The sequence below is a fragment of the Ensifer sp. EB106-03-01-XG145 genome (assembly GCF_058792075.1).
The window spans coordinates 89058-144118 of sequence record NZ_JBYTEC010000012.1; the positions used below are offsets into that span (position 1 = coordinate 89058).

At 62.8% G+C, this 55061-nt stretch carries 57 protein-coding genes and 1 other RNA gene (1 of these 58 only partly in view); 31 read left to right on the forward strand and 27 right to left on the reverse strand.

The window, feature by feature from the left end; all coding sequences use genetic code 11:
• Positions 1-96: 96 nt before the first annotated feature.
• The 4 genes from AC3WWH_RS24680 to ssrA all read right to left on the reverse strand — a co-directional run bounded on the left by AC3WWH_RS24680 (position 97) and on the right by ssrA (position 1869).
• On the reverse strand, positions 97-333 hold the full coding sequence (locus AC3WWH_RS24680) for a ribbon-helix-helix domain-containing protein (RefSeq protein WP_057253558.1): 237 nt from the start codon (positions 331-333) through the stop codon (positions 97-99).
• 193 nt (positions 334-526) lie between these two features.
• The gene (locus AC3WWH_RS24685) at positions 527-739 is read right to left on the reverse strand and encodes a DUF4169 family protein (protein WP_058321273.1); all 213 of its coding nucleotides are present in this window, start codon (positions 737-739) and stop codon (positions 527-529) included.
• Positions 740-864: 125 nt separating this feature from the next.
• Positions 865-1377 carry an SspB family protein gene (locus tag AC3WWH_RS24690; RefSeq protein WP_057253562.1) on the reverse strand — a complete coding sequence of 171 codons (513 nt, stop codon included), beginning with the start codon at positions 1375-1377 and terminating at the stop codon, positions 865-867.
• Positions 1378-1509: 132 nt separating this feature from the next.
• Positions 1510-1869: a transfer-messenger RNA gene (gene ssrA / locus AC3WWH_RS24695) on the reverse strand.
• A 146-nt stretch (positions 1870-2015) separates the two neighbouring features.
• Here ssrA and AC3WWH_RS24700 point away from each other — a divergent pair.
• The 11 genes from AC3WWH_RS24700 to AC3WWH_RS24750 all read left to right on the forward strand — a co-directional run bounded on the left by AC3WWH_RS24700 (position 2016) and on the right by AC3WWH_RS24750 (position 11452).
• Entirely contained in the window at positions 2016-2324 is a 309-nt protein-coding gene (locus AC3WWH_RS24700) for a DUF2853 family protein (RefSeq protein ID WP_057253564.1), read from the forward strand.
• 203 nt (positions 2325-2527) lie between these two features.
• On the forward strand, positions 2528-3322 hold the full coding sequence (locus AC3WWH_RS24705) for a thymidylate synthase (RefSeq protein ID WP_057253566.1): 795 nt from the start codon (positions 2528-2530) through the stop codon (positions 3320-3322).
• A 161-nt stretch (positions 3323-3483) separates the two neighbouring features.
• Positions 3484-4089 carry a glutathione S-transferase gene (locus AC3WWH_RS24710; RefSeq protein ID WP_058321315.1) on the forward strand — a complete coding sequence of 202 codons (606 nt, stop codon included), beginning with the start codon at positions 3484-3486 and terminating at the stop codon, positions 4087-4089.
• Positions 4082-4618 carry a dihydrofolate reductase gene (locus tag AC3WWH_RS24715; RefSeq protein WP_057253568.1) on the forward strand — a complete coding sequence of 179 codons (537 nt, stop codon included), beginning with the start codon at positions 4082-4084 and terminating at the stop codon, positions 4616-4618. Before AC3WWH_RS24710 ends, AC3WWH_RS24715 begins: the two co-directional genes overlap by 8 nt.
• 155 nt (positions 4619-4773) lie before the next feature.
• Entirely contained in the window at positions 4774-5883 is a 1110-nt protein-coding gene (hflK, locus tag AC3WWH_RS24720) for an FtsH protease activity modulator HflK (protein WP_058321274.1), read from the forward strand.
• Complete coding sequence (hflC, locus tag AC3WWH_RS24725; RefSeq protein ID WP_057253572.1) at positions 5880-6803, forward strand: protease modulator HflC; 924 nt, start codon at positions 5880-5882, stop codon at positions 6801-6803. The genes hflK and hflC overlap by 4 nt, the downstream gene beginning before the upstream one ends.
• Positions 6804-6810: 7 nt before the next feature.
• Positions 6811-6996, forward strand: a complete 186-nt coding sequence (locus AC3WWH_RS24730) for a DUF2065 domain-containing protein (protein WP_057253574.1) — start codon at positions 6811-6813, stop codon at positions 6994-6996.
• 6 nt (positions 6997-7002) lie between these two features.
• Positions 7003-7389 (forward strand): ACT domain-containing protein, encoded by a 387-nt coding sequence (locus AC3WWH_RS24735; RefSeq protein ID WP_057253576.1) that lies wholly within the window; start codon positions 7003-7005, stop codon positions 7387-7389.
• A 350-nt stretch (positions 7390-7739) separates the two neighbouring features.
• Positions 7740-9221 carry a DegQ family serine endoprotease gene (locus AC3WWH_RS24740; protein ID WP_057253578.1) on the forward strand — a complete coding sequence of 494 codons (1482 nt, stop codon included), beginning with the start codon at positions 7740-7742 and terminating at the stop codon, positions 9219-9221.
• A 340-nt stretch (positions 9222-9561) separates the two neighbouring features.
• The gene (locus AC3WWH_RS24745) at positions 9562-10341 is read left to right on the forward strand and encodes an RDD family protein (protein WP_058321275.1); all 780 of its coding nucleotides are present in this window, start codon (positions 9562-9564) and stop codon (positions 10339-10341) included.
• Between the two features lie 214 nt (positions 10342-10555).
• Positions 10556-11452, forward strand: a complete 897-nt coding sequence (locus AC3WWH_RS24750) for a LysR substrate-binding domain-containing protein (protein WP_113398935.1) — start codon at positions 10556-10558, stop codon at positions 11450-11452.
• Positions 11453-11737: 285 nt separating this feature from the next.
• On the opposite strand, the gene AC3WWH_RS24755 is transcribed toward AC3WWH_RS24750, so the two are convergent.
• Positions 11738-12313 (reverse strand): GNAT family N-acetyltransferase, encoded by a 576-nt coding sequence (locus AC3WWH_RS24755; RefSeq protein WP_058321276.1) that lies wholly within the window; start codon positions 12311-12313, stop codon positions 11738-11740.
• Positions 12310-13197, reverse strand: coding sequence for a phosphoserine phosphatase SerB (serB, locus tag AC3WWH_RS24760; protein WP_057253586.1), 888 nt, complete (start codon positions 13195-13197; stop codon positions 12310-12312). The genes AC3WWH_RS24755 and serB overlap by 4 nt, the downstream gene beginning before the upstream one ends.
• On the opposite strand from serB, the gene miaA reads away from it, so the two are divergent.
• A complete protein-coding gene (gene miaA, locus AC3WWH_RS24765) occupies positions 13196-14134 on the forward strand; it encodes a tRNA (adenosine(37)-N6)-dimethylallyltransferase MiaA (protein ID WP_058321277.1) in 939 nt (312 codons plus the stop codon). The genes serB and miaA overlap by 2 nt on opposite strands.
• Positions 14135-14447: 313 nt before the next feature.
• Here miaA and AC3WWH_RS24770 read toward each other — a convergent pair whose 3' ends face one another.
• Together AC3WWH_RS24770 and AC3WWH_RS24775 are read right to left on the reverse strand one after the other, a co-directional pair.
• Complete coding sequence (locus AC3WWH_RS24770) at positions 14448-14849, reverse strand: VOC family protein (RefSeq protein ID WP_058321278.1); 402 nt, start codon at positions 14847-14849, stop codon at positions 14448-14450.
• Positions 14850-15085: 236 nt separating this feature from the next.
• Positions 15086-17161 (reverse strand): ATP-binding protein, encoded by a 2076-nt coding sequence (locus AC3WWH_RS24775; RefSeq protein ID WP_113398934.1) that lies wholly within the window; start codon positions 17159-17161, stop codon positions 15086-15088.
• Between the two features lie 281 nt (positions 17162-17442).
• Between AC3WWH_RS24775 and cax the strand changes: the two genes are divergently transcribed.
• On the forward strand, positions 17443-18540 hold the full coding sequence (cax, locus tag AC3WWH_RS24780) for a calcium/proton exchanger (RefSeq protein WP_057253595.1): 1098 nt from the start codon (positions 17443-17445) through the stop codon (positions 18538-18540).
• A 410-nt stretch (positions 18541-18950) separates the two neighbouring features.
• Positions 18951-19319: a hypothetical protein gene (locus tag AC3WWH_RS24785; RefSeq protein ID WP_057253597.1), complete on the forward strand. Its 369-nt coding sequence runs from the start codon at positions 18951-18953 to the stop codon at positions 19317-19319.
• 48 nt (positions 19320-19367) lie between these two features.
• On the opposite strand, the gene AC3WWH_RS24790 is transcribed toward AC3WWH_RS24785, so the two are convergent.
• Together AC3WWH_RS24790 and AC3WWH_RS24795 are read right to left on the reverse strand one after the other, a co-directional pair.
• Entirely contained in the window at positions 19368-21101 is a 1734-nt protein-coding gene (locus AC3WWH_RS24790; RefSeq protein WP_058321279.1) for an adenylate/guanylate cyclase domain-containing protein, read from the reverse strand.
• 170 nt (positions 21102-21271) lie between these two features.
• Complete coding sequence (locus AC3WWH_RS24795) at positions 21272-22150, reverse strand: LysR family transcriptional regulator (protein ID WP_057253601.1); 879 nt, start codon at positions 22148-22150, stop codon at positions 21272-21274.
• Between the two features lie 106 nt (positions 22151-22256).
• Between AC3WWH_RS24795 and AC3WWH_RS24800 the strand changes: the two genes are divergently transcribed.
• Complete coding sequence (locus tag AC3WWH_RS24800) at positions 22257-23324, forward strand: alkene reductase (protein WP_058321280.1); 1068 nt, start codon at positions 22257-22259, stop codon at positions 23322-23324.
• Positions 23325-23441: 117 nt separating this feature from the next.
• Here the strand turns inward: AC3WWH_RS24800 and AC3WWH_RS24805 are convergent, their stop codons facing one another.
• Together AC3WWH_RS24805 and AC3WWH_RS24810 are read right to left on the reverse strand one after the other, a co-directional pair.
• Positions 23442-23654, reverse strand: coding sequence for a hypothetical protein (locus AC3WWH_RS24805; RefSeq protein ID WP_058321281.1), 213 nt, complete (start codon positions 23652-23654; stop codon positions 23442-23444).
• Positions 23651-24460, reverse strand: coding sequence for a DUF2092 domain-containing protein (locus AC3WWH_RS24810; protein WP_058321282.1), 810 nt, complete (start codon positions 24458-24460; stop codon positions 23651-23653). The genes AC3WWH_RS24805 and AC3WWH_RS24810 overlap by 4 nt, the downstream gene beginning before the upstream one ends.
• A gap of 583 nt (positions 24461-25043) precedes the next feature.
• Here AC3WWH_RS24810 and AC3WWH_RS24815 point away from each other — a divergent pair.
• The 3 genes from AC3WWH_RS24815 (at position 25044) to AC3WWH_RS24825 (ending at position 28829) form a co-directional block, all read left to right on the forward strand.
• Complete coding sequence (locus AC3WWH_RS24815) at positions 25044-26822, forward strand: acetolactate synthase 3 large subunit (protein WP_058321283.1); 1779 nt, start codon at positions 25044-25046, stop codon at positions 26820-26822.
• 23 nt (positions 26823-26845) lie between these two features.
• A complete protein-coding gene (gene ilvN / locus AC3WWH_RS24820) occupies positions 26846-27418 on the forward strand; it encodes an acetolactate synthase small subunit (RefSeq protein WP_034792687.1) in 573 nt (190 codons plus the stop codon).
• A gap of 394 nt (positions 27419-27812) precedes the next feature.
• Entirely contained in the window at positions 27813-28829 is a 1017-nt protein-coding gene (locus AC3WWH_RS24825) for an NADP-dependent oxidoreductase (RefSeq protein WP_057254393.1), read from the forward strand.
• A gap of 275 nt (positions 28830-29104) precedes the next feature.
• Here the strand turns inward: AC3WWH_RS24825 and AC3WWH_RS24830 are convergent, their stop codons facing one another.
• Entirely contained in the window at positions 29105-29449 is a 345-nt protein-coding gene (locus AC3WWH_RS24830) for a metalloregulator ArsR/SmtB family transcription factor (RefSeq protein WP_057253609.1), read from the reverse strand.
• A gap of 179 nt (positions 29450-29628) precedes the next feature.
• Here AC3WWH_RS24830 and AC3WWH_RS24835 point away from each other — a divergent pair, with 179 nt between their 5' ends.
• Complete coding sequence (locus AC3WWH_RS24835; protein WP_057253611.1) at positions 29629-30591, forward strand: acyl-CoA desaturase; 963 nt, start codon at positions 29629-29631, stop codon at positions 30589-30591.
• A gap of 20 nt (positions 30592-30611) precedes the next feature.
• Here the strand turns inward: AC3WWH_RS24835 and AC3WWH_RS24840 are convergent, their stop codons facing one another.
• A complete protein-coding gene (locus tag AC3WWH_RS24840; protein WP_058321284.1) occupies positions 30612-31457 on the reverse strand; it encodes an aldo/keto reductase in 846 nt (281 codons plus the stop codon).
• A 239-nt stretch (positions 31458-31696) separates the two neighbouring features.
• On the opposite strand from AC3WWH_RS24840, the gene AC3WWH_RS24845 reads away from it, so the two are divergent.
• Positions 31697-32290, forward strand: coding sequence for a LysE family translocator (locus AC3WWH_RS24845; protein ID WP_058321285.1), 594 nt, complete (start codon positions 31697-31699; stop codon positions 32288-32290).
• On the opposite strand, the gene AC3WWH_RS24850 is transcribed toward AC3WWH_RS24845, so the two are convergent.
• The 3 genes from AC3WWH_RS24850 to AC3WWH_RS24860 all read right to left on the reverse strand — a co-directional run bounded on the left by AC3WWH_RS24850 (position 32282) and on the right by AC3WWH_RS24860 (position 36015).
• Positions 32282-32758 (reverse strand): DUF2269 family protein, encoded by a 477-nt coding sequence (locus tag AC3WWH_RS24850; protein ID WP_058321317.1) that lies wholly within the window; start codon positions 32756-32758, stop codon positions 32282-32284. The two genes, AC3WWH_RS24845 and AC3WWH_RS24850, sit on opposite strands and share 9 nt — an antisense overlap.
• 2 nt (positions 32759-32760) lie before the next feature.
• Positions 32761-34056 (reverse strand): SDR family oxidoreductase, encoded by a 1296-nt coding sequence (locus AC3WWH_RS24855; RefSeq protein ID WP_058321318.1) that lies wholly within the window; start codon positions 34054-34056, stop codon positions 32761-32763.
• Between the two features lie 324 nt (positions 34057-34380).
• The gene (locus tag AC3WWH_RS24860) at positions 34381-36015 is read right to left on the reverse strand and encodes a DUF1254 domain-containing protein (protein ID WP_197417269.1); all 1635 of its coding nucleotides are present in this window, start codon (positions 36013-36015) and stop codon (positions 34381-34383) included.
• A 459-nt stretch (positions 36016-36474) separates the two neighbouring features.
• Here AC3WWH_RS24860 and nthA point away from each other — a divergent pair, with 459 nt between their 5' ends.
• The 5 genes from nthA (at position 36475) to AC3WWH_RS24885 (ending at position 40143) form a co-directional block, all read left to right on the forward strand.
• Complete coding sequence (gene nthA, locus AC3WWH_RS24865; RefSeq protein WP_058321287.1) at positions 36475-37113, forward strand: nitrile hydratase subunit alpha; 639 nt, start codon at positions 36475-36477, stop codon at positions 37111-37113.
• Positions 37110-37769 (forward strand): nitrile hydratase subunit beta, encoded by a 660-nt coding sequence (gene nthB, locus AC3WWH_RS24870; protein WP_058321288.1) that lies wholly within the window; start codon positions 37110-37112, stop codon positions 37767-37769. The genes nthA and nthB overlap by 4 nt, the downstream gene beginning before the upstream one ends.
• Complete coding sequence (locus AC3WWH_RS24875) at positions 37756-38130, forward strand: nitrile hydratase accessory protein (protein ID WP_245299070.1); 375 nt, start codon at positions 37756-37758, stop codon at positions 38128-38130. The genes nthB and AC3WWH_RS24875 overlap by 14 nt, the downstream gene beginning before the upstream one ends.
• A 233-nt stretch (positions 38131-38363) precedes the next feature.
• The gene (locus AC3WWH_RS24880) at positions 38364-39266 is read left to right on the forward strand and encodes a glycosyltransferase family 2 protein (protein ID WP_373419831.1); all 903 of its coding nucleotides are present in this window, start codon (positions 38364-38366) and stop codon (positions 39264-39266) included.
• Between the two features lie 31 nt (positions 39267-39297).
• The gene (locus AC3WWH_RS24885) at positions 39298-40143 is read left to right on the forward strand and encodes a glycosyltransferase family 2 protein (RefSeq protein ID WP_058321290.1); all 846 of its coding nucleotides are present in this window, start codon (positions 39298-39300) and stop codon (positions 40141-40143) included.
• A gap of 37 nt (positions 40144-40180) precedes the next feature.
• Here AC3WWH_RS24885 and AC3WWH_RS24890 read toward each other — a convergent pair whose 3' ends face one another.
• The 4 genes from AC3WWH_RS24890 to AC3WWH_RS24905 all read right to left on the reverse strand — a co-directional run bounded on the left by AC3WWH_RS24890 (position 40181) and on the right by AC3WWH_RS24905 (position 43162).
• On the reverse strand, positions 40181-41014 hold the full coding sequence (locus tag AC3WWH_RS24890; RefSeq protein ID WP_058321291.1) for an anti-sigma factor family protein: 834 nt from the start codon (positions 41012-41014) through the stop codon (positions 40181-40183).
• Positions 41011-41565, reverse strand: a complete 555-nt coding sequence (locus tag AC3WWH_RS24895) for an RNA polymerase sigma factor (protein ID WP_057253630.1) — start codon at positions 41563-41565, stop codon at positions 41011-41013. The genes AC3WWH_RS24890 and AC3WWH_RS24895 overlap by 4 nt, the downstream gene beginning before the upstream one ends.
• Positions 41549-41923, reverse strand: a complete 375-nt coding sequence (locus tag AC3WWH_RS24900) for a COG4315 family predicted lipoprotein (protein ID WP_058321292.1) — start codon at positions 41921-41923, stop codon at positions 41549-41551. Before AC3WWH_RS24900 ends, AC3WWH_RS24895 begins: the two co-directional genes overlap by 17 nt.
• Positions 41924-42178: 255 nt before the next feature.
• Positions 42179-43162 (reverse strand): quinone oxidoreductase family protein, encoded by a 984-nt coding sequence (locus AC3WWH_RS24905; RefSeq protein WP_058321293.1) that lies wholly within the window; start codon positions 43160-43162, stop codon positions 42179-42181.
• A 94-nt stretch (positions 43163-43256) separates the two neighbouring features.
• Here AC3WWH_RS24905 and AC3WWH_RS24910 point away from each other — a divergent pair, with 94 nt between their 5' ends.
• Positions 43257-44141, forward strand: a complete 885-nt coding sequence (locus tag AC3WWH_RS24910) for a LysR family transcriptional regulator (RefSeq protein WP_113398932.1) — start codon at positions 43257-43259, stop codon at positions 44139-44141.
• A 12-nt stretch (positions 44142-44153) separates the two neighbouring features.
• Here the strand turns inward: AC3WWH_RS24910 and AC3WWH_RS24915 are convergent, their stop codons facing one another.
• Positions 44154-45248 carry an AbrB family transcriptional regulator gene (locus tag AC3WWH_RS24915; RefSeq protein ID WP_057253635.1) on the reverse strand — a complete coding sequence of 365 codons (1095 nt, stop codon included), beginning with the start codon at positions 45246-45248 and terminating at the stop codon, positions 44154-44156.
• A 431-nt stretch (positions 45249-45679) separates the two neighbouring features.
• Here AC3WWH_RS24915 and AC3WWH_RS24920 point away from each other — a divergent pair, with 431 nt between their 5' ends.
• Together AC3WWH_RS24920 and AC3WWH_RS24925 are read left to right on the forward strand one after the other, a co-directional pair.
• Positions 45680-46807, forward strand: a complete 1128-nt coding sequence (locus tag AC3WWH_RS24920; protein WP_057253637.1) for an ATP-dependent DNA helicase — start codon at positions 45680-45682, stop codon at positions 46805-46807.
• Positions 46808-46832: 25 nt separating this feature from the next.
• Entirely contained in the window at positions 46833-47357 is a 525-nt protein-coding gene (locus tag AC3WWH_RS24925) for a hypothetical protein (RefSeq protein ID WP_156433021.1), read from the forward strand.
• Positions 47358-47524: 167 nt separating this feature from the next.
• On the opposite strand, the gene AC3WWH_RS24930 is transcribed toward AC3WWH_RS24925, so the two are convergent.
• The 3 genes from AC3WWH_RS24930 to AC3WWH_RS24940 all read right to left on the reverse strand — a co-directional run bounded on the left by AC3WWH_RS24930 (position 47525) and on the right by AC3WWH_RS24940 (position 50769).
• A complete protein-coding gene (locus AC3WWH_RS24930; RefSeq protein ID WP_058321295.1) occupies positions 47525-48199 on the reverse strand; it encodes a spermine/spermidine synthase domain-containing protein in 675 nt (224 codons plus the stop codon).
• A 197-nt stretch (positions 48200-48396) separates the two neighbouring features.
• On the reverse strand, positions 48397-49074 hold the full coding sequence (locus tag AC3WWH_RS24935) for a MerR family transcriptional regulator (RefSeq protein WP_057253643.1): 678 nt from the start codon (positions 49072-49074) through the stop codon (positions 48397-48399).
• Between the two features lie 582 nt (positions 49075-49656).
• Positions 49657-50769: a hypothetical protein gene (locus tag AC3WWH_RS24940; protein ID WP_058321296.1), complete on the reverse strand. Its 1113-nt coding sequence runs from the start codon at positions 50767-50769 to the stop codon at positions 49657-49659.
• Between the two features lie 449 nt (positions 50770-51218).
• On the opposite strand from AC3WWH_RS24940, the gene AC3WWH_RS24945 reads away from it, so the two are divergent.
• The 3 genes from AC3WWH_RS24945 to AC3WWH_RS24955 all read left to right on the forward strand — a co-directional run bounded on the left by AC3WWH_RS24945 (position 51219) and on the right by AC3WWH_RS24955 (position 53999).
• Positions 51219-51971 (forward strand): pyridoxine 5'-phosphate synthase, encoded by a 753-nt coding sequence (locus AC3WWH_RS24945; protein ID WP_058321297.1) that lies wholly within the window; start codon positions 51219-51221, stop codon positions 51969-51971.
• 62 nt (positions 51972-52033) lie between these two features.
• Positions 52034-52657 carry a histidine phosphatase family protein gene (locus AC3WWH_RS24950; RefSeq protein ID WP_058321298.1) on the forward strand — a complete coding sequence of 208 codons (624 nt, stop codon included), beginning with the start codon at positions 52034-52036 and terminating at the stop codon, positions 52655-52657.
• A gap of 127 nt (positions 52658-52784) precedes the next feature.
• Positions 52785-53999, forward strand: a complete 1215-nt coding sequence (locus AC3WWH_RS24955) for a multidrug effflux MFS transporter (RefSeq protein WP_058321299.1) — start codon at positions 52785-52787, stop codon at positions 53997-53999.
• 150 nt (positions 54000-54149) lie between these two features.
• Here the strand turns inward: AC3WWH_RS24955 and AC3WWH_RS24960 are convergent, their stop codons facing one another.
• Together AC3WWH_RS24960 and AC3WWH_RS24965 are read right to left on the reverse strand one after the other, a co-directional pair.
• Positions 54150-54533, reverse strand: coding sequence for a VOC family protein (locus AC3WWH_RS24960; RefSeq protein ID WP_058321300.1), 384 nt, complete (start codon positions 54531-54533; stop codon positions 54150-54152).
• Between the two features lie 200 nt (positions 54534-54733).
• Positions 54734-55061, reverse strand: partial view of an SDR family oxidoreductase gene (locus AC3WWH_RS24965; RefSeq protein WP_058321301.1) — the end only. 557 nt of this gene lie beyond the right edge of the window; only the last 328 of its 885 coding nucleotides appear in the window; the start codon falls outside the window, past its right edge — the gene reads right to left on this strand; it ends in the stop codon at positions 54734-54736.

The following is a 55061-nucleotide window of genomic DNA, read 5'->3' on the forward strand; positions in this document are numbered from 1 at the left end:
AAACCACCCCCCCCCCCCCCCCCCCACCCCCCCCCCCCCCCCCCCCCCCCCCGCCGCTGTAGGTGATTTCTTGTTGTTGGCGCAATGGGTTGCGCGTCAGTTCGCGTCAGGCGACGGCAGCGCAAGTTTCGATTTCAGCCATTCCAGCACGTAGACCCGTAGCGCCGAGGAAAGGTTGCTATCGGGCGTGCGCTGGTCGTCGATTTCGGCGATGAGTTGCGCGAGCGGCATCGCCCTTGTCTCGGCGATCGCCTTCAGTTCCTGCCAGAACGCGTCTTCGAGCGAGAAGCTGGTGCGGTGGCCGTGCAGGGTCGCGGAGTGCTTACGGATCATTGTCCGGTCTCTGGATCAAAATGACTTTGGGGCGGATCGCCCCGTAAACGGGATCGATTGTAATAAGTTGGAGCGTGCTGCGGCGGAAAGTTGCCGCACGCGGGCTGCGGGATCGATTCAACTGCTTGGCAATTCGATTCGGAAAGCGGTCGCAAGTCCTTGCTCCGGAATCCTTTTCTTCGGGAAGGGCGGCTCAGTCCTTGCTGTCGCCGCCTTCGTCCTTGGCCGGCCGCTCGAGGCGGCCCTGGTCAAGGCGGGTCTCCGCCTTGTCGTTCAGCGCCTTTGTCAGGGATTTTTCAGCCTTGGTGCGGCCAAAGGAGATGCGGTTCTGTTCGGCCTGTTTTTCCTTTTCCGTGCGCTGCTGGCGCTTGCGGAACTGGCGCAGATTGACGACGTCGCCGGTCATGATCCGATGCTCCTTCAGCGCTCACGCGTCTTCAATGCGCAAAGGTCGCTGTAGCACTTCGCGTGGCTGCATGATCCCGGTCCCCCGATCGGCTGCGACCAGGGGGAGCTTGCAGCCGGTGGTGATCAGTTCTTCTTGCGGAAGGAATCGAGCGAAACGACGGAGCCGCCGCCGTTCTTCGGTTCGGTCGGCTTGTCTTCCTTGGCCGTGGCTTCGCCGTTTTCTTCCGGGACCGGATAGGCGGTGATTTCGGCCGATTCCACTTCTTCCTCCTCGCCGGCGGCGACATCGAACTCCAGCTCGAAATTGACCGAGGGGTCGTAGAAGCCGCGGATGGCGTTGAACGGGATTACCAGGCGTTCCGGCGTGTCGGAGAAGGAAAGGCCGATCTCGAAGCCGACGTCAGTGACCTTCAGCTCCCAGAACTGGTGCTGGACGACGATGGTCATCTGCTCGGGATACTTCGCCTTGAGGTGCTGCGAGATGCGCACGCCCGGCGCGCCGGTCAGGAAGGTGATGAAGAAGTGGTGTTCGCCGGGCAGATGGCCTGTCGTGGCGACTTCGGTCAGGACCTTGCGGATGACGCTGCGGAGCGCGTCCTGTGCCAGAATGTCGTAGCGGATGTGGTCCTGGCCCATGAGTGTCCCGTCTTTCCTCGAACTCAATCTTACTGCTTGCTGCCGGCTAGCCGCCGTCACGCTTCATTGCCCATCCACAAGGGACGAGTCAATTATTTGAGCATCTATAGACCATTTCGAGGCGGGGGAGAAGGTGAAGGCTTCTGTTGCCAGGTGCCTTCGGACCCCGCCTTACGGTGCTACCCGGAAGGACTTGATTTGAAGTGTCGCACCGCGATTAAGCAGCGAGACGTGCTTCAGCATAGTTGTCGTTTGCAACTATAAGTTTAGCCCGATAACGGTGGTACAATGCCGAGCAAAAAGTCGATCTTTACGCCCTTGTCGATCCTATTTCGCCCCCATCAAAAGCCGATCCTCAGGAGATCGGTTTTTGGTGGAGGCGCCGGGTACCGCCCCCGGGTCCAATGGGTTTATTTCATCGCCCGTTTATTGCCATAGCCGCCCGAAGACGGCACCGTTCATATAGGTCTTTCCTGTCTCCAAGAAAAGGGGGATGTGTCGGATATATGACTTTGTCCCGGACTGTGCCGGCCCCGAACCGCCTTGACTTGACCGGCATCCATGAAAAACTCCCGCTGCTGCATGCGGCAGGCATTGTCCGGCCGCAGTTTCGAGAAACAAAGCAACCTGGAGGCCTCATGACGGACTACCTCGCAGATGTGCAGAAATACGACAGCGGCGCCGACGAGGCGATCGTGAACAAGATCGTGCGTCACCTTGGGATTGCGCTTCGCAACAAGGATTCTTCGCTCGTGTCGGCGACCGATCCGAAGGAGCTCGAGCGGGTCAAGGAGAAATGGTGCGAGAAGAAGCTCGGCATCAGCGGCGGCGATGCGGATACGGCGATCGCCGCCACGGTCAAGGAGATGTCCGCCGATCGCTCCAAGTCGCGCGTTACCTTCTATTACCTGGTGGCGAAAAACCTCGGGAAGCTGCAAGCGCTGTAGATCACGATGGTTTTGGGTCGATCGACCCAAAACCATAAACGTGATCGCCTCTCATAGTTAGAGCGGGATGAGGAAAAGCGCGTGCACTTTTCCTCATCCCGCTCTAAGGCAGCCGAATTATCCGGGATAATCGCCCGGAGGTCATTGGTTCGCCGCCGGCTTCGTCCTAAATTCAGGGCAATACGAATCGGCGGCGCCAGACCATGCAGCAATATCTCGACCTTCTCGACCATGTGATGACCAACGGAACCGACCGGGGCGACCGGACGGGTACGGGCACGCGCTCGGTCTTCGGCCACCAGATGCGCTTCGACCTCGCCGAAGGTTTCCCGGTGCTGACGACAAAGAAGCTGCATCTGCGCTCGATCATCCATGAACTGCTCTGGTTCCTGAAGGGCGATACCAACGTTCGCTACCTCAAGGAAAACGGCGTCACCATCTGGGACGAATGGGCCGACGAAAACGGCGATCTCGGCCCGGTCTACGGTTATCAGTGGCGCTCCTGGCCGGCGCCGGATGGGCGTCACATCGACCAGATCGAAGGCCTCGTCGAGAGCCTCAAGACCAACCCGAACTCGCGCCGCCACATCGTTTCGGCCTGGAACCCGGCACTGGTAGACGAGATGGCGCTGCCGCCATGCCACTGCCTGTTCCAGTTCTACGTGGCTGACGGCAAGCTCTCCTGTCAGCTCTACCAGCGTTCCGCCGACATCTTCCTCGGCGTGCCGTTCAACATCGCGTCCTACGCGCTTTTGACGATGATGGTGGCGCAGGTGACCGGCCTGAAGCTCGGCGATTTCGTGCACACGCTCGGCGATGCGCATATCTACCACAACCATTTCGAACAGGCCCGGCTGCAGCTGACCCGCACGCCGAAGGCGTTGCCGCGGATGGAAATCAATCCTGACGTGAAGGACCTGTTTTCTTTCTGCTTCGAAGACTTTACGCTCGTCGGCTACGAAGCTGATTCAACGATCAAGGCGCCGATCGCGGTCTAAGGCACCTGGGCGGGGCGGACCCGCCTGCGCGCCAGCGACGACCCGGCGTGTGCGGGTGGGCCTCGCTGCCATGCATGACAATACGGGCGTGGCCATGGAGCCGATTGGCGAGGGCTGCAGCGGAGAGTGGCCGGGGAGGGCTGGCCCTCAAGGGAGGTATGATGCTCACACTGATCCATGCGCCCCTGTCGCGGTCGTCGCGCATCGTCTGGCTGCTTGAGGAACTGGGTGCCGAATACGAGATCCGCTACGTCTCGATCCGCCGCTGGGATGGCTCCGGCGCGCCGGACGATAACAATCCGCATCCGCACAAGCAGGTGCCGGCGCTCATTCACAACGGCGCAGTGATCTGGGAATCGGCGGCGGTCGTGCAATATCTGACCGACCTCCATCCCGATTGCAGCCTCGGTCGGCCGCCCGGTCACAAGGAGCGCGGCGCCTATCTCTCCTGGCTCGCCTATTATGCCGGGGTGATCGAGCCGACAGCGCTCGCCCATATCTCCGGTGCGACCATCAACAATCCGGCGCAGGCGCGGCTCTACAACGAAATGTGCGCTCATGTGATCGACGTGCTCACCCGCCGGACCTATCTGCTCGGCGAAACGATGAGTGCGGCCGACCTGCTGCTCGCAAGCGCGCTGCAATGGATGCGCAAGATCCTGCCGGAAAGCACGGTGGTCGACCGCTACATCCGCCTGGTGACGGACCGGGCGGCCTACGACCGGGCAAGGGAAATCGACAGCAAACCGAACGGGTTCCATGACTGAAACGAAGAGCATCCATCCGAAGATATCGATCGTCGTCGCCGTTGCCGCCAACGGCGTCATCGGGCGAGACGGCGATCTGCCCTGGCGGCTTTCGACTGACCTCAAGCGCTTCAAGGCGCTGACGATCGGCAAGCCGGTGATCATGGGGCGCAAGACCTGGGCTTCGCTGAACCGTCCGCTGCCTGGCCGAGCCAATATCGTCATCACCCGCAACACGGATTTTGTCGCCGAAGGCGCTGATGTCGTGCCATCGCTCGATGCCGCGATCGCGGTCGCGAACCGCGAGGCTCAGGCGGCGGGCGTCGATGAGATTTGCGTTATCGGCGGCGGCGAGATCTATCGCCAGTCGATCGGCATGGCGGATATCCTGCATGTGACCGAGGTCCAGGCCGAGGTCGACGGTGACACGCGCTTTCCTGATATCGACGCGCAAGTCTTCGAGAAGGTGTTCGAAGAGGACCTGCCGCAGGGCGAAAAGGACAGTCATGCCATGCATTTCGTTACCTGGAAGCGGCGTGCGACAGCCTGACGCGCCGGATCGTCAACTATTTTGAACCATTTACGGTGAACTCGGGCCTATCGCGTTGAAAGCGGTGCGGGTGATACCTATAACGGTTTCACATCGTAAACGACCGCGCGGTGGCGCGGCCGTTTGGCGTGGGAAGTGTCAATAGAGAGGTTTTGATGCCCTGGAGCAATCAGAATGGCGGCGGCGGCCCATGGGGCGGCGGCGGCGGCGGCAATCAGGGCCCATGGGGCCAGGGGCCCAATCGGCCGCGTGGCGGCAAGGGTGGCCCGCCGGATCTGGAAGAGATCATTCGCCGTGGTCAGGACCAGCTTAAGAATGTCGTTCCCGGCGGTTTCAACGGCGGTGTCTTCGCCATCGTCGGCCTGCTGATCGTCGGCTTCATCCTGATCAATTCGATCTACACGGTGCAGCCAGACGAGCGCGGCGTCGAAATGCGCTTCGGCAAGCCGAAGGAAGAAATTTCGATGCCGGGCCTGCACTATCACTTCTGGCCGCTCGAAACGGTCGAGATCGTCAAGGTGACGGAGCAGCAGCAAAACATTGGCGGGCGCACTGGTGGTCAGTCCAATTCGGGCCTGATGCTCTCCGGCGACCAGAACATCGTCAACGTGCAGTTCTCGGTGCTCTACTCGGTCACCGACCCGAAGGCCTATCTGTTCAACGTCGAGAACCCGTCCGACACGCTGCAGCGGGTCGCAGAAAGCGCCATGCGCGAAGTCGTCGGCCGCCGTCCGGCCCAGGACATCTTCCGCGACAACCGTCAGGCAATCGCCGCCGACGTGAAGAGCACGATCCAGGCGACGATGGACACCTATGGTGCCGGCGTCTCCGTCAACACCGTCGCGATCGAGGATGCGGCGCCGCCGCGCGAAGTGGCCGACGCCTTCGACGAAGTGCAGCGTGCCGAACAGGACGAAGACCGCTTCGTCGAAGAAGCCAACCAGTACGCCAACCAGGTGCTCGGCAAGGCCCGCGGTCAGGGCGCGCAGATCCGTGAAGAGGCGGCCGCCTACAAGGACCGCGTCGTCAAGGAATCACAGGGTGAGGCGCAACGCTTTATCTCGGTCTATGACGAATATTCCAAGGCGCCCGAAGTCACCCGCAAACGTCTCTATCTCGAAACGATGCAGGGCGTTCTCGGCAAGTCGAAGAAGGTCATCATCGACGAGAAGAACGGGCAGGGCGTTCTGCCCTATCTGCCGCTGAATGAAATTGGCCGGCCTGCCCAGTCGGGTGCAGCAGCAGCAGCGGGAGCAGCACAGTGATCAACAATCGTACCTCAGTCATCCTGATCCTGCTCGCCGTCGTCTTCGTCGGTCTCTATTCGTCGATCTTCGTGGTCAACGAACGCCAGCAGGCGATCGTCGTCCGCTTCGGTCAGATCCAGGACGTCAAGGCCGAGCCGGGCCTCTACTTCAAGCTGCCCTTCGCCTTCATGGATGCCGACCGCGTGCAATATGTCGAAGACCAGGCGCTGCGCTTCGACCTCGACAACATCCGCGTCCAGGTCTCGGGCGGCAAGTTCTATGAAGTCGATGCCTTCGTCGTCTACAAGATCGCCGATCCCCGCCGCTTCCGCGAAACCGTTTCGGGCGACCGCGATTCGGCCGAGGCACGTCTGCGCACCCGTCTCGACGCATCGCTGCGCCGCGTCTACGGTCTGCGTGGCTTCGAAGCGGCACTGTCGGACGAGCGTGCATCGATGATGCGCGAAGTTCGCGCCGACCTCAAAACCGATGCCGAATCGCTCGGCCTCAACATCGAGGACGTTCGCATCCGTCGCACCGACCTGACGCAGGAAGTCTCGCAGCAGACCTTCGACCGCATGAAGGCCGAGCGCCTGGCCGAAGCCGAACTGATCCGCGCCCGCGGTAACGAAGCCGGCCAGCGTCGTCGCGCCATCGCCGACCGTCAGGTCGTCGAGATCGTCGCCGAGGCGCAGCGCGATTCGGAAATTCTGCGCGGTGAGGGCGAAGCCGAACGGACGAGGACCTTTGCCGACGCCTTTGCGCGCGATCCGAAGTTCTTCGAATTCTACCGCTCGATGGCGGCCTATACCCAGTCGATCGGTAGCCCGGACACGACGCTTGTGCTTTCGCCGCATTCGGAATTCTTCCGTTACTTCAACGACTCCGAAGGCACTGCACCGGCTGCCGCGGCGCCGCCAGCAACCACCGGGAACTAAGCGGGCGATGTCAGATTTCCTGACGGGAATCGCTTTCTTCCTGATCATCGAGGGGCTGGTGTACGCACTGGCCCCTTTGGTTTTGGTGGAAATGGCGAAGCGTTTGCCGTATGTCCCCGAACATCAGCTTCGACTGGCGGGGCTCTTTTCCGTGGCTGCCGGGGTCGGACTTGTATGGTTGCTTCGAGGATAATGCGAAATGCCACATAAACTGCTGATCCGGCTGGTCGATGCCGAATACGCGATCACCCGCCTCACTATCGGCTCCAGCATACCGGAATGGTTGCCGGGGCCGGGCTTCTGGACGGTGTCGAGCTCCCGCGAGGAGATGACGCTGGTCTGCCGAGCCGCCCGCGTGCCTTCCAGCGTCCAGAGCTCGCTCGGCTGGCGCTGCTTCCGCGTCGAACAGCACTTTGCCTTTGACGTTCCCGGCGTGCTCTCGTCCGTGCTCAGGCCGCTTTCGGCCGCCGGCGTCGGCGTCTTCGCCAATTCGACCTTCAGCACCGACTATGTCTTCGTCGCCGGTTCCGATCTCGACAAGGCGGTGCAGGCCCTGAAAGACCACGGGCACGACCTGACGACCTGACACGTCGCGCCTCCTTCCAAGAAGACGCAGCCGGTACCTTCCAGCCTTTCGCAGTCCTCTGCGCGGGGATCAGGAAATCGTGTGTGGACGCTTCCGAATTCCGCCTTATCTTCAGGTGAAAATCGAAAGTCGCGCGGTTTGCGGATTGCGTCGACGGTTCCTACCGCATAGGCGCTCTTGCCGGTTCCGGTCGACGCAAAATTGTGCGAAGAATCAAAGTGCTATGGCGCCCGGCGCCGTAGGCAGGAGAGGTGGCGGCCAAGAGAAGCGGTCGACCATCGAACAGCCAGAGGAGCTTAAGCGACTTGTCCACGCGAACGAAATTCCGAGCTCACTCGCTTGGCGCCACCTTGGGCGTTCTGGCGCTGACAAGCGCGCTTGCCTTCAGCAGCACGGCGCTCGCCCAGAACACGGCCATTCGCCCGCCGACCAACGGTCCCGCTTCCGTTGCCGATCTCGCCGCCGGGCTGCTGGACGCGGTCGTCAACATCGCGACCTCCCAGAAGGTCAAGAACGACGACGATGCGCCGGCACCGCAGGTGCCGGAGGGCTCGCCCTACCAGCCCTATTTCGACGAGTTCTTCAAAGGGCAGGGTGGCCAGGGCGGTAACCGCCAGCGCACCGTTGATTCGCTCGGCTCCGGCTTCGTCATTGATCCCACCGGCTTCATCGTCACCAACAACCACGTGATCGAAGGCGCCGACGATATCGAAATCAACTTTGCCAATGGCAGCAAGCTCAAGGCCAAGCTCGTCGGCAAGGACACCAAGACCGATCTCGCGGTCTTGAAGGTGGAGCCGAAGACGCCGCTGAAGGCGGTGCCTTTCGGTGATTCCCGCAAGATGCGCATCGGTGACTGGGTGATGGCGATCGGCAATCCGTTCGGCCTCGGCGGCTCGGTTTCCGTCGGCATCATCTCGGCGCGCGGCCGCAACATCAATGCCGGTCCCTACGACAACTTCATCCAGACGGACGCGGCGATCAACCGCGGCAACTCCGGCGGGCCGCTCTTCAACATGGCCGGCGAAGTGATCGGCATCAACACCGCGATCATCTCGCCGTCGGGTGGCTCGATCGGCATCGGCTTCTCGGTACCGACGGAGCTTGCCGCCAACGTCGTGCTGCAGCTCAAGGATTTCGGCGAGACCCGGCGCGGCTGGCTCGGCGTCCGTATCCAGCCGGTGACCGACGATATCGCCGAGAGCCTGAAGATGGCGACGCCGCATGGCGCGCTCGTCTCCGGCATCATCGAGGGCGGGCCGATTGCCCATGGCGAGATCAAGGCCGGCGACGTCATCGTCAAGTTCGACGGCCGTGACGTCACGGAGATGCGCGATCTGCCGCGTGCCGTTGCCGAAAGCCCTGTCGGCAAGGCGGTCGACGTGGTGGTCGTCCGTGACGGCAAGGAGCAGACGGTCAAGGTGACGCTCGGTCGCCTCGAAGATGGCGATGAGGTCGCTGCCGCGCCGGCGGCGACAACCAACGACGAGACGCAAAAGCCGGACAAGCCCGAAGCAGCCCCGCTGCCCGCGACCGATGTCGTGCTCGGCATGAAGCTTGCGACGCTGAACGAGGAGACGCGGAAGAAATACGGCATTGCCGAAGACGTGGACGGCGTTGTCATCACCGAGGTCTCGCCGAATTCGGCGGCGGCGGAACGCCGTGTCGAGCCAGGCGACGTGATCGTCGAGGTCGGCCAGGAGGCGATGGATACGCCCGGCGACGTTGCCGATCGCGTCGAGGAGCTGAAGTCGAACGGCCGCCGCAACGCGCTCCTGATGCTCTCCAGCAAGACCGGCGAACTGCGCTTCGTCACGGTGCGGGTGGAGTAGGCGAGCCCGCCACGATGGCCAGCCGCCGCCGCGTGTTTTGCTGCGGTCATGCCGCCGATTGTCGAGTCTTTTCAGTGCGATCGGCGGACAGGCTTGAAGATAGAATCCACCTGTTCAGTTTTTGATTCAGATCTCTTCCGGTCGTGGTTTGCGGGCGCCCCTCATCCTGCGTCCGCGACCAGAAAGGGGCGTACGGTTGTCCGCGTTTCCTTCAGAGTTGCATGCGATTATGGCGACGAAGCGGCTGGCGCGGGTAGGGCAGGTATTGATTTCCCCGCAAGGTTGTCCTTACACCTAGCGAACTGGGGTCGAACAGATCCCATTGCGCCGGGGGAATCTGATGACGGACAGCGTTGAGAATGTCGTATCGCGCGCAGGCTTCTGGCGACGAGCCATAGCATTCCTCATAGACTTTATGCTTGTCGCCCTGCCGATGCAGGCTGTGGTCGTCATTCTGTTCATGCTAACCGGCGGAGCCGTGCAGGCCAGTTTTGGTTTCCATAGTACGGTTTGCGAAGATATCGGTGATCTTCTGATAGCGCCTACGCCACCGCCACCAGCCGATTACAATAGCGTCGTTGAATGCCGGGTTACGTTGGCTGGGTTCGACCTGAAAAGAACTTTGACGGTCAGCAAGATTACCGTTGAAGCTGGGACCACGACCCGGATTTCGCAAACCTATTATCTGGGACCAGACGGGAAACAACGCGACGTCTGGCCCGTCGATTTCTTCGGCTTTATTGTATTCCTGGCGTATCTCGTGGTGCTTGAAAGCCGCCGCGGCGCGACGCTCGGTAAGCAGTTGCTTTCCATCAGAACGGCGAGCCATCGGGATGCCTTCGCCGTTGGCGTACCTGTCCGTTCGGCTTTGCTGCGTTACGCCGTGATGTTTGCTGCGGTCGTTCCCGGCATGCTGGTGACGTTGGGATTTGAACTCGCTGTGGCACGTGGGGCCTGGGACCCGTTTGTTCTGCTCACCCACCCTTTCTTCGTCGGCGCCAACATTCTCGCAGGGCTCATATTCGTCGGATGGTTTGCTTGGATTACCGTGAGTGTCATCCGAAAGCGGGACCCCGTTTACGATCGTGCTGCCGGAACCTCGGTCTGGGTGCGGAGTTGAAGCGCCGCAGACTAACAGTCGCCACTCTCTGCCGCTCGAGGGTGCATGCAGGACTTCCTGCGGGCCGGCTGGAAGGTCATCAGCCGCAGGGCTTCGAACAGGATGTCGATGATCGCGAGCATGACCGCACCTCCTTTCTGATCTTTATTTCACCGCACTTGCCCCTGTCCCTCAAACGAGTTTACTGTCGGCTTCGGATAACTTGAGGTTATGCATGAAGCGCGGACGATTGCCCCTGACGGCGCTGCGGAGTTTCGAGGCGGCGGGACGGCTGGAGAGCTTCACGCTGGCCGCCGCCGAGCTTTTCGTTTCGCAGGCGGCGATCAGCCGTCAGGTGCGCGAGCTCGAGGACCTGATCGGCCGGCCGCTGTTCGAGCGGCATCATCGCAGCGTCCGGCTGACCGCCGATGGCCGCGTGCTGCTTGGCGTGCTGACGTCGGCATTCGACATGGTCGGAGAGAGCCTCGATATGCTTTCGGGGCGGCGGCTCTCGCAGACGCTGAAGGTCAGCGCCGAGCCTTCCTTTGCCGGGTGCTGGCTGGTGCCGCATCTGCAGGAGTTTCAGGAGGCGCACCCGGAGATCGACCTGGTGATCGATGCCGATCCGCGGCTTTCCGAGTTTCGCAGCGGCGAGGCCGACATTGCCATCCGCCACAGCCTTGCGACCGATCGCTGGCCGCGGGTCGAGTCGCGGCTGCTGGCGCGCGTGCAGATGATCCCGGTGATCGCACCGGCGCTGGCCGCCTCGGGGCGGCCGCTCGATCGCCCCGACGACCTGCTGCAGCACGCGCTTCTGCATGAGGACAACCGGCAGCTCTGGGAACAATGGTTCGCGACCGCCGGTGCCGCGCCGGTGAAGCTCGAGCGCGGCGCCATCTTTGCCGATGGTTCGATGGTGCTGCAGGCGACGCTCCGTGGCAGCGGCGCGGGTCTGATCGACCGCGACCATGCGCGCGATGATGTGATCGCCGGGCGGTTGATCCAGCCTTTCGAGGTATCTGTGCCCTATGGCGCGTTCTTTCTCGTGGCGCGGCGCTTCGATGCGCTTTCCAATGCCGCGCGGGCGTTTGTCGACTGGGTCGAGCGGAGCTATCCGGGGTGTGTGCGGTAGCGGTGACGTGTGCTTTGCGAATTGCAGCGTGCCCCTCACTGTCCTGCCGGACATCTCTCCCCGCAAGCGGGGAGAGAGAAACGCCAGTCGCGAAATGGCTGCCTCAATCAATGTCGACGAATGCCGAAAGCTCGCCAATTCCATTCGCCTCGTCGAGGGAAACAGCAGAGCCTAGGCATGCTCTAGCCTAGCAGTTGCGGGCTGCGTGCTGGCTACTAGCCACTCTCTCCCCGTCTGACGGGGAGAGATGTCCGGCAGGACAGTGAGGGGCTGCCTTCGATGGGGCTACTTCCTCGGCTTCAAACACTCTTCTCGCCATTCCCCAGCGCTGATGGCGTAGAGCACGTGGGGGACCAATGCCGGCTGATCTGCGGGGACGCGGGGGTGGTCGAAGTCGCGGCTGGCGTCGCGGTGCATGCCGAGCCGTTGCATCACCGCCGTCGAGCGGCTGTTGGCGGCGATCGCGAAGGAGACCACCTCGTCGAGCCCCTTTTCCTCGAAGGCGTAGCGCAGGAGTTCGGAGGCGGCTTCCGTGACAAAGCCCTTGCCCCAATAGGACGGCGCCAGTCGCCAGCCGATCTCGACCGTTCCCTTGGGCAGGTGCGGCTCCAGGTCGGTCAAGGCGAGGCCGCAGAAGCCGAGCGGCCGGTCGTCGGCCTTCAGCGCTATCGCGAAGAAGCCCAGACCGGTCTCGGCGATGCCGCGACCGACACGATCGAAGAGCGCGTCGGCTTCCGCCCGGTTGCGGCGGAAGGGGAAGAATTCCATGACCTTGGGGTCGCTGTTGATGGCGAAGAAGAGATCGCGGTCGCTTTCCTTCCAGGCCCGAATGCGCAGCCGCTCGGTCTCGGTGATGATCATCCGACGAAATCCGTCTTGCGATAGCCCTGGAGATAGAGAAGGGCGGTCAGGTCGCCGTGGTCGATGCGCACCTTGGCCTGTTCGGCGACCACGGGCTTGGCATGCAGCGCCACGCCGGTGCCGGCAAGCTGGATCATGCCGAGATCGTTGGCACCATCGCCGACGGCAAGCGCTTCGTCCGTCGAGATGCCGAGGCGGCCGGCGATGTCGATGAGGGCATCGACCTTGGCCTGCTTGCCGAGGATGGGGGAGGCGACCTCGCCGGTCAGCACGCCATCTTCGGCGATCAGCGTGTTGGCGCGGTTCTCGTCGAAGCCGAGCATCTCGGCGATCGGTCCGGTGAAGACGGTGAAGCCGCCGGAGACGAGCGCGGTGTAATGCCCCTTGCTCTTCATCGTCGCGATCAGGGTGCGTCCACCCGGCGTCAGAGTGATGCGTTTGGCGATCACCTCGTCGACGACGCTGAGTGGCAGGCCCTTCAAAAGCGCGACGCGCTCGATCAGCGCCGGCTCGAAGGCGATCTCGCCGTTCATGGCGCGGGCTGTGATGGCCGCCACCTTGTCCTTGAGGCCGACTTCGGCGGCGAGTTCGTCGATACATTCCTGGCCGATCATTGTCGAATCCATGTCGGCGATCAAAAGCCGCTTGCGGCGGCTCTCGGCGTCCTGCACGGCGACATCGATCGGCGCGCCGCCGATTGCATCGCGCAGCAGGGTTTCGGCCGCATCCGGATCGGTGCCGTCGGCGAGCGCGATATCGCAGGCGACGCCATCGGCCAGCCAATAGAGGCCGGACGCCTTGACGGCATCGGCGGCGGTTTCCGCGAGTGCTGGCGTCAGAACAGGATTTGACGGATTGGCGATAAGCGTGGCAACGAGAGCCATGGACAATAACCTTGAAACCGAGAGCGACGCGATCCTGATAACCGGGCCGACCGCCAGCGGCAAGTCTGCGCTTGCGGTCGAACTGGCGCGCCGGCACGGCGGCGTGGTCGTCAATGCCGACAGCATGCAGGTCTATGACACGCTGCGATTGCTGACGGCGCGGCCCGACGAAGCGGATATGGGCGGCGTGGAGCACTGTCTCTATGGCCATGTGCCGGCAGCCGCTGCCTATTCCACCGGCGCCTGGGTGCGTGAGGCGCAGGCGCTGGTCGCGCGGCTCAAGCAGGAGGTGCGGATGCCGGTCTTCGTCGGCGGCACCGGGCTCTATTTCAAGGCGCTGACCGGCGGTCTCTCAGACATGCCCGAAATCCCGGCCGCGATCCGCGAGCGGCTGCGCGAACGGCTGAAGGCGGAAGGGCCCGAAGCCCTGCATCGCGTGCTCGAGGCCAAGGACCCGGAGACGGCCGCGACCTTGAACGTCGGCGACGGCCAGCGGATCGTCCGGGCGCTCGAAGTGGTGGAGGCGACCGGCAAGCCGATCCGCTTCTTCCAAAAGCAGAACGGCCCGATGATCGTCGATCCGGACCGGGCGGAGAAATACGTGGTGCTGCCGGAGCGCAAGCTCCTGCACGACCGCATCAATCGCCGTTTCGAGTTGATGCTTTCGGGCGGCGCGATCGACGAAGTGCGGACTCTGCTTTCGCTCGACCTGCCGCCGGAAATGCCTCTCATGAAGGCGATCGGCGTCAGCCAGATTGCGGCACTCTTGAGGGGCGAACTCGACGAGGCCGAGGTGATCGAGATGGGTGCTGCGGCAACGCGGCAATATGCCAAGCGCCAGATGACCTGGTTCCGCAATCAGCTCGACGAGAGCTGGCGGCGGATCGAGAGCGCCGAGGCCGTGTTGTCGAGCGGAGGGGCCAACTCCCGACCATGAAAAACGAGCAGAATCACTTCCCGACAGCGCGGAAATCCGCCTTTCTCCCGATGAAGCCCTCGTATTTTTCGACCTTCTTTCCCGTTGGTGCGAGGAGAATGATGCTCCCACGCCGGCCGCGGAGTGCTTCGAAAGCACCGCTGAATGCGCTGTGCTGCACGGGTTGCTTGCAGATCTGGAAAAGCAACTGGTCGCACCTTTTCGGGCAGACTACGCCGACGTCGTCAAAGAGGCCCGTCTCCGGCTTGAGGCATCGTGGCACTATGCCGATTTGAGGGGCTGACTCGTCAGTCTCAGCTCGGCTGAATTGCGCTCAGGCCGCCAAATTCAGCTGCCAGGAAACGCCGAAGCGGTCGTTGACCCAGGTGAAACGCTGGCTGAAACCGTAGTTGTCGAGTGGCATCAGCACGGCACCGTCCTCGGCCAGCATGGTCGCGAGCGTGATGATCTCGTCCTCGCTCTGGCATTCGACGAAGAAGGAGAAGGAGGGGGTAAAATCGAAGGCGTGTTTGACCGGGCTGTCGATGCACTTGACCCTCTGTGCGCCGAGCCGGAACAGCGCGACCTTGATGCTGCCTTCAGGACCCTGCTCGCCCGGGCCATAGTGTTCGATCTCCAGCACCTCGGCATTCGGGAAGAGCGAGATGTAGAAGGCCATGGCTGCCTCCGCGACGCCATCCTGGAACATCAAGAAAGGGGTTACGCTTGCGACCATGGCGGCCTCCTGACTTCGTTTTCGTTGAGTGCTTGAAGATCCGCTGTCTGTTCGCGCTACAGGATTGCGCAGACCAACGACGGGGCGCTGCAAAGGTTCCGTGGCATTCCAGAAGCCTTGCGACCGCACCTTTGGATGAGCGCCCGGATCACGAGACAATCATGATCCGTATTCTATCGGAGGCCCAATTTCCCTGGCAAGGCCAGGGGTCGCGCAAGGAGCGACGGGAATTTGCGCTAGGTCTTGCGGATGATGCTGCCGAGCGGCCGCTTCAGCAGGCTTTCCCGGAGCGACCCTTCGCGCGGTCGATCGCCCGCGGTGGGCGGCGAATCGTGTGCTGTGGGCGGCGGCGCCGCGAAGCGAGGCGCGGGCTGCTCGGCCGCGGGCTTTTCGTTCAGAAGCTGTTGGCGGATCTGGTTGAAGCGCTCCAGCTCGGGATTGGGGGAAATGGTGCTGCGTGGAAGCATGTCCGGGCGGTAGGGCTCGGCAGAGAGGGCCTCGTCGGCGAAGCCATGCTCCGCCTCGCTTGCGGATGTGGCGCCGAGTTCGCTGTCCCAGCGCTGCTCTTCGCTGCCGGTCGTTGCCGCAATGTAGCTCTGCTGGAAGCCGGAAATATCCGGCCCGTTGATCGCCCGCATGCGGCTGACGATCGAGCGCAGGTCGACGGTCGGCGGTGCGTCTTCGTCGATCCGGTCGACGATGCCGTGGGCGCGCGGCAGGCGCTCTTCGGCTATCCGGTTGAAACGCATGCGCATCGGCACCGCGACGGCCTCGCCGAAGGCGATCGCTTCGCCGTTGCCGATCGAGGAGATGAAGCTGGTGGTCGAGGTCGAGGAGTTCGGGATGGCCGAACGGATGATCTCCTGGTCGCGGTCGTTGGCAAGCCGCATGGCAAAGACCGTCGAGCACTGGGAAAGGATCGTCGGGTCGAGCTCGCCGGGGCGCTGGGTGATGACGCCGAGCGAGACGCCGTATTTGCGGCCCTCCTTGGCGATGCGGGCAATCGCCTGGCGGGTCGGCAGGAAGCCGAGCGAGGGATCGGCCGGCACGTAGCGGTGCGCCTCTTCGCAGACGACAAGCATGTGAATGCCGCCATTGCTCCACAGGCCGATTTCGAAAGCCATGCGGCAGAGCACCGAAGCGACGGAATTGACGACTTCCGAGGGAATGCCGGCAAGTTCGAAGGTGGCGATCGGCTTTCCATCGCCGGGAATGCGGAAGATCTTGGCGATCGTGTCCTGGATCGTGTCGGTGATGGTGTTCGAGGAGAACATGAAATGGTAGCGCGGATCGTTGATCGCCGAGACGATCTTGACCTTCAGCGAGCGCAGATGCGGCTTGTCGTTGCGCCCCTCAAGCCGGCCGATGCGTTCGTCGATCAGCGCCAAGAGGTCTGCTATACGGTAGGGCACCGGCGTATCCGCGGTGATCGAGCTTTTCTCCGTCTGGCGCCGCATGAGGCCGGATTCGCCACCCCGGAAAGCCTTCTTCGCTTCGGGAATGATGTCGCGCAGCATGTCGAGCTCGTCCGGCGGCGCCGGGCGGCCGCGGAAGATCACCTCGGCGAATTCCTCGAGGCGGAAGAACCAGAAGGGCAGGTCGAGTGTGTCGGTGTCGATGACGACCGCAAGCTCCGGGAAGGCGGCGGCGAACTCGTTGTGCGGGTCGAGGATCAGCACGCGCAGCTTCGGATCCGAGGCGATCGCCTTGTTGAGCAGCAGCGTGACTGCGGTCGATTTGCCGACACCGGTCGTGCCGACGATGGCGAAGTGCTTGGCGAGCATCGAGGGAACGTGGATCGTCGCGTCGAGGCTCTCATCCTGAGTGAGCTTGCCGATGATGCAGCTGTCGTTGCGGCCGGAATCGTAGATGCGGGCAAGGTCGGCCGCGCGAATGCGGTGCACGATGGCGCCGAGATAGGGATATTGGCTGATGCCGGCGGAAAACGCCTCGCGCCCATCGGCCCCCTTGTGGACCTCGCCCATCAGTTCGACTTCGATGCGGAAGGTGTTGTTGGCTTCCTCGCCCCATTCGGCCGAGGCGGTCTGCATGGAATAGACCAGCGCCACGACGCGGTTTCTGCCGACGGAGATCGAGATCAGTCGCCCGACCGACCAGAGTTCGGTCAGCGACGTTTCGCCGTTTTCGGCGACGGCAGCGATGGTGGCGCGCGCGCCGCTGCACGCGACGACACGCCCCAGGAACCGGTTGCCGGGCTTCAGGCCGTCACGGCGATCCTGCTCTCCCGCGCGGATTGAGGAATGAAGATCATTGTTCAGCAACGCAAAAACCCCGGCATCACGGTCGCTCATGTTAGCCGGGGGGATTTAACAAGTGGTTTCGCGGATTTGCCCGACGCTCAGCCCAGGAGGTGGCGCAGGATGCCGGCCGAGGCGACGCCGATCAGCACGGTCGGCAGCGCCTGCTCGGCGATCTCGTGGCGCGGCGGGTCGACGGTAGGGCCGTGGCGCGTGCGACTTGATAAAAGTCAATGCGCCTTTGCCTGAAGCGGAATAATCCTATGCCCTGACCAACAGCATCCAGCCGGACATGGCATCCGGTTAGGCTTGCCGGTTGGCGTGGGGAGGCGGCCATGGGCAGTGCATTTGATTACGTGCGCCGGACACCCATTCTCTGGCTTCTCGTTTTCGTCCCCCTGGCGATCGCGGGCGAGCACATCTGGCCGGGGGCACACACTTTGCTGTTCCTCCTTTCGGTGGCTGCCATCGTGCCGCTTGCGGCCCTGCTCAGCCAGGCGACGGAGTCCGTCGCGGCACGAACCGGCGATACGATCGGCGCGTTGCTCAACGCGACGCTCGGCAACCTGACGGAACTCGTCATCGCGCTGATGGCGCTCGCCGCCGGTCAATACCTGCTGGTCAAGGCCTCGATCGCCGGCGCCATCGTCACCAATACGCTCTTCATGCTCGGAGGCTCGTTCCTTTTCGGCGGACTGCGCTATCACCTGCAGGAGTTCAACCGGGTGAATGCGCGCTTCCTGGCGAGCCTTCTGTTCATGGCGACGGTCGCGGTTCTCGTGCCGTCGCTCATCGGCGCAGCCGACGGACAGCCGCAGACGCCCTTCACCCAGCAATTGAGCGCCGGCCTGTCTGTTGTCCTGATCGTCGTCTACGGGCTCTGGATGCTGTTTTCGCTCAGGACCCATCGCGAACTTTTCATCTCCGCCGGCTCCGGGCATGGCGGAGAGGAGGCGCATTGGCCGCTGGCGACCGGTATCGGCGTGCTTCTGGCGGTGACCGTGCTGGTGGCGCTCGTCAGCGAGGTTTTCGTCGGCTCGGTGCAGGTGGCGGCAGAAGAGCTTGGCATGACGCCGGCCTTCGTCGGCTTCGTCGTCGTCGCGCTCGTCGGGGCCGCGGCCGAGATGGCGACCGCCTTTTCCGCTGCGCGCAAGGACCGGCTCGACCTAAGCGTCGGCATCGCGCTCGGCAGCGCGGTGCAGATCGCTCTCTTTGTCGCGCCGCTGCTGGTGCTCTTGAGCTATGTGCTCGGGCCGCAGCCGATGGACCTGCAGTTCTGGCCGGGGGCCATCGTGATGATGCTGGTCGCGACGATGGCGGCGACGCTGCTGTCGAATGCCGGCCGTTCTGCCTGGTACATGGGCGTGCTGGCGCTGACGGTCTACGTGATCTTCGGCATGACCCTGTTCCTGCTGCCACCACAACAGCCGTGAGACGCGGCTTCCGTCTGGTCGACGATATCAAGGGATCTTCGGGCGGGATGGCGGGGATCGAGGTGGCGCGCGGCTGCCGGCTATTTGGGGGAGTTCATGTCGAATACGACCCAGCGGAAGAACAGGTAGATCGCAGCAAAGCTGATGACGAGCGGCATCAACACAGGGAGGTCAAGCATATCATTGCCCTTGGTTTGAAGCTGCATCATGCAGCAATGCGAATCTTCCACGGCAAGTGTTAATGCGGGGTGCACGAACAGCGTTCGCCCCTAAAACTTTGTCGTTTTATCAGGCTTGACCTCAACTATAGTTGAGCTTCTACAAACCCTTCCATGACAACGCGTCGGAGCGTCATTCCCGGTTCCAGCCCGGCCCGGGGAGCCAAACGACAAGCGACATGGAGGACGGGCATGACCGAGCAATTGCTTTTTCGAAACCTGATGAGGATCGCCCCCGGCCATCTCGATCCGTTCCGCGAGGCGGTGCTGGGCGCAATCGCATTCGTCGAAAGGCACGCGCCGCAGCTGATGGTGCAGACCTTCATCGACGAGAAGGCGATGCAGGCGGTGAGCATACAGCTCTATCGTAATTCGCAGGACGTGCTCCGGCACTGGCAGATGTCGGACGCGCATATCCAGGATGTGTCTGCCCATTGCACGGTGGAGCGGCTCGAAGTTTACGGCAATCCGAGCGAGGCGGTGGCCAAGGGGCTTGCGCCGTTCATCGGTGATGGGCGCGGTTTCATCATGCCGCCGCTCACGGGCTTTTCGCGGTTCTGAAACCAATTCCGGTGTGAAACGGATCCATGATCGGGCCAGCCGATTGCGTCACGCCGGCAGTCCTGCCTTCAGCAGGCCCTGGCGGAACAGGTCGCGGTGTTCGTCCAGCTCAAGCAGGAGGCCGCGCCGGATGAAGTCTTCCGTGGAGAAGTCCGGGCGCACCTGCAGAAGGCGGGCCTTCGTCTCCTCGGCGGCGGCGCTGCTGCCGGCCTGCGCATGGCAGGCGACAAGGCGCGCGAGCGTGAAGGGGCCGGGATTGGGCAACTCCTTGAGCGCCGCGGCCGCCTCTTCATAGCGGCCGAGGATATAAAGGGCGTTGCCGAGTGCAGCGCTATACCAGGGCGGCGGAAATGGGTTCAGCCGGAAGCCTTCGTTGATCCACTCCATTGCTTCATCAAGCTTGCCGCGTCGCGCAAAGAGGCCTCCCATCTGCACCAGCGTACTGGCATCATTGGGGTTCAGCAGATAGGCGCGCCGATAGTGCCGCTCGGCCAACTCGAATTCGCGGCGATTGACGTGAATGAGCGCCAGCAGCCGCTGGCAACCGCCTTCGGTCTCGTCGAGCGAGACCGCCTTGCGCGCCATGGCCAGGGCACAGTCGAGAACGTCCTGCGGGGCATTGGCGTAGCCTTGCGCGGCGGTGGTCGCGAGTGCCAGATGGGCGTAAGCCAAGGCAAAATGCGGGTCGCGGTCGACCGCCGCCTGGAACATGGCGCATGCCTGCCGGTTGTCTTCCGGCTCGTAGCCGCGAATATGCGCGAGCCCACGCAGGTAGAATTCATAGGCCGCAAGGCTCGTCGGCGGCTTGCGGAGCGCCTGCCGCATGCCGGCGCTCTCGATCTGCCCGACGAGGGTGGAGACGATCGTCCGGGTCACCTCATCCTGCACCGCGAAAATATCCGTCAGGCTTCGGTCGTAATGCTCCGACCAGAGGTGCGCGCCGCTCGCTGCCTCGACCAGCTGCGCGGTGACGCGGATCCGCTCGCCGGCGCGGCGGACGCTGCCCTCGACGAGGTAGGTGACGCCGAGCCGGCGGCCGATCTCCCTTCTATCGACACTTCGATCGCGGAAGCTGAAGGATGAACTGGCTGATGTGACGGAAAGCGAGCGGAACCGCGCGAGCCCGCCGATGACGTCCTCGCTGATGCCGTCGCTGAAGAAGGTCTGCTCCGTCGCGCCGCCGAGGTTCTCGAATGGCAGGACCGCGATCGACGTGTGCGCGCAGGCTTGCGAGGCCGCCGGTCCCATTGTCGGTGCGTCCGTCCAGTGCCAGACGCGGATGGGGCGCGTGATGTTCTTCAGCGCGATCTCGCCGCCGTCGAGGAAGGCCGATCGGTTCTTGGCGCTGAGTTGCCGATGGACGACATCGGCGATGCATATGCCACCGGGGGACGCCGAGGCCTGCAGGCGCGCGGCGACGTTGACGCCGTCGCCAAGGAGATCGTCTCCTTCAATGACGACGTCGGCGAGATTGATGCCGATCCTGACGAGGATGCGGTCGTCGGGAGGCTGCTCCAGCTGATCGGAAGCGAGCGCCTCCTGCAGCGATAGGGCGCAATCCACCGCGTTGACGGCGGAGTCGAAGACGACCAGCGTGCCGTCACCCATCAGCTTGACGATCCGCCCGCCGCAGGCGGCGATGCTGGGAGCAAGGATGGACGTCTGCAGCCGCTTCATAGTGCCGAGCGTGCGAATTTCGTCGGCCTCCGTTAGACGGGAGTAGCCGACAATGTCGGTGGCCATGATGACCGCAAGTCGCCGCTCGACGCGCCCGTTTGCCATCCTGCTCTCCGCATGCTGTCTATATTTTAGCGTGTTCTCACTAGGGCCGGAAGATGAAGGCGTTCGCGGTCAAAGCGCGTTGCGATCTTTCAGATTCGCTCCTTGCGTTTTTTCGATTTTTTTCGAATGTGCGTTTCGCAAAACCGCTGCGTACTTCTGCGCGACTTACTCTACCTGCGTCCCATCTGTTCCTGCAGAAACTCGATGAAGCGTTGGGTCTTGGCCGGCAGCAGCCGTGTTTCGGTGATGGCGTGGATTGCGACGGAGGTGCCTTCCCAGGCGGGCAGCACACGCTTCAACCGGCCCTCGGCGAAATCGTCGCCGGCAATGCGCTCGGCCAGCAAGGCGATGCCCTGGCCGTTGACGGCAAGCGCGCTCATCATGCCGACATTGTTGACCGTGAAGCGGCCGCCGACCGATACCTCGATCTTGTTGTTGCGGCCATCATGCAGCGTCCAGTCCGTTGCCCTCGGCATAGAGATGCAGTCGTGACGGGCCAGATCCGCCGGATCCTGCGGCTCCCCAGACGCCGCCAGATAGGCAGGGGAAGCGTAGAGATAGCGTGCGTGGCGGCCGAGCAGCCGCGCGATCAGGCGTGAATCCTGCAATTCGCCGGCACGGATCACCACGTCGAAGGGCTCCGCCACCAGATCGACGCGCCGCGGCGTCAGGTCGAAGTCGAAGGTAATGCCGGGATAGCGCCGGGCGAATTCCGCGATCAGCGGCGTCATGTAGATGGTTGCGAAATCGACCGGCATGGAGACGCGCAGGAGGCCGCTCGGCTGCTCCAGCATCGCGCCGAGCTGCTCGTGGGCGAGGCGCGCTTCGTCGACGATGCGTTTGCTGCGCTCGAAATAGAGCTGGCCCGCTTCGGTGAGTTCGATCTTTCGCGTCGTGCGGTGAAGCAGCCGCAGCCCGATCGCCTTCTCCAATTCGCTGATCCGCCGCGACAGGGTGGAGTTGGGCATGCCGACGATTTCGGCGGCTTTGCGAAAGCTTCTGGCTTTCGCGACTTCGACGAACAGTGCCATGTCGTTCAAATGGGTCATCTTTGCTCCATCAGTGGAACAGTAAATTCAGTATGGCTATATTTATCCCGGAAACGGAATGGTGGACAAGGACTCCAAGTTAAGGACAAGCCTCGAAGGAGATCCTATGAGCCTGCTATTCAACCCTGTCCGCATCGGTCGCTACACGCTTGCCAACCGGCTGACCATGGCGCCCATGACCCGCAGCCGCGCCGAATTCGATGGTACGCCCGGCACACTTGCCGCCGAATATTACGCCCAGCGCGCCAGCGTCGGCCTGATCGTGACCGAGGGCACCCAGCCTTCGGACGATGGCCAGGGCTATCTCACCACGCCCGGCATCTACACCGATGCGCATGTCGCCGGCTGGAAGAAGATCACTGCCGCCGTGCACGAGAGGGGCGGTCATATCTTCGTCCAGCTCATGCATGCCGGGCGCATGTCGCACCCCGACAACACGCCGCATCATCGCCAGGGCGTTGCGCCGTCGGCGATCGCGCCGGGGAGTGGCATGTTCACGGCAACCGGCATGCAGGACATCCCGACGCCGCGGGCGCTGACGACCGAAGAAGTGCGCCGGACCGTTGCCGACTTCCGCCATGCGGCTCGTCGCGCGGTAGAGGCCGGTGCCGATGGCGTCGAGATCCATGGCGCCAACGCCTATCTGGTCCATCAGTTCCTGGCGCCGAGCGCCAACACTCGCACCGACGAATATGGCGGATCAATCGAGAACCGGGCGCGGTTTGCGATCGAGGTAGCCGCGGCCATCGCCGAGGAGATCGGCGCGGACCGCACCGCCATCCGGCTTTCTCCCGGCCTTGCGATGTGGGGCATCGACGAGGGCGCCGAAGGGCCTGATCTTTATCGTTATCTGGTTGCCGAACTCGACAGGCTGGGCCTTGCCTATCTGCACATCATGCATGCGGGCGACGAGCCATTGCTCGCCTCGATCCGCAAGCTCTGGACGCAGCCCTTGATCCTGAACAGGCCCGGCCGCGGACGCGACGAGATCGGTTCCGATCTGACATCGGGGCTCGCCGATCTGGAGGCTTATGGCCAGATGGTGCTGGCCAATCCGGATTTCGTTCACCGGCTGAAGGCCGACGCGCCTATGAACGATGCTGACCGCATGACCTATTTCGGCGGCACCGCGAAGGGTTACGTCGACTATCCGGCGCTCGCCGCTACCGCCTGAAGCGGGAGCCTACTGCATGTTTTTGTCCTTTAACCGGCTACGATTAAAGGAAACATGCAGTAGCTGCACGTCTTGATCACCCGACCATAGGAGCGCATTGAGCTTCTCGGCTGCGATTTAGCAGTAGTAGACGCCAACTGCGCAGCGGCGCACGGTGCGCCGCGCCACTCCGGCCACGCTGACCGGCGTAAGTGGACGCCCGACCCTGGCCTCGGCTATCGAGACGAAACTGTACGAACTCAACGCTGGAATGCGCTCCGCCGCTTGCAGTCCTGGAAAGCCGACGATGCCGGCGAGCAGCACAATTCTCAATTTCTTTGACACGGTCATTGGCCGCCTCCTATGGCCAGATGGCCGGGCAGTTCATCAATATCGATGAGTTCCTTCGGATCGACCTTCTTTGCGTTGGTCTCGTTCTTGAAGCCGAAATCGTCTGCAGCAACCTCACTGCCGGTCTTCCAGTCCCTGGTCTGGACGCTGTATTGCGGTGCCTGGTCAAGCTGATTGCTGGTAATGACATACCGGCAGGGATAGGGGCGCTCGCCCTGAGCGATCCAGATCTGCCAATCGATCTCCTTGGTGCGAAATGCCAGATGATCGCATTCGGTGCCGCCGATTACGCCGCTGCCGAGGTCCTTTACGTCAACAACGTCGGTCATCAGCACATCGTAGACATTCGACAGAAGCAAATCGGCGCCGGGCATGGGCTTCTGGAGCTTTTCCCGCAACTCGTCGACGAGCTGGTCCAGCGTGCCGGTCTTCTCGACCTCGGTATAGAGATTGGCGTCCTTGCCGAGAACCGTGAGAGTCTTGCCGTCGAAGATCATCTCGACATTGGCGAAGCCGCCAGTGCGCGTCGCACGAATCTTGTCGGGCCGGGTGAGATCGATCGTTCCAGAACTCGCCAGTTGGAGCTTCTGGTGATCCTTGGTTACAACCTCGAGATTGGTATCATAACCAAAAGATATGGTCTCCTGCGCCGCCAAATAGTCGGACATGGCCTTGAGCAGGCTCTTGGCCTCAGCATCCCCGGCCTTCGCGCCTGAAGGTGTTCCCATGCCAACGATTAATGCCAATACCGCAGCCGACACCGTCGCGGTGGAACGCACCACCGCTTTCTGCACAAGCTTCACCATCTGATTGTTCTCCCTCTATGCCGCACTTGGCTTACATGAGGTCGCCTCCCGGCAGCGAGCGCTCCGAGGGTGGCGATCAATGGCAGACAAATGATCGCACGGAAATCCACCTCGCGCGATTGAGATGGATACCTCGCGCCGAAACGTACGCTTGCAATCGGAAGTCACGGATACTAGCAGGTTAATCAAATAGTGTCGACGCGATTGCAAGGCCGCTGCGCAGGCGTTCTGATCGGCACGCGACAGGCTGACATGATCTGGTGCCGGAATGAGCCGCTTCGGCACCTTGCCGCCCGGTTTTCTCAACCGGCCACGGGTCGGGCGCCCCTGCTTGCGCAACAATGTTCCGCGCGGAAGCCCGATCGTGTAACTAAAAGCCGTTGACGCCTTGGGCTTTTGTGGTTATCAACTCGGCCCATGAAAAATTTCGCGGTTATTCTTGTGGTGGGACGGCGCATGGGCAGGATGGTGTAACCATCCGGCGGTAGCCACCCATGCGCTGAACGAGGCTCCTGACGGGGCCTTTTTTTATGCCTTCAAACAAGCTAAGCACCCAACTGGGAAAAGGGACGGAAGCAAGTCAATGAGCGGTACAGAAAACCAGATGACAGGCGCGGAGATCGTTCTCCAGGCACTGAGAGACAACGGCGTCGAGCATATCTTCGGCTATCCGGGCGGCGCCGTGCTTCCGATCTACGACGAGATCCACCAGCAGGACGATATCCAGCACATCCTCGTTCGCCACGAGCAGGGCGCCGGCCACATGGCCGAAGGCTATGCCCGCTCGACCGGCAAGGTCGGTGTCATGCTGGTCACCTCCGGTCCCGGCGCCACCAATGCGGTGACGCCGCTGCAGGACGCGCTGATGGATTCCATCCCGCTCGTCTGCATCTCCGGCCAGGTTCCGACCTCGCTGATCGGTTCCGACGCCTTTCAGGAATGCGACACCGTCGGCATCACCCGGCCGTGCACCAAGCACAACTGGCTGGTCAAGGACGTCAACGATCTCGCCCGCATCATCCATGAGGCTTTCCGCGTTGCCCAGTCCGGCCGCCCGGGTCCCGTCGTCGTCGATATCCCGAAGGACATCCAGTTTGCGACCGGCACCTACACGCCTCCATCAGCCGTTCCGACCCAGAAAAGCTACCAGCCGAAGAAGCAGGGCGATCTGAAGAAGATCGAGGAAGCGGTCGAACTGATGCGCAATGCGCGCCAGCCGATCATCTATTCCGGCGGCGGCGTCATCAATTCCGGTCCGGAAGCCTCGCATCTCCTGCGCGAGCTGGTCGAATTGACGGGCTTCCCGATCACCTCGACGCTGATGGGCCTCGGCGCCTATCCGGCCTCCGGCAAGGCCTGGCTCGGCATGCTCGGCATGCATGGCACCTACGAAGCCAACATGGCGATGCATGACTGCGACGTCATGATCTGCATCGGCGCCCGCTTCGACGACCGCATCACCGGCCGCCTCAACGCGTTCTCGCCGAACTCCAAGAAGATCCACATCGACATCGACCCGTCGTCGATCAACAAGAACGTGCGCGTCGACGTGCCGATCCTCGGCGATGTCGGCACGGTTCTGGAAGACATGGTTCGCCTGTGGCGCGCCGCGTCCAAGAGCGCCGACAAGGCGCGGCTTTCCGACTGGTGGGAGACGATCACCAAGTGGCGCGCCCGCAACTCGCTCGCCTATGCGCCGAACGACGACGTCATCATGCCGCAATATGCGATCCAGCGACTCTATGAGCTGAGCAAGGGCCGCGACACCTACATCACCACGGAAGTCGGCCAGCACCAGATGTGGGCAGCGCAGTTCTTCGGCTTCGAGCAGCCGAACCGCTGGATGACCTCGGGCGGTCTCGGCACCATGGGCTACGGCTTCCCGGCCGCCATCGGCGTCCAGGTCGCGCATCCGAACAGCCTCGTCGTCGATATCGCCGGCGACGCCTCGATCCAGATGTGCATCCAGGAAATGTCCTGCGCGGTCCAGTACGGCCTGCCGGTCAAGATCTTCATCCTCAACAACCAGTACATGGGCATGGTTCGCCAGTGGCAGCAGCTCTTGCACGGCAACCGCCTGTCGCACTCCTACACCGAGGCGATGCCTGATTTCGTCAAGCTGGCGGAAGCCTATGGCGGCGTCGGCATCCGTTGCGACAAGCCCGGCGAACTCGACGATGCGATCCGCCGCATGATCGACACGCCGGCGCCCGTCATCTTCGATTGCCGCGTTGCCAATCTCGCCAACTGCTTCCCGATGATCCCCTCGGGTAAGGCTCATAACGAGATGCTGTTGCCCGACGAAGCCACGGACGAAGCGGTCGCCAACGCGATCGACGCCAAGGGCCGTCAGCTCGTCTGAGATAGGTAGAGGAACCAACTGACATGAACGCACACCTTCAACCGACCGGCTCCGCCTACTTCATCGCCAAGGAGACCGAGGTCGCCGAAACCCACACGCTTTCGGTTCTCGTCGACAACGAGCCGGGCGTCCTTGCCCGCGTCATCGGCCTGTTCTCCGGCCGCGGCTACAACATCGAAAGCCTCACGGTTTCGGAAACGGAACACGAGGCGCACCTGTCGCGCATCACCATCGTGACGCGCGGCACGCCGCATGTGCTCGACCAGATCAAGAACCAGCTCGAGCGGCTGGTGCCGGTCCACCGCGTCGTCGACCTGACGGTCCGCGCCGCAAGCCTCGGCCACGACCGGCCGATCGAGCGGGAACTGGCGCTCGTCAAGGTGCATGGCTCGGGCGACCACCGCGTCGAGGCGCTGCGGCTGGCCGACGCCTTCCGCGCCTCGGTCATCGACGCCAACATCGATCACTTCGTCTTCGAGATCACCGGCAAGCCGTCGAAGATCGAGCAATTCATCGCCATCATGAAGCCACTCGGCCTCATCGAAGTCTGCCGCACGGGTATTGCGGCGATGAACCGCGGCCCGCAGGGCATGTGATTTTTGCGCGGGCGAGGGGCCGCTCATGCGATCTTGGCGCCCGTCGCTGCCCTCAAGCTGGATTTGCGCTCACGCTCTTGGGCTGGGAATGCCCCTCACCCTAGCCCTCTCCCCGCAGGCGGGGAGAGGGGACTGGCGCCGTTCGTGCCTCTCCCTTCCAGACTTTCCAAAAAACCAGCGTCTCTACAATCGACGTGGTGCGCTTGTGCCCGACGGTCGCCACGCGTGTCCTTCTCCCCGCAGGCGGGGAGAAGGTGGCCGGCAGGCCGGATGAGGGGCAGGCTGAACCTCGATGGAACCTGCCGGACGCCACTCTGTTGACTTCGCCGGCATTTCTCGCCGACTAATCCCGGACAGGAAATCCGAAGATATCAGGTGCCGGATGAGCTCCACGATGCAGGCATTGGTACTCACACGATACGGCGGCCCTGATGCTGCCGAGCTGCGTGACGTGCCGCGTCCGCGAGCCGCGCGCGGCGAGGTGCTCGTGCGGGTGCACGCCGCAGGTCTCAATCCCGTCGACTACAAGACGCGGGAAGGCATGCTCAAGGTCGTCCAGCGCTACTCGCTGCCAACCGTCATGGGCAACGAACTTGCCGGCGTCGTCGAGGCGCTGGGAGAAGACGTCACGTCCTTCACGCCGGGAGATCGTGTCTTTGCGCGTATGCCCAAGGAGGCCATGGGCGGCTTGGCCGAGTATGCGGTCGTGCCTGAACAGTTTCTGGCAAAGATGCCCGCATCGATCGATTTCAACACGGCAGCCGGCGTGCCGCTTGCCGGCCTCACGGCCTTACAGGCGCTGCGCGACGAGCTTCATGTGAGCCAAGGCAGCCGGATCTTCATACCCGGCGGCGCCGGCGGCGTCGGCACCTTCGCGATCCAGCTGGCGAAATGGCTGGGGGCGGAGGTGACGACCACGGCGTCGACGCGTGGCCGTGCGCTTGTCGAAGAGCTCGGCGCGCACGTGGTGATCGACTACACGACAGAACGGTTCGAGGAGCAGTTGCGCGACATGGACGGCGCCTTCGATCTGGTTGGCGGCGAAACGCTCATGAAGTCGTTCGGCGTGGTCAAGCGCGGCGGCAAAGTGGTTTCCATCGCCGGCATGCCCGAGCCTGAAACCGCGCGAAAGGACCTCGGCCGTGGCCTGTTCCTGAGGGCGCTTTTCTGGCTTGCATCCTACCGGATCCGCGCCGTCGCCAGGAAACATGGCGTCGCCTACCGCTACCTTTTCATGCATCCTGATGGTGCCGAGCTTGCCGAACTTGCCGATCTCATCGAGACCAAGGCGATCAGGCCCGTCATCGACCGCGTGTTTCCGCTCAAGGATGTAGCGCAAGCCTTTGCCTATCTGGAATCCGGCCACGCCAAGGGCAAGGTGGTGGTGGAGATCGGGAGTCGCTCCGGCTGACCCAAGTCTGCCGCAACGGCATCGCCGCCATGAACCGCGGCCCGTAGGGACTATGATTTCCAGCGTGGGTTACGCGGGCTGCCGCCCCCTGACAGCCCCTCACCCTAGCCCTCTCCCCGCAGGCGGGGAGAGGGGACGCGGTTGTGCGCTGACCGCCCGGAGTTCTTTCAGGGACGAGCAGGACGCCAACGGTTTTGTTGGGGCGAGCGGGCGCGGCGATTTCCTTCTCCCCGCAGGCGGGGAGAAGGTGGCCGTCAGGCCGGATGAGGGCTGTCCTACTTTGACTTCGCCTTGGCTTCGCTCTCCCGCTTGAGAGGACGGCTGACCGGGCAGACCTCCTGGGCAAAGCCGTTCAGCGTGTTGATCAGATTGTTGGTCACAATGGTGTAGTGAACGAACTGGCCGCGCTTTTCCTTGGCAATCAAGCCGGCGTTCTCCAGCACGGTCAGATGTTGCGACACCGAGGGCTTGCTCATGTTGAAGCGCTCGGCGATCTCGCCCGCCGTCAGGCTGGAGGCTGAGAGATAGGCCAGAATCTTGCGCCGATGCAGCGACGATAGTGCGTTGAACACCCGTTGCGCCGATCCGCCTGCATCAGGGTTGAGCGTGTCGTCGTTCACAAAATCTCCTTTGTCGCCGGCAGGTCGATCAATAGGTAATTAGGATATTGCCTAAATACCTATTCGCGGGTAAATATGTAATTAGTTTATTTCCTAAATAACTTCTGCGCCGGTTGTTTTCAATCGGGTCCTTCAGTGTTGCCTGAAAAACTGGTCAGGGTTTTGTCGTGGAGGGTGCCATGGATGTCGTGTCGACTGGCAGAATGATAGCGCTGCGCGATAGCGAACCGGTGAACGGCCGGGTCGTCTGGGTTCCGGGCAAGTCGCTCTGGATCTCCGGAATGACGCTCGTGGCCGTTATCGGTGCGCCAATGACGTTTTCGGTGGACGCCCTTGTGATCTTCATCGTTCTGACGGCCCTTACGATCTGCCTCGGCCATTCGGTTGGCATGCACCGGCTACTGATCCATCGCTCTTTTGAGGCGCCGCTCTGGCTCGAGCGCATCCTCGTCACCTTCGGTGTGCTTGTCGGCATGGCCGGGCCGTTCGGCATGATCTACGCCCATGACATTCGCGATTGGGCGCAGCGCCAGCAGGCCTGCCACGATCTCTTCGCGCACCGCCGACCTTTCCTTCAGGACGCCTTCTGGCAGATGCATTGCGTGGTCGCGCTCGATCATCCGCCGCGATTTATCATTGAAGACCGTGTCGCGCAGGATCGGTTCTATCGCTTCCTTGAAGTGACATGGATGCTGCAGCAGGCGCCGCTGGCGCTGGTGCTTTTCGTCTTCGGTGGCATTTCCTGGGTGATCTGGGGCGTGGCGGTCCGTGTTTCCGTCTCGCTCACCGGTCATTGGCTGGTCGGTCACTTCGCCCATCGCGGCGGCGAGCAGGGGTGGCGCGTCGATGGCGTCGCGGTGCAGGGCTACAACCTGCCGCGTTTCGGTCTGGTGACCTTCGGTGAAGCCTATCACGGCAACCACCACGCCTTTCCGGAATCCGCCAGGCTCGGGATCGAGGACGGGCAGATCGATCTGGGCTGGTGGTTCATCCGCCTGCTTTCGCGCCTGGGGCTGGCTTCGGCGATCAAGCTGCCGTCCAATACGCGACGACGCGCCGGTCTCAGACGCATCGTTGCAAGTCCGGAAGGACTGACCGGCCAGAGAAAGGCCTGTCCGGTCCTGCGCGCGTTGCTGCGGTAATGCTTAAGCTGGCGGCTGGTTTAGATCATCTCCAATGATCGCTTGCGCTTCGGCGGCGGGAAGGCGCGGTCGAGGTCGCCGAGGTCTTCCGCCGTCAGGTGAATGTCCATCGCGTCGCGGTTTTCTCGGGCGCGGTCCGCCGAACCGGTCTTGGGGATCGAGATCACGCCGGGACGGGTTTTGAGGAAGGCAAGCGCGATCTGCGATGGCGTCGCCTGATGCGCCTTGGCGATGTGGATGAGATCCGGATGGCGCAGCAGCCGGCCTTCGTCGAGCGGCGAATAGGCCATGATTGCGATGCCGCGCTTTTGACACCAGGGCAAAAGGTCGAACTCGATGCCGCGGCGCGAGAGGTTGTAGAGCACCTGGTTGACCGCGACGTTCTTTCCGTCCGGCACCGCAAGCAATTCCTCCATGTCATCGACGTCGAAATTCGACACGCCCCAGGCGCCGATCTTGCCGGCCTTTTTCAGCGCCTCGAAGGCGGCGACGGTTTCGGCGAGTGGATAGCCGCCGCGCCAGTGCAGGAGATAGAGGTCGATATGGTCGATACTGAGATGCTTCAGGCTGCGTTCGCAGGCGGCTTCGGTGCCGTTCCGGCTGGCATTCGACGGCAGCACCTTGCTGACGATGAAGGCCTCGTCGCGGTGCCCGCGCACCGCTTCGCCGACGATGCGCTCCGAGGCGCCATTGCCGTACATCTCCGCGGTGTCGATCAGCGTCATGCCGAGATCGAGGCCAAGCTGCAGGCTCTTCACTTCATCGTTCTTGCGCGACGGCGCGTCGCCCATGCGCCACGTGCCTTGCCCGAGCACGGGCACGCGGCGGCCATCGGGTAGCGTGGTTGTCGGGATCGGGTCGTGCATCGGGCTCTCCTCGCAGGCGTATGTGTTGGACGGGCGGTTGTTCTGTCCGATCGGCAATCTAGCGCAAAGCATCGCGCTTTCGAGCCCACGCCGTGGGGCAAAGCAGTATCGCGCTGCGGCCGGCTAATTTCGCGTAAAGGTCGATGAGATGGCCGTCGTCAATTTGTCACCATGACAAGTTCGCGACTGGTGCCGGTCAATAGGTCAATTATGTTGACCCAATTGAGCCGGAGGAAACCATGCAGGCCGATACGCTTCTGGCGTTGTTTTTGTTTGCGTTCACCACATCGATCACGCCGGGACCGAACAACATGATGCTGTTCGCATCGGGCGTGAATTTCGGCTTCGTGCGTACCGTTCCGCATATGCTGGGCATCGGTGCCGGCTTCTTCCTGCTCTTGATCGCCGTCGGCTTCGGTCTCGGCGCGCTGCTCCACTCCGTGCCGCTGCTCTACACCACATTGAAATTCGCAGGCGGCGCCTATCTCGTCTGGATCGCCTGGAAGATCGGCACCTCGCGTTCGCTCGGCGAAGGCAAGGCCGGCGCCAATCCGATGACCTTCCTGCAGGCGGCCGCCTTCCAATGGGTCAACCCCAAGGCCTGGGTCATGGCGGTTTCGGCGATGGCGACCTATACCAGCAGCGACAGCTACCTCTTCAGCGTGCTGGTCGTCGGCTTGGTCTTCGCGCTGGTCAATGTGCCGAGCGTTTCCACCTGGGCAGGCTTCGGCTCGGCGCTCCGCCAATGGCTGTCGGAGCCGTCGCGGCTCAAGTGGTTCAACATCACCATGGCGGTACTGCTCGTCGTCAGCCTCTGGCCGATGCTAAAATAGTGCGAATTGCGGCTTGGTGAGCATCAGCCAGAAGATGCCGGTCACGGCCAGGAAGGCCGGGAAACCGCAGGCAAACCAGATGGCGTAGAGCCGGTCGAATTCCTGTGGCAGCGACGCACCGTTTGCCGTTGCAAGACGGGCAAGATCGCGCAGCCGCAACTGGATCCAGACGACCGGGAGCCAGAAGAGACCGGTGACCACATAGAGGATCAGCGACAACACGATCCAGCCTTCCGTCAGCGACCAGCCGATGCTCGTCGCCAGCAGATAGCCGGTGATTGGCTGTATCAGCACGGCCGTGGCGGTGAAGACCGTATCGGCGATGACCACCGTTCCGGCGACATGGGCGATCAATCGTGCATCGCGGGTGCGCCGGGCCATCAGCATGAAGAAGGCGATGCCGGCGCCGGTGCCGAAGAGCACAGCGGCGCCAATCACATGGGCAAGGCGCAGCACATCTTCGAGCAGCATCAGCGTTCATCCAGAATGGCAAGCGTCGCAAGTGTGGCGAGGATCGAAGGCAGGACCTTGACGAGCGGTCCGAGCGGTTCGGCCCAGAGTGCGGGTTCGACGAGGCTTGCTGTGGCGAGATAACCGAAAGTCAGCGCGAGCATGCCCAGCAGCGCACGCTTCGCCAAGGGGCGGACGAGGACGGAAATGCCAAGGGCGATATCGGCAAGGCAGGTTGCAAGCGTCATCGCCGTGGCCGGGCCATCGGTGAGAAACCGCAGGAAATGCTGCCGAGCAGCGTCGAAGGCAAAAAGCGGTATCAGTCCGGACAGCAGCCAGAAGAGCGAAAGCCCGACGACCATCAGCGGCTTCAGCAGGTAGAGCCGGGCGAACCAGAGATCCTGAACGCCCGACGGATTGGCTGAAAGGCTCTGGCGGGCGGACAGGAACGGGCCAGGGGCCCGGGACCAACCCGCGGCAGAAACGCCGCCTGCCATCACCGAAAGCGCGGTCGAGCGCAGCGGCGAACGCCAGCCAAGCCTGCCGGCGATATCGGCAAGGAAACCGACAGGTGCTGCAAGTGCTGCGGGCAACGAGACGGTTCTGGCGGCGGGCAGGCCAAGCCACTCACGGTGCAATGCCACGAGTTCGCCAAGCGTCGGCGGTGTCTCGTCGCCAAGCACGAGATCGCTTCCCTCGGGCATCAACCCGGCAACGGCCGCGCTGACGGCCTCCGCAACATCGCTCATGGCGACCGTTTCGACGCGTGACCCCACATGCACGAGCGGGATGGCGAAGGGCAGGGCGGCAAGGGCACGGAGCAGGGCCGAACCGCCATGGGCGTTGCGGCCAAGCACCAGCGCCGGCCGAAGGATGACATGCGCCACGCCGCTTGCCGCAAGCGCCTTGTCGGCACGGAACTTGGTGGCGAGGAAGGCGCTGTCGCTGCCGGCGCCGCCCAATGACGCTGAGATCTGGGGTGCGGAGATCTGGACGATCCGCACCGGCGATGCCTTCGCCGCCGCATAAAGCGCCAGCATCGCCGTCTCCTGGGTCGCACCGACATCATCGGCCAAACCATCCTGCAACGCGCCGGCGCAGTTGACGATGACGTCATGGGCCTCGACCAACCCTCGCCAGTTGCTGGCAGCGCGCATGTCGGCGAGGTCGGCCGTGAACCATTGCGCCTGCGGCCGTTTCAGCCGCGCGCTCGCGACATGGCGGCCGAGGCCGGTTACCATGTGTCCGTCGCTGACAAGACGATCGAGTAGGGTCGAGCCGATGAAGCCGGTGGCGCCGAGAATCAGAACCTTCATGCGGCTAGAATAGCGGAGGCGGTTGCGCGCGAAAGCATCATGTATCGCCAAAGTTTAGTCGCGGCCGGACTTGTTACAGTGACAATTCTGGTTGCCGGTCGCTGATGAAATCGATTTCGAATGCGGATTTCATCAGCTACCACTATCGCCCGAGTGAGGAGGCAGCGCCGTCTGCGCCCGAGGGGTGCGCCGGTGCCGAAAAGCACGGCGGCGCCGATCACATGGGCAAGGCGCAGCGGTGGTGTGAATTCTCGCGATCACGTCGCACCTCGCGGGAGGCTACTTCCCCCGCGATTTGTCAGCATTGCTCCCACATTCCCACCATCAGGGCACGAGTTCGATCTCGCTCGGCCGCCATTCCTTCGTGAAGAACGATTCCAGCGGACTGTAGAGACGCAGGAGCGTAAACCAGCCTTTGCCGGGCATGGTCTGGATCCAGTTGCCGCGTTTCACCCCCTCGGGTTGGGTTGGGCCGAAATAGATCGTCGTCGAGCCATCCGCTTCCGCTTCGGCGGCAGGCGATGGATAGCTCTGGCTGCCGGCGCGCGGGTAGCCTTGCGGCGTCTGTAGCATCGAGCGCGACTGGTTGTCGTAGAGCGTGAAGGACCAGAACGCGGCCGCCGGAATGTCCTTCGGCAGCGTCACCTTGTAGGTCTTGCCGCCGTCGAGGTCGTTCTTGTTGGCGTCCAGGAAACCCATGAGATATTGCGACCCGACCTTGGGGAGCCGCATGATCATGCCGGGCGAGTCGAGCGTGTAGCCGAAGTAGAAGGCCGTCTTGGAATCGAGGGTACGCGCGCCAGTCGGCGGTAGCGGGTCGAACAGGCCATCCTTTGTGATCATCGGCGGCGGCGTTTCGAAATTTGCGCCACCCTGCCACAGCATGTTTCCCCACATTGAGTCTGGATAGTACGACCAATCAGGATGGGGCCCGCTGAAACGCCAGTTCAACACACGGCTGGCCGCGTTTCCCACCGCTGCTGCATCGGTCAGAATCTTCTTCATCCGGTCGTCCGGGTTGAATTCCTTGCCCTTGACGATACCGATGGCTGCCAACTGGCCTGCAAGTTCCGGATCGTAGGAATCGGCCGGCTCGGCCTGAACATTGGCGTTGATCATCTCGAAGAACGAATAGTCGCTTGGGGGGATCGTATTGAACGCCTTGCCGCTCGCCTCGAGGAACTTGGTTTCAGGAACCGGCGGATTCACTTCAAGCCTGACTTTGCCTTCGAGCGCCGTTGCGATGCTCGTGCCGACACCGCCCGGCGTGTAGGGATAGATCTTCATATTTTTCTTGATGTTCTCGACGGTCGGCTTCGGATCGTTGTCTACAAGGTAACCGCGAGATGCATAGATGACCCGGTTCGTCTTCGACCGCGCAACATAGAAACCACCTTCCGGAACCGGACCGTCATAACCGGGTGGCAGCAGCAGGTATCTTCCGCCTTCGCCGCGGTCGGGACCGGGGAACCCGACATCGATGATCCAGCCAAACCACATGTCGTTGATCGTGCCTACCCCCATAGGAGGCTGCTCGACCACGGTCGGCCCCTTCGTCAGATCCACGATGCTGAAATAGTAGACGGTATCGGCATTGGCCGTGAGGAACAGCGACTTCGAATCCATCAGTTCAGGGTAAAGGGTGACCGTGTTGTCCTCTGCGCCGATGCTGAGAAGACCCTTGCGGATCGCATAGGCCGATGCGCCGCCATAGCTGTTGAGGAACGCGTCAAGGGCGCGAGTGAAATCAAGCGTGTCATAAACCTTGTCGACGGTGTCTGCACTCGGCGCGCCATCCTTGAAATTGAGCGTACCGATGCGAGACTCTACTTTATCCGGGGTAACCAGAATCGGTGGGATTTCGGTCGCCGTCTGGCCAAAAGCTGGATTTCCGCCGTTGACGATGGTTGCGGCGACAAGAGCTGCAAATAGTGGAAGCTTGCTTCTGATAGGTTTCATGCTGCCCTCCATTTGTTGAGTAAGACTCTGGATTGGCGCGGACAACACCACGTTGCCGGATGTCTATGGCGCGATGCACGTTTCCCGACTCCCGAGCATGCTCCGCGAGTACCTTTTGGACAAGTTTGTCTTCATGAGAGTTTGAGTCAGCGGGTCTGCAAATCGGACAGCGTGAACCCTTTCACGAGGCCGTGAAATAGCAATTACGTTACTGCAACATACGTGGAAAACGGCGCTCTTGCTGGCTTTAGCCTCGCGCGTTGGTGCGATCCTACATAATAGCGCATTTTTCAATGCTGCCGGTTCGCATGGAACCGGACTTGTTACGGTGACAATTCTGGTCGCCGGTCGCTGATGAATTCGATTTCGAATCCGGATTTCATCAGCTACCACTGTCGCGCGAGTGAGGAGGCAGCGCCGTCTGCGCCCGAGGGGTGCGCCGTTGCGAGGAGCCAGGCAATGTCCGAACACCATCATGGTCACGATCACGACCATCATCACCATGACAACCATTTCACCGACATGGAAGCGCGGGTGAAGGCGCTGGAAACGGTGCTGACCGAGAAGGGGCTGATCGATCCGGCGGCGATCGACGCGATCGTCGAGACCTATGAAACGAAGATCGGCCCGCGCAACGGTGCCCGCGTGGTGGCCAAGGCCTGGGTCGATCCCGATTTTGCCGAGTGGCTGAAGCGCGATGCGACGGAAGCGATCGCCAGCCTCGGCTATACCGGCCGGCAGGGCGAGCACATGCGCGCCGTGTTCAATATGGCCGACACCCATAACCTCGTCGTCTGCACGCTCTGCTCCTGCTATCCCTGGTCGGTGCTCGGCCTGCCGCCGGTCTGGTACAAGGCGCCGCCCTATCGTTCGCGCGCCGTCATCGACCCACGCGGGGTGCTCGCCGAGTTCGGCCTGACCTTGCCGGAGACGACGCGAATCCGCGTCTGGGATTCGACCGCGGAACTGCGCTATCTCGTGGTGCCGGTACGGCCGGTAGGCACCGAAGGCTTCAGCGAGGACGAACTCGCGGAACTGGTGACGCGCGATTCCATGATCGGCACGGGCTTGGCACTTGCCGCGGAGGCGTTTCGATGAACGGTCCGCACGATCTCGGCGGCGCGCACGGCCTCGGCCCCGTGGCGCCGGAAAAGGACGAGCCCTATTTCCACGGCGAATGGGAGAAGCGGGCGCTGGGGGTCACGCTCTCCTGCGGCGCGTTCGGCGCCTGGACGATCGACGAAAGCCGGCATGCGCGCGAAAGCCTGCCGCCGGCGACCTATCTTTCGGCGAGCTACTACGAGATCTGGACCCGCGCGCTGGAGACGCTGCTGAAGCGCCACGGCTTCGTCACCCAAGCCGAGCTCGATGGCGTCCATATGCTGGAGCCGGGTGCGAGCCCGAAGCGGGTGCTGAAGGCCGACATGGTGGCCGGCGTGCTGGCGAAGGGCGCGCCTTGCGACCGCCCGGCCGAAGGATTGCCGCGCTTTGCTGCCGGCGACCGGGTGAAGACGAAGAATTTCAATCCGGAGACCCACACGCGGCTGCCGCGCTACGCCCGCGCCAAGCTCGGCCGGGTGGAGACGGTGCAGGGCTTCTTCGTTTTCCCTGATGACAACGCCCATGGCCGCGGCGAAAATCCGCAATGGGTCTATACGGTCGTCTTCGATGGGCCTGAGATCTGGGGCGAGGGCGCCGACCCGACGCTGACGGTCTCGATCGATGCCTGGGAGAGCTACCTTGAACACGTGTAAGGTGGTCTCGCCGCTCGTTGCCTCGGCCGAACTGCCGAAATCGCCGGAGGGCGATCCGGTCTTCGCCGAGCCCTGGCAGGCGAACGCCTTCGCCATGACCGTACGCCTGCATGAAAAGGGCGTGTTCTCCTGGCCGGAATGGGCCGAAGCGCTTTCGGCCGAGCTCTACAAGCCGGGCCGCAAGGCGGATGCCAGCGACTACTACGATTGCTGGGTAGCCGCGCTCTCGCGCCTCGTCACCGAGCTCTCGATCGCGTCTGGCCGTGAGCTGGAACACCTGACGCTGAGCTGGCAGCGGGCGGCGGAAGCGACGCCGCACGGGCAGCCGATCCTGCTCGCCAACGATCCTGAGCGGCCCTGATTTCGAAGGCTCCGATCGGCAGGATTTTCGCAAGTTGATCGCAGACCGTTTTTCACGTAGAGGCTGCTAATCTAAACGATCTGGAGCTTGCCGTGGGCGAAACGCGATATCCTTTTTCCTCCATGGAGGCGGCGGCGGAGATGTTCAGAAGAACGCCGCTCGAGCGCCTCAGCACATGGTTGGAAACGAAAAGGATGGCCCGGCGGGAGAGGAAAAAGAGACGCCGGCACGAGTTGACGTGCCTGAGCGCACGGGGGCCGGCGACCCTGTCGCGCGACGATATCCCGTTGATGTTCATCACCCACAACGACCTCAAGCTGATGCCGTCGTTCCTGGCGCATTACCGCAGGCTCGGGGTGACACGCTTCATCTGCATCGACGACGTCTCGTCCGACGGCACGCGCGAGTATCTGGTGGCACAACCGGACGTCGACGTCTGGTCGTCCATCGTCCGCTTCAAGGAGGCGCGGCGCGGGCGCGAATGGCGGGAAACGCTGTTCGAGCGCTATGGCACCGGCCGATGGTACGTCAATGTCGATTCCGACGAGTATCTCGTCTATGACGGCTATGAGGAACGCGGACTGAAGTGGCTCATTCCGGCGCTGGAACGCATGGGCGCCCGCCGCATGCTCGCCCCCATGCTCGACATGTATCCGGTCGATCTCGAGCGCGCCGACGTTGAAAAGCTGGAGCAACAGGCCCCCTGGGAGATTGCCGATCATTTCGATGCCACCGGCTACGTCATGCATGCGATGAAGCGGGCCTTCAGCGTCAAGGGCGGACCGCGCTATCGCAAGTTCGGAACCGACCTGGAGATGGTCAAGTATCCGCTGCTGTTCTGGGACGGCGAGTGCTGTTTCGGGCCCAGCATCCATCAGCCCTTGCCCTATGACCGGAATTTTCCGGCCGCCATGGGCGTGCTGCTGCATTTCAAGTTCTTCGCCGACTATGCCGAGGTCGTCGATGCGGCGGCGGCAGGCGGGCAGTATTTCGATGCCTCCGCCGTCTATGTGAAGATCAAGGAGAACATCGCAAACGCCGGCGGTCTGCAATTGACGTCGGATGTTTCGGTGCGCTTCACCGGATCGAGGCAATTGCTGGATCTCGGATTTATAACGCGGCTTGAGCGCGCCTGAAGCGCGGCTCGGCGAATGGTTTGGAGTGAGAATGGAGAAGGCGAAACTCGTCGTTCTGTTTCCGGTCTTCAATGGTGCGAAGACCTTGGAAAAGTGCCTGCAGTGCATCGCGGATCAGGATTTCAGGGATTTTCGCGCCATCATCGTCGAGAACAGGTCGACCGACGGTTCGCTGGAGATCGCCAAGGCTTTCGCGGCGAAGGATCCTCGTTTCGAGGTTCTCGAAAACGAGGTCCATCTCAAGGCTGACGAAAACTTCCTCAAGTGCTTCCACCTTGGCACTGAGCTCGGCGAATATTTTTGCCTCAGGGCCTGCGACGACTTTTCGACGCTCGACTACCTGTCGCGCCTCGTCGCCGCCCTGGACGCGGATAAGACCAAGCTGCTCGGGGTTTCGGACGTCAGGCGCTTCAACAACGGCAAGGGACGCCTTGCCAGCCCCAACCGCGACGTCTTCAATTTTGCCCAGCGCGTGCGCGACGGCAACATCCCGCGCAATCTGAGCTATCCGTCCGAATGGGTCTACGGCATCTATCGGTCGCAAGGCAGCCTGGAGATCCTGCTCCGGCGCTATGCCGAGTTCAGCTATCCCTGGACCGGCGCCTCCTACATCGTCACGGAGTTCGTGGTGCGCGATCTCGTCGCCTATGTTGAGGGGCCCGAGTTCCATTTCATCGAGGGTTCGGGATCGGTTCAGCGCTATGGCGCCAAGACCTTCCGGCAGAAGTTCTCGCAGCGCTGGGACTATACGGTCGGTTGCTATCGGCTGAAGGACAAGCTGCCGCCGATGTCGCCGTGGACAAAGTTCCTGCTGTTCCGGATGTTCTGGAACGACGCGCGTCGCAAGACCCGCTACAAGCTCCTCGGCTTTTTCTGATTGGGCGGACACGCGCCGGAGAGGGCGCGCCGCGATCTCAACTTCCCGTCGCCTCGCTCTTGTCGAACTGGCGGTAGCACTCGTCGGCCACCTGCTGCAGCAGGCTGCGCGGCACCTCGCCGGTGACGGCGTAGCCGATCGGACCGTCGATCCAGTAGAAGGTCTCGACGCCGTCGACACTGTCGATGCGGAAACTGGTCTCGCGGTTGTCGTCGTTCCGGCCGAGAAGCACGGTGAGCCTGCGTCCGGTGCCGTCCTCATACATGAACATCGCACCCGCCTTGCCATTGACCGGCAGCAACCGGCCGCCGACCAGCGAGAAGCCGAGCGAGGAGAGATCGGGGATCGACAGCGGATGTTCGAGGCGTTTTCCGAGCCAGGTGGCGAGATGGCTCTGCTCGTCGGCGCCCACTTCGACGGCGTGGCGCACTTCGCTGGCATAGACCAGGAAGGCTGATTGCGCCTGCCGCGGCAAGCTGTCGGCGGTCTCGATCGATTGGTTGCCGCCATCGGCAGAAATCAGAGATGGCGCGTAGAGGCCGGTCAGCGCGCCCGCGGCAAACAGGGCGAGACCGGCGGCGATGGCGCGCAGATGGCCGGTGGCGGATCGCTTGCCCTTGTCCGGGTCCGATTGCGGAAGATCGTTGCGGCTTTTCGATAGCAGGGCGCGGTCGTTTGTGTCGCTGTGGGCGTAGCCGGCGAAGAGCGCACGAAGGTCCACCGCCTGCGCCTGCCATTGCCTGACTTCTTCGGCGCGGGCGGGGTTGCTCTCCAGCCATTGCTCGATCCGTTCGCGTTCCCGTGGGGTCACGAAACCGTCGACATAGGCGTGCAGGTCGTCTTCGGAGACGGTGTTGAGATCTTCCGTCATTTCGGTCTCCGCATGCTGATCACATTGTCGTCCTTCATGGCTTCGGCAAGCTGGCGCCGGGCGCGTGAGAGCCGCGACATCACGGTGCCGATTGGAATGGCCATCATCTCGGCCACGTCCTGGTAGCGGTATCCCTCGATCACCACGAGCATCAGCACCGAGCGGTTTTCCGAGGAAAGGCCGTTCAGCGCCCGTTCGAGCTTGGAGCGTTCGAGCGGGTCGCTTTCGCGGTTCTCCGCCTCGAGCCCCAGATCCTCCTCCAGCGCCACCTGCGGGTGCATGGAGAGGTAGCGGTGCCGGTTGCGGCCGAGATTGGTCATGATGGTGAAGGCCCAGGCGCGCAGGTTGACGCCGCGCCATTGCGCGCGGCGCGAAAGCACCTTCTCCACGCAATCCTGCAACAGGTCCTCGCCATCCGGATCCGAGCGCACGAGGCTGCGGGCATAGCGCCTCAGCGCTGGCACCAGAGCCAGCACGTCCTCTTCGAACCGGTCGGATGCGGGGTTTTCGGCCCCCGCATCCGCATTGCCGCCATTACGGCTTTGCGACATCCCATTCGCCCTTCACGCCATCACCGGTAATGTCACCCATCTTCTTGTCCTTGACGAAGAAATAGAGCGGCATGCCATCTTTGGCCCACTGTTTCTTGCCGTCCTTGCGCTCGACGACCGTATAGGCGCCTTCGGCCTTGGCGCTGGCTTCCGCCAGGAAGGGCGGCCAGTTCTTGGCGCAATTGTCGTAGCAGCTGGACACGCCGCCATGGTCGTCCTTGTAGGTATAGAGCGTCATACCGTTTTCACCGGCCAGTACCTTGCCTTTGGCCGATTCGACTTCCTTGACCGGCGGCGCGGCGAAGGCCGTGGCGCTGGCGGCAAGGAGCATGGCGATCGTCAATGGAAACGTTCTCATGGCAATTGTCCTTCCTCAAGATGATTTTCCTATCCGGAAACGGGCGGATGCCTCCTCGTCCCGTTCCGCAAGAGCCGCATGCTTGCAGATCCAACCGTGAGACACGGTGCGCGGGGGATTTATTCCCGGAAAACTGGTGGCTGTTTCGGTTCCGCCATTTCGCTGCCGGAACCGAAGCAAACGGAGCGACCGGCCGCGCGATCGGCAATCGCGCGGCCGGCAAAAGGACGGTGATTTGCTGGAAGCTGCCCCTGTTCAGGGCAGCAGAACCACGGACCCGGTCGTGCGCCGGGCCTCCAGGTCCTCATGCGCCTTGCGCGCTTCAGACAGCGGATAGGTGGTGATGGTGGAGGCGCGAACGATCCCTGCCTCAATCGCGCCAAACAGGTCTCGCGCTGCCGTCTCGTATTCCCTTCGGTCTGCGGTGTAATGCGCGATCGAGGGGCGGGTAACATAGAGCGAACCCTTGGCCGCAAGTAAGGAGACGTCAAGCGGCGGCACCGGGCCGGAGGAGGCGCCGAACGAAACCAGCGTGCCGCGCGGGCGCAGGCAATCGAGCGATTCGGCGAAGGTTTCGGCGCCGACAGAATCATAAACAACATCGACGCCCTTGCCGCCGGTGATCTCGGCGACACGCGCCCGAAAATTCTCCTCGGTATAGAGGATCACATGATCGCAGCCGTTGGCGCGGGCGATCTCGGCCTTTTCGGCGGAGCTGACCGTGCCGATGGTGGTCGCGCCCAGGTGCTTCAGCCATTGACAGGCGATCGAGCCGACGCCGCCGGCCGCCGCATGAAACAGCACCGTGTCGCCGCGTTTCACCGGAAAACAGCGGCGGATCAGATACTCGACCGTCAGCCCCTTGAAGACGAGTGCTGCGACCTCAAGGCTGTCGAGCGCGTCGGGCAGCGCCAGCGCCCGGGCGGCGGGCAAGTTGCGGTGGGTGGCATAGGCGCCGGGCGGACCGCCGACATAGGCGATGCGTTGGCCGACAGCAAAGCCCGCCACCCCTTCGCCAAGTGCCGTGACGACGCCGACGCCTTCGACGCCGAGGCCGCTCGGTAGCGGGAGGGGGGCGGTGCCGCGGCGATGATAGATGTCGATGTAATTGACGCCGATCGCGAGGTGGCGGATCTGGATCTCGCCGGGCGCGGGGTCGGCCAGCGTCTCGGTACTGAAAGCGAGTACCTCTGATGCGCCAAATTCGGAAAATTGGAAGGCTTCAGTCTCGATCGCCATGCTGCTCTCCAAGGGATTTCGCGGAATCTGCTTGATTTTTCAGCGTCGGTCGAGAAACCTTTGCGCAAACCGATTTTCCAAAAATGGAAAGCAAATGGACTGGAATGATCTGAAGTTCTTTCTGGCCGTCGCCAATGCGCGGTCGTTGAGTGCCGCGTCGGCCAGGCTCGGTGTGAGCGCATCGACCGTGTCGCGCCGGATCGAGGCACTGGAAGCGGCGTTGGAGGTCAAGCTCTTCCGGTCCCATCGCGACGGTTACGACCTGACGCCCGCCGGCGAAGACTTGCTGGCGCCGGCTGAGCGCGCCGAGGCGCAGATGCGCGTCTTCGAGCGCACGGCGCGCGAGAAGGACAGCGATCTCGCCGGGCCGGTCCGTATCGACGTGCCGGAACTGCTCGGGCAGGAGGTGCTGTTGCCCGGGCTGGCGGGGCTCCTGCAAAGCCATCCGGAGATCCGCCTTGAGATGCATTCGAGCGTCCGGCCGGTGCGGCTGATCGGTGAGGAGGCGGATATCGTGCTGCGCCTCGTCCGGCCGCAGCAGGGCAATTATCGTCAGCGCAAGATCGGCTCTCTCGCCTTCGGCCTCTATGCAGCACCCAGCTACCTTGAACGCCACGGTACGCCAGGTACGCCGGCTGACCTCTACCGCCACCGGGTGATCGGCTGGAGCGAGGAGTTGAGTTACCTGATCATGGTGGCCTGGGTCGAAACGCTCTGCCCCGGTCTCCAGCCGTCGATGCGTCTCACCTCCCTCGGTGCGCAGATGGCGGCGGTGAAAAACGGGCTCGGGCTCGCCGTGTTGCCTGCCTTTGCGGTCCAGTCGGCAGGGTTCGTGCCTCTGCTGCCGGAGGTGCCGCCCTTGGCCCCGGATCTCTGGATGCTGGTCCATGAACAGGCGGCGGAACTGCCGCGGGTGCGGCTGGTCAAGGAAGCGGTCATCACAGCGCTGGCGCGCTTCAAGGTGCGGCCGGGCGTGTAGATGCCAAGCGGCTCAAGCCCGGTCGGCGACGAAGCGGGCGAGGGCTGGACCGATCATGGTGATGATCAGAAGGCGGGCGGTCTGCAGCGCCATGACGAAGGAAAGATCGACATTGCTCGATGCGGCAATGACCGCGATCGAATCGAGCCCGCCGGGGCTGGTGGCGAGATAGGCGGTCAGCGGATCGATGCCGACGACCTTGATCAGGAGCACCGCGAGCAGACCCGAGAAGGAGATCAGCACGATAATCGAGATGACCGTCGGCACCAGCGCGCGGCGCGCGTGGATGAGGATCTGGCGGGTGAAGCCAAGGCCGATGTTCCAGCCGAGAGCCGCAAAACAGAGCGCCAGCAGCCATTGCGGCAGCACGGTGGTCATGACGCCGCTGACGTTGAGCACGGCGCCGACGAGGAAGGGCAGCAGGAAGGCGCCGGCCGGCACGCGCAGGAAGCGGCCGGCAAGGGCGGCGCCGAGCCCGACGGCCATGGTCTCGAGGAAGAGCAAGCCGTCGATCGGCGCGAACCAGTGCGTGGTCTGCTCGGCTTCAGCCCCGGTGACCCACATATGCGCCACGACCGTTGCGGTGCTGGCGACGAAGATCACGCGCAGATATTGCATGAAGGCGACGAGGCGGGCGTCGGCGCCGTAGGCATCGGCCATCAAGAGCATGGTCGAGGCGGCACCGGCCGACGAGCCCCAGATCGCCGTCGTGCCCGGCAGGATGCGCATGCGGGTGATCACCCAGCCGCAGAGCGTGCTGACGGCGATGACCGAGAGGATGACGGCGAGGAACAGCGGCCAGTTGCCGGAGAAGGTCACGAGCATGCCCGGCGTCATAGCGCCGGCGATCATCATCGCCAGGATGAACTGCACGCAGAAGAAGAGCTGCCGCGGCAGCCGGATCGTGCCGCCGTTCATGCCGACGAGAACGGCGCCGAGCATCGGGCCCATCAACAGCCCGGCCGGAAGGCCGATGAATTCGAAGAACGAGGCGAGCACAATGGAGATTGCCGAGAGCAGGCACCATTGCAGCCACGGGGCCAGCCGTCCGATGCCGACCTTTTCCGGAGAGGACGCGGCTTTGGGCTTGTCGGTCGTCACGGGCATTCTCCGGCATGACCCCGTAAAGGCGGAGCGGCCATTCGTGGCCGGCCTCGACGGGCTTCGAGCGATGGTCGTCACCAGCAGGATCGCGGCGCCATCAATGTCCCGCTCGTTAGCAACAATGCGGCGTTGCATTCAAGGGGCACGGCAAGAAAGTGCCACAGCTGCCGTCGGCCGGAAACAAGGGGAGCGGTGTCGCCACACTTGCCGGGAAGGCTCGCAGCTGTGTGACGAACGCGCGTTGTGAGAAAAAAACGTGAACAAAAGATCTCTGGCTCGGGTAGCGCGACAGATGCGGTCAGGCAAAAAGATATTGATTTTGCGTGGCAATTTCGTGAATTGCCGCGGAGTGCTCGCCAACCTGCCGTCACAGGGGCCGTGCAGCCCATAAATCCGGGCTTGCGTGTGCCGCCCGAATCCTGACACTCAAGCCCATGCAGTTCGCACCGCAACAGGACGAGGCCCTCAAGGCCGTTTCGCAGTGGCTGAAAGAGGGCCGCTCGCCGCTCTTCCGGCTGTTCGGCTATGCCGGCACCGGCAAGACGACGCTGGCCCGGCACTTTGCCGAACATGTCGATGGCGACGTGCTGTTTGCCGCCTTCACCGGCAAGGCCGCGCAGGTGCTGCGCTCCAAGGGTGCCAGCAACGCCAAGACCATCCACTCGCTGATCTATCGTCCGCGCGGCGAGGAGGAGGTTTCCGATGAGGAAACCGGCAAGACCTCGATCGCGCCGATGTTTGCGATCAACCGCCAGAGCCCGGTCGCCAAGGCCGCGCTGATCATCGTCGACGAATGCTCGATGGTGGACGAGGCGCTCGGCAAGGACCTGATGAGCTTCGGCACGCCGATCCTGGTGCTCGGCGATCCCGGCCAGCTGCCGCCGGTCTCCGGTGGCGGCTACTTCACCAACCAGGAGCCGGATTATCTGCTGACGGACATCCATCGTCAGGCGCGCGACAATCCGATCATCCAGCTCGCCATGCAGGTGCGCGAAGGCAACGAGATCATGCATGGCGACTACGGCACCACGCAGGTGATCGGTCGCGGGCAGGTGAACCAGGAGCTGGTGCTGGAAGCGGATCAGGTGCTTGTCGGCACCAACAAGACCCGCCGGCGCTACAACCAGCGCCTGCGCGAACTCAAGGGCTTCACCAGCGACTATCCGCAGTCCGGCGACAAGCTGGTCTGCCTCAGGAACGACCCTGCCAAGGGCCTGCTCAACGGCTCGCTGTGGCAGGTGATGAGCTCGTCGAAGGAAACGGTGAAGCCCGGCATCAACCTGATGATCCGGCCGGAAGACGACGACATGGATCGCGGTGCCGCCAAGATCAAGCTGTTGAAGGCGGCCTTCGAGGATGTCGAGGGCGAGATCCCCTGGACGACGCGCAAGCGCTACGACGAGTTCGACTACGGCTATGCGCTGACGGTGCATAAGGCGCAGGGCTCGCAGTGGAACAACGTCGTTTTGTTCGATGAAAGCTGGGCCTTCCGCGATACGCGGGAACGCTGGCTCTACACCGCGATTACCCGCGCGGCGGAGCGACTGACGATCGTTCGCTAAGGGCGGCTACGGAAGGGGTGCGACGTTGCCGATCAACAGGATCATCGTGTCGAGGCCTTTTGTCAGCACAGTGGACGCGATTTCGGCTGGCGGATACAACCCGTTTCTCTGCCAAGCGACACGTGGATTCCGCACTGCCCTGTTTGCTGCTAATATCATAGCTTCACCACCGGTTGTGGAGGGCAAAATGTCTCGGGCTCGCTTCCTTTCCGTCGCCGCATTCTCAATAGGCTTTGCAACGACGATCCACGCAGCGCCTATCAACATGACAAACAGTCCGTCCTGGACCAGCCCCACCGCTGCAAATCCATCGGACCTGGCTCTGGTGGCAGAGACCAAGAAGCCGCTGGTGAAATCGCCGTCGGTCAAGGCTGGAGCAACCGGCCCACAGACCACGGTCGGCTCTGCTGAACTGACTGCCCAGGAATGTGAGCGCGTTGGCGGTGTCGTGACGGGCAACGGTGACCCTAACTGCAAATCGAACCAGCGGTGCAAGACGACGCTGAGCAATGGCGACATCCGCTCGGTATGTATCGACGAAGCAAATTAGGCTCACCAGTCCGGGCTTTTGACCTACTGCATGTCTCCTTAAATCGAGCTCGATTTAAGGACAAAGACATGCAGAAAATCAAAGTGCTACAGCGACCTTTGCGCGTCTGATAAGACGCGCGGCGCTGTAGGCGGCAAGCTGGATAAGGCCGGCCGCATAACGGACGATTATCGCTTGGTCGCCATCCACAGCACGTGGCGCGCACCGCCGCGCTTGCCATTGGCGCGCACATTGACCTCGTCGGTGGCAAAGCCGACCTCGCGCAAGCGGCGGGTAAAGGCGCTATCGGGGGCCGAGGACCAGACGGCAAGCACGCCGTTGGGCCGCAGCGCCGCTTGGGCCGCGCGAAGCCCGGTATGGCTGTAAAGGCTGTCGTTGGAGGGGCGCGTCAATCCGTCCGGGCCATTGTCGACATCGAGCAGGATGGCATCGTAGGCGGCCGTCTTCGAGCGGATCAGCGCGCCGACATCGCCGACATGGATATCGACGCGGGGATCGTCGAGTGTGCCCTTGTGGAGGTCCGCCATCGGCCCGCGCGCCCAGTCGACGACGGCTGGCACGAGCTCTGCGACGACGACGCTGGCATCCTCCGGCAGCACGGCGAGGGCAGCCCGCAATGTGAACCCCATGCCGAGGCCGCCGATCAGCATGCTGATGTTCTTGCCGCCGGCGATGCGCTCGTAGGCGAGCGTCGCCAGCGCCTCTTCCGAGCCGCTCAGCCGGCTGTTCATTAGTTCGGTCGAGCCGAGCATGATGGAAAATTCTTGGCCGCGCTGCTTCAGGCGCAACTCGTCGCCGTCTCCGGGAATGGTGGCGCGGTCTAGCTGGATCCAGGGAAGCATCGGGATATCTCACTCATGTCGTTTCAGCGCCTCGTAACATGAGCGCGGCGTCGAAGACATCCCATTGTCGACGATCCCGGGAGAATCGCCGGCAAACCGGCGGTATGGCCGGCTACCGGACAGGCTTTGGCCGTGCCGCCTCCAGACGCGCTGACACGTCTCCAGGCGAAGACGAAAACCGCCGTAAGGTGCTTCGGTTACTCCGCCGAGATCATTCCGGCGAGTACGGCCTTGGCGATTGCCTGGAAGCGGTTGTTGGCGCCGAACTTGCGGATGATGCCGGCTTCGAGCGTGAGCGCCGCGGCGACGTCCATCTCCATCAGGCCGGCGATGCGCGGGGCCGGATAACCGTCGGCCATGAAGGTCAGACACTCGCTCTCGATCGGGGAAAGGTGGACATGGTCATCTTCATCGGTCGCGGTACCGCTGCCATCGCTGCTTTCGAGCAGCTCGGTGATGCGCTGCATCTGGCGGCGCAGGTTCGCCTGCTGGGCGGCAAGTTCCCGGCGCCGCGCCAGTAGCGCCTCGCGAAACAACTGGTCGGCGTCTGCCTGTTCTTCGGTGCCGGCAAGGCCGGTCAAAAGCTCCAGGATGGCGGCGATCGGCATGTCGATCTCGCGGCAGGCGTTGATGACAGCCATGCGGCGGATGTGTTCTTCGTTGTAAACCCGCATCGGCCCCATGCGCGCGGCGGTCAGAAGGCCTTTCTCCTCGTAGAAATGCAGGGTGCGGTGGGTGACGCCGAAGGCATCGGCCATGTCGGCGATCGCCAGCGGGGCCGTCGGATCATGATGGGGAAGGGGAAGGATGGGCAGGAAGCCGACGCGTTCGGGCGCGGCGAGCATGCCTTCGTATTTCCAGTGGTCTCGCGGCATATCGATTGTCCCCGGTCTACAGGCCGCGCCTATCCGGCGCGTTGTCTCTGTAACGTTTGATTTTCCGCATATTTGACCTGAATCGAGGCCGACCCAGGGTGTAACAGTCCGCGTCCGGAAGCGGCGGCGATCACCGGGTCTCATAGGTGCGGACCGCGTCCGCGTGCTGAGGCACTCGTTGATCGACAACGACAATGCCTGCTGCTCGGCTGGGGCATCCCGCGTGGACCACGCGGTTCTACTCAGGACTTCGATGCTTGCCTGACGAGCAACCAGGCATCCATTCCCAACGCATGCGTGCACCGTATACGCGAATCAAATATATGACCAGTCCTTAATATTGGTAGGCTGACGCCCGTTTTCCCCGACTGGAGGGGCCGCTGCCACTGCATGGTTTCCTACTGCCTGTCTCCTTGAATCGACCTCGATTTAAGGACCAAGACATGCAGAAAATCAAAGGGCTACAGCGACCTTTGCGCGTCTGATAAGACGCGCGGCGCTGTGGGCCGATCCAGGAAAACATGCAGTGATTCAAAGCGTTACGGTGAGCTTGCCGCGTCCTCGAAGATGCGGCGCACGCGGTCAGTGGCCGATGACCTTGAGCGGGCTGTTGGAGCTCAGGATGAACAGTGGTTCGTCCCCGCGCAACGGCGACAGCTTCTGCTGGCAGGACCAGGCTTCCTCGAAGGCACCCCGGGTCAGGTGCTTGCGATAGCGCTGGGTAGCGGCCATGCAGCCCATGAGGGGGCTTTCGATCTGCTCCTGGCGGGCGTGCTCGTAGATCTCGCCGTCGAGCGAAAACAGTTCCGACGCCAGCGACATGCTCTCGTAAAGCAGGTCCGGCTCGGACGCGAGCCGCTTCCAGGTAATGAAGTCCTGGCGCAGCGGCACGTTCTCGCCATCATGCGAGAGGGTGACGCGGATGCCCTGCGCCGGCGCATCGTACCAGGTCACCTGCACGGTGAACGACAGGGCGGAATTGCGCGAAACGGGTCGACCGGTGTCGCCGTCGGTGGCGCGGGCCAGCGTCTTGTGGCGCTGGGCCGCAAGGCGAAGCGCCGTGGCAAACGCTTTTGCATCTTCGTTTTCGGCGCCGGCCATCTTCACCTGAACCGAGGGCAGTACCCGCTCGGTCGCGTGGCGCGCGTTGAAGAGTTTTGCCTGCGCGTCGATGTCCAGCGTCATTTCCTGCGAGGGCATCGGCGCGAAAAGGAGCAGCGGCAGCACGGTCAGCACCGAGAGCGGCGACGAGAAGGGCGCCGGCGGCCAGGCGGGCCGGTGCCCGGCAAAGCGCCGCTTCGTCAGTTTCGGCTGGCGGGGCGAGGCTGCCGCTTGATGCTCTTCCTCGTTGCGGGCGCGCTGGTACTCCGGAACATAGGTTCCCTTCGGAATGGCGATCCGCCATTCGTCATCGGCACCGTCGCCCTCGTAGAAAGCCTTGAGCAGCTTGCGCAATTTGCCGGCGTGCACCCGCACAAGCGGGTCGCTGTCGGCGTTGAAGGCCTGGGGCCGCTCGAAGACGTCGATCGCGATCGAGTAACCCTTGAGCTGATGGCCTTCGCCGGCCATCTCCTTCTCGACCACATAGGTGAGGAAGGCCCTGAGGCGCTCTGAACGCGCGAAAGCCTTGCTTTCGAGGATACGACGGAGGGCCCGTCGAATCGTCTCGTCGCAGGGTCTTTCGACCGTCGTCATCCGTTCTTGCTCCAGTGTCATGTGAACTAAAATCTATGAAATGCGATCGCGGCGCGGGCTGGGCCATTCGATCTGATTCGGAAAGTTAAGCCCTAAAAAGGTGGTTGTCAGGGGTGTAGACGCCAAATTTGAGTTTTTTCTGAAATAAACGTAAAAATTGCGCCGGTTCTCCCTGTGGCAGATGGTAGCGGAAGTCCAGTCGGCCATTTTCGCCGCTCGTGATTGAGCCTTTCCGCATATTAGAGACGTCGATTGTCAAGACTTGGTCAAGACAAGGCGGGCAAACGAACCGCGCGCAAACGCCGCATCGCTGCCCTGCGACCTCCTTGGAATTGCTGCATAATCGGACCTCAAACTGTTTTCGGTTTCAGCAATTATGCAGTAGAACATTGCAACCACATTGCCTGCGTCTGGGCCCGCCTTGGGCCCGCTTTCTGGAAAGTTCAGACATGCCTGCAAAACTGTCCGTGAATCTGAATGCCGTCGCAATGCTCCGCAACCGGCGCGATCTGCCGTGGCCCTCCGTCACCGCGCTTGGCCGCATCGCGCTCGAAGCGGGGGCTGCCGGTCTCACCGTGCATCCGCGTCCCGACCAGCGCCACGTCCGCTTCAGCGATCTGCAGCCGATCCGCGACCTGATCGACGAGGCGTTTCCGGAGACGGAATTCAACATGGAAGGTTATCCGAACGAGGAATTCCTCGGCCTCGTGGAGATGCATCGGCCGGAGCAGGTGACACTGGTGCCCGACGATCCGGCGCAGGCGACCTCCGACCACGGCTGGGATTTCCGCAAGAACCACAACCTGCTCGGCAATGTCGTCGGCCGGCTGAAGAAGAAGGGTTTTCGCGTTTCGCTGTTTGCCGATGGCGACGAGGATACGGAGGCCTTGCGGATTGCCAAGGAAACCGGCGCCGATCGCATCGAACTCTACACCGGCCCCTATGGCGGTTGCTATGACGACCCGGACAAGGCCGAGAAGATCGCCGCCGAACTTGGCCGCACGGCTGCGATTGCCGCAAGCCTCGGGCTCGACGTCAATGCGGGCCACGACCTGACGGTGGCCAACCTGCCGTTGCTCGCCCGGCACATCCCCGATCTTGCCGAAGTCTCGATCGGTCACGGCCTGACGGCCGATGCGCTGGAATACGGTATGGCCGAGACGGTGCGCCGCTTCCGTCGCGCCTGCGGGCAGGAGGTCTGAGGCGACATTTGCGCCCTAGTTCTTGCGCGGCAGCAGCGCCTTGCGGAAACCCGAGCGATGCCATGAAGGATCTCTTCGTCGTCACCCACACGGAATCCGTCCATCACCTGGAAGGCAAGGTGGGTGGCTGGTACGACACGGATCTGACCGCCCGCGGCAGAGAGGATGCGGAGTTAACGGCCGAACGGCTGGTGGCTTTGGTTGGCGGAAGGGACGTGGAAATCCATAGCTCCGATCTGCGCCGCGCCACCCAGACGGCCGATGCGATAGCAAGGCGCTTCCAGCGGCCGGTGATGGAAACCGCCGATCTCCGGGAAATCAGCTATGGCGTTGCCGGTGGCAGGCCCCAGGCCTGGCTCGATGCGCGCTACACCCCGGCGCCGGATGACAATCGGCTCGATGATCCCTGCGGGATCGATGGCGCAGAAACCCGGCGCGAGGTGGCGCTGCGCGTCTTCCCTTGCGTCGACGCCATCGTCGCGCGGCCCTGCCAAACGCAGATCATCGTCACCCACGGCTTCACGCTGACGCTGGTGCTTGCCGCCTGGATGAAGATCCCGATCGGCGCCACGGGATTCCTGAGTTTTCCGGCAAAATCGGGAAGCATCACGCATCTGCGCCAGGACGATTTCTTCCGAAACCGGGCGGTTGTCGGTCTTGCGGATGCGTCACACCTCAATTCATAAGCCTCGCCGATCCGAAAATATCATCTGCAGAAACCGGCGTTTTTTTCGGTTGATGTTGCGACTGGTGCGCGCAGGCCTGCGGCAAGACTGCTATAGGTCGAGTCTTTCCTTCCCTTGTGTGCAGCCAATGACATTTCAGACCAGTTTCCGCGAGCGCATCGTTCTCTATGCGCTTCTGACGTCGCTGACCTCGATCAGCATCGATGCGCTTTTGCCGGGCCTGCGCCAGATCGGGGCCGATCTCGGCGTTCGGCCGCCACTTTCCACCCAGCACATCATCTCGCTTTTCATCCTCGGCATGGCGTTTGGCGAGCTGCTGCTCGGGCCGCTCTCCGATGCGATGGGGCGGAAGAGGGCGCTTGTTCTCGGGCTTGGCGTCTATGCGCTCGGAACGATCATCGCCATGGCGGCCGGCTCGCTCGAAATGGTCATTCTCGGCCGCTTCCTTCAGGGCGTCGGGGTCTCGGGGCCGAAGATTGCGACGCGGGCGATGATCCGCGACCAGTTCGAAGGTGACGCCATGGCGCGTGTGATGTCGTTCATGTTCACGCTGTTCATTCTCGTGCCGATGCTGGCCCCGACGCTCGCGCAAGGGATCATCACCGTCGGTGGCTGGCGTAGCGTCTTTGCGGTCTACCTCGCGGCGGCGGGACTTCTCGGCATGTGGCTGGTGATGCGCCAGCCGGAAACGTTGCCGCTAGAGAAACGCATTCCCTTTCGCCCGCGGCTTCTCGTGTCGAACGGGCGGCGTATCCTCTCAAATCGCCGCGTGACGCTGCTGATCCTGGCGACCGGGCTCGTCTTCGGCGCGCAGCTTCTTTATCTGAGCACCGCGGCGGATCTGTTCTTCGACGCCTACGGGATCGGGCAGACCTTCCCCTTGTATTTCGCCATGCTGGCGACCGGCATCGGGCTTGCCTCGTTCCTCAATGCCAAGCTCGTGCAGCGCTTTGGTTCGGAGGCGATGGCGCGTTATGGCTTCATTGGCCTGGCGGTGGCGGGGCTCGCCATGCTGGCGGCATCCACCCTTTGGGCCGGCCGGCCGCCGCTCACAGTGCTGCTGGTGCTCGGCTTTGCGGCCTTCTTTGCGATCGGGGTGCTCTTCGGCAACCTGAACGCCATGGCCATGCGCTCGCTGGGGCAGGTGGCGGGCCTCGGGGCGTCGTTGATCGCCTCCGGCTCGAGCCTGATCGCGACCCTGTTCGCGATCGCATTCGGCGCCTTCTACGACGGCACGACGCTCAATCTTTCCGCCGGGTTCTTTGTCGCCGGAACCAGCGCGCTCGTGCTTGCGGAGATCGCGCTGCGGGCAGATGCCTCGCCGGTGGAGGCCGTACGCTAAGCCAGGCAAGATCCGAGCGGACCGTGCGGCAGGCGCGGCCCTGCGCACGGCCCGTCCAGCCCAGGGAAACAAGCCCAGGGGAACCCGCAAAGCATGGTCGCGATCCGTCCGTGCACGTCGTTTTCGCAAAGCTTGTCCGCTACGGCAACCCTAGCCGTTGTAGACGACTGAAATCTTGTTTCCGGATGGATCGCGCATGTAGGCGGAGTACCAGTCGGGCCCATAGTGCGGACGCGGCCCGGGTGCGCCTTCGTCCGCCCCGCCATTGATGATGGCGGCCTGGTAGAAAGCATCCACCTCCGCGGGCGACTTGGCCATGAACCCGACCATGGAGCCGTTTCCGGCGGTCGCCGGCTCACCGTCAAAAGGTTTGCAGACCCACAGGACAAAGCCTTTGCCGGCTCCGCCTTCGGAATAGGCGCGCCAGTCCGGAAACTCTATGTGCTTGCTCCATCCGATGGTCGCGAGAATTGCGTCATAGAAGGCATTCGAGCGGGCGCAGTCCAAGGCACCCACGGTCAAATAAGCGCTCATAATGTCCCCCTTTCTCCGGTGGTGAAGGTGGGGGAATGCATAGCGCATCATACTGAACATAACAAGAACAAAATGTGGCGACGGCGACTGACAAGACCCTGCTGCCGGGGCGGAAGACGCAATTGGGCATCTCCCTCGTCGCAATCCAGGAGCCCGGCACGGATGGCCGGGCTCGCGTCGTTTCGGACCGGATTCCTTCCTCAGCCGGCAAGTCTCGCCTTGCTCGCTTCCAGGAAAGCGCCGAGCTTCACCGGCGTCGCACCGGTCAGCGACGTCACGTCGTTCGTCACCATGTTGATGTGGCCTTCGCGGGTGTTGGCATCGAAGGAAACGACGATCGGGATGAGGAAATCCGGCAGGCCGGCGCCCTTCAGGCCACCCGCGAGCGCCTCGTCCGAGATGTGCACGACATCAAGCCGCTTGCCGGTCGCCTTGGCGACCAGCGCCGCGATCTCGTCGGTCGAGCGCTGCTCGCCGCCGGTCAGCGTATAGGTGCGGCTCTCGTTTGCGCCTGAGGCAAGCGCTGCT

Coding starts and splice junctions, on each gene's coding strand:
- AC3WWH_RS24710 (WP_058321315.1), top strand. CDS start 3,484: ATGCTCACACTGATCCATGCGCCCCTGTCGCGGTCGTCGCGCATCGTC.
- AC3WWH_RS24855 (WP_058321318.1), bottom strand. CDS start 34,056: ATGAAGGTTCTGATTCTCGGCGCCACCGGCTTCATCGGCTCGACCCTA.
- AC3WWH_RS24735 (WP_057253576.1), top strand. CDS start 7,003: ATGCCACATAAACTGCTGATCCGGCTGGTCGATGCCGAATACGCGATC.
- AC3WWH_RS24950 (WP_058321298.1), top strand. CDS start 52,034: ATGAAGGATCTCTTCGTCGTCACCCACACGGAATCCGTCCATCACCTG.
- AC3WWH_RS24860 (WP_197417269.1), bottom strand. CDS start 36,015: ATGAAACCTATCAGAAGCAAGCTTCCACTATTTGCAGCTCTTGTCGCC.
- AC3WWH_RS24905 (WP_058321293.1), bottom strand. CDS start 43,162: ATGGCGATCGAGACTGAAGCCTTCCAATTTTCCGAATTTGGCGCATCA.
- AC3WWH_RS24940 (WP_058321296.1), bottom strand. CDS start 50,769: ATGACGACGGTCGAAAGACCCTGCGACGAGACGATTCGACGGGCCCTC.
- AC3WWH_RS24955 (WP_058321299.1), top strand. CDS start 52,785: ATGACATTTCAGACCAGTTTCCGCGAGCGCATCGTTCTCTATGCGCTT.
- AC3WWH_RS24815 (WP_058321283.1), top strand. CDS start 25,044: ATGAGCGGTACAGAAAACCAGATGACAGGCGCGGAGATCGTTCTCCAG.
- cax (WP_057253595.1), top strand. CDS start 17,443: ATGGGCAGTGCATTTGATTACGTGCGCCGGACACCCATTCTCTGGCTT.
- AC3WWH_RS24755 (WP_058321276.1), bottom strand. CDS start 12,313: ATGATCATCACCGAGACCGAGCGGCTGCGCATTCGGGCCTGGAAGGAA.
- hflK (WP_058321274.1), top strand. CDS start 4,774: ATGCCCTGGAGCAATCAGAATGGCGGCGGCGGCCCATGGGGCGGCGGC.
- AC3WWH_RS24750 (WP_113398935.1), top strand. CDS start 10,556: ATGAAGCGCGGACGATTGCCCCTGACGGCGCTGCGGAGTTTCGAGGCG.
- AC3WWH_RS24835 (WP_057253611.1), top strand. CDS start 29,629: ATGGATGTCGTGTCGACTGGCAGAATGATAGCGCTGCGCGATAGCGAA.
- AC3WWH_RS24900 (WP_058321292.1), bottom strand. CDS start 41,923: ATGAGAACGTTTCCATTGACGATCGCCATGCTCCTTGCCGCCAGCGCC.
- nthB (WP_058321288.1), top strand. CDS start 37,110: ATGAACGGTCCGCACGATCTCGGCGGCGCGCACGGCCTCGGCCCCGTG.
- miaA (WP_058321277.1), top strand. CDS start 13,196: ATGGACAATAACCTTGAAACCGAGAGCGACGCGATCCTGATAACCGGG.
- AC3WWH_RS24775 (WP_113398934.1), bottom strand. CDS start 17,161: ATGAGCGACCGTGATGCCGGGGTTTTTGCGTTGCTGAACAATGATCTT.
- AC3WWH_RS24690 (WP_057253562.1), bottom strand. CDS start 1,377: ATGGGCCAGGACCACATCCGCTACGACATTCTGGCACAGGACGCGCTC.
- AC3WWH_RS24845 (WP_058321285.1), top strand. CDS start 31,697: ATGCAGGCCGATACGCTTCTGGCGTTGTTTTTGTTTGCGTTCACCACA.
- AC3WWH_RS24680 (WP_057253558.1), bottom strand. CDS start 333: ATGATCCGTAAGCACTCCGCGACCCTGCACGGCCACCGCACCAGCTTC.
- AC3WWH_RS24715 (WP_057253568.1), top strand. CDS start 4,082: ATGACTGAAACGAAGAGCATCCATCCGAAGATATCGATCGTCGTCGCC.
- AC3WWH_RS24825 (WP_057254393.1), top strand. CDS start 27,813: ATGCAGGCATTGGTACTCACACGATACGGCGGCCCTGATGCTGCCGAG.
- AC3WWH_RS24935 (WP_057253643.1), bottom strand. CDS start 49,074: ATGCCGCGAGACCACTGGAAATACGAAGGCATGCTCGCCGCGCCCGAA.
- AC3WWH_RS24730 (WP_057253574.1), top strand. CDS start 6,811: ATGTCAGATTTCCTGACGGGAATCGCTTTCTTCCTGATCATCGAGGGG.
- nthA (WP_058321287.1), top strand. CDS start 36,475: ATGTCCGAACACCATCATGGTCACGATCACGACCATCATCACCATGAC.
- AC3WWH_RS24805 (WP_058321281.1), bottom strand. CDS start 23,654: ATGACCGTGTCAAAGAAATTGAGAATTGTGCTGCTCGCCGGCATCGTC.
- serB (WP_057253586.1), bottom strand. CDS start 13,197: ATGGCTCTCGTTGCCACGCTTATCGCCAATCCGTCAAATCCTGTTCTG.
- AC3WWH_RS24945 (WP_058321297.1), top strand. CDS start 51,219: ATGCCTGCAAAACTGTCCGTGAATCTGAATGCCGTCGCAATGCTCCGC.
- AC3WWH_RS24785 (WP_057253597.1), top strand. CDS start 18,951: ATGACCGAGCAATTGCTTTTTCGAAACCTGATGAGGATCGCCCCCGGC.
- AC3WWH_RS24800 (WP_058321280.1), top strand. CDS start 22,257: ATGAGCCTGCTATTCAACCCTGTCCGCATCGGTCGCTACACGCTTGCC.
- AC3WWH_RS24840 (WP_058321284.1), bottom strand. CDS start 31,457: ATGCACGACCCGATCCCGACAACCACGCTACCCGATGGCCGCCGCGTG.
- AC3WWH_RS24795 (WP_057253601.1), bottom strand. CDS start 22,150: ATGACCCATTTGAACGACATGGCACTGTTCGTCGAAGTCGCGAAAGCC.
- AC3WWH_RS24885 (WP_058321290.1), top strand. CDS start 39,298: ATGGAGAAGGCGAAACTCGTCGTTCTGTTTCCGGTCTTCAATGGTGCG.
- AC3WWH_RS24705 (WP_057253566.1), top strand. CDS start 2,528: ATGCAGCAATATCTCGACCTTCTCGACCATGTGATGACCAACGGAACC.
- AC3WWH_RS24810 (WP_058321282.1), bottom strand. CDS start 24,460: ATGGTGAAGCTTGTGCAGAAAGCGGTGGTGCGTTCCACCGCGACGGTG.
- AC3WWH_RS24685 (WP_058321273.1), bottom strand. CDS start 739: ATGACCGGCGACGTCGTCAATCTGCGCCAGTTCCGCAAGCGCCAGCAG.
- AC3WWH_RS24790 (WP_058321279.1), bottom strand. CDS start 21,101: ATGGCAAACGGGCGCGTCGAGCGGCGACTTGCGGTCATCATGGCCACC.
- AC3WWH_RS24890 (WP_058321291.1), bottom strand. CDS start 41,014: ATGACGGAAGATCTCAACACCGTCTCCGAAGACGACCTGCACGCCTAT.
- AC3WWH_RS24700 (WP_057253564.1), top strand. CDS start 2,016: ATGACGGACTACCTCGCAGATGTGCAGAAATACGACAGCGGCGCCGAC.
- AC3WWH_RS24745 (WP_058321275.1), top strand. CDS start 9,562: ATGACGGACAGCGTTGAGAATGTCGTATCGCGCGCAGGCTTCTGGCGA.
- AC3WWH_RS24770 (WP_058321278.1), bottom strand. CDS start 14,849: ATGGTCGCAAGCGTAACCCCTTTCTTGATGTTCCAGGATGGCGTCGCG.
- AC3WWH_RS24915 (WP_057253635.1), bottom strand. CDS start 45,248: ATGCCCGTGACGACCGACAAGCCCAAAGCCGCGTCCTCTCCGGAAAAG.
- AC3WWH_RS24920 (WP_057253637.1), top strand. CDS start 45,680: ATGCAGTTCGCACCGCAACAGGACGAGGCCCTCAAGGCCGTTTCGCAG.
- AC3WWH_RS24910 (WP_113398932.1), top strand. CDS start 43,257: ATGGACTGGAATGATCTGAAGTTCTTTCTGGCCGTCGCCAATGCGCGG.
- AC3WWH_RS24960 (WP_058321300.1), bottom strand. CDS start 54,533: ATGAGCGCTTATTTGACCGTGGGTGCCTTGGACTGCGCCCGCTCGAAT.
- AC3WWH_RS24930 (WP_058321295.1), bottom strand. CDS start 48,199: ATGCTTCCCTGGATCCAGCTAGACCGCGCCACCATTCCCGGAGACGGC.
- ilvN (WP_034792687.1), top strand. CDS start 26,846: ATGAACGCACACCTTCAACCGACCGGCTCCGCCTACTTCATCGCCAAG.
- AC3WWH_RS24895 (WP_057253630.1), bottom strand. CDS start 41,565: ATGTCGCAAAGCCGTAATGGCGGCAATGCGGATGCGGGGGCCGAAAAC.